The 55,592-nt window shown below is 72.6% G+C and carries 55 protein-coding genes and 1 pseudogene (1 of these 56 only partly in view); 30 read left to right on the top strand and 26 right to left on the bottom strand.

All coding sequences use genetic code 11. The annotated features are described in order from the left end of the window. On the top strand, positions 1-295 hold the final stretch of the coding sequence (locus tag EV371_RS19680; RefSeq protein ID WP_349340380.1) for a pentapeptide repeat-containing protein. The gene continues 566 nt to the left of window position 1, outside the view; only the last 295 of its 861 coding nucleotides appear in the window; the start codon falls outside the window, past its left edge; the stop codon is at positions 293-295. A 39-nt stretch (positions 296-334) separates the two neighbouring features. Here the strand turns inward: EV371_RS19680 and EV371_RS19675 are convergent, their stop codons facing one another. Beyond that, positions 335-1,750 carry a multidrug effflux MFS transporter gene (locus tag EV371_RS19675; protein WP_486484701.1) on the bottom strand — a complete coding sequence of 472 codons (1,416 nt, stop codon included), beginning with the start codon at positions 1,748-1,750 and terminating at the stop codon, positions 335-337. A gap of 248 nt (positions 1,751-1,998) precedes the next feature. Here EV371_RS19675 and EV371_RS19670 point away from each other — a divergent pair, with 248 nt between their 5' ends. From EV371_RS19670 to EV371_RS19650, 5 genes are all read left to right on the top strand, one after another. Continuing rightward, positions 1,999-3,060 carry a DUF2332 family protein gene (locus EV371_RS19670; protein WP_130463345.1) on the top strand — a complete coding sequence of 354 codons (1,062 nt, stop codon included), beginning with the start codon at positions 1,999-2,001 and terminating at the stop codon, positions 3,058-3,060. A gap of 143 nt (positions 3,061-3,203) precedes the next feature. Then, positions 3,204-4,235 carry a sugar kinase gene (locus EV371_RS19665; RefSeq protein WP_130463344.1) on the top strand — a complete coding sequence of 344 codons (1,032 nt, stop codon included), beginning with the start codon at positions 3,204-3,206 and terminating at the stop codon, positions 4,233-4,235. 4 nt (positions 4,236-4,239) lie between these two features. Then, a complete protein-coding gene (locus tag EV371_RS19660) occupies positions 4,240-4,992 on the top strand; it encodes an IclR family transcriptional regulator domain-containing protein (RefSeq protein WP_130463343.1) in 753 nt (250 codons plus the stop codon). After that, positions 4,989-5,618, top strand: a complete 630-nt coding sequence (locus EV371_RS19655; RefSeq protein ID WP_349340370.1) for a bifunctional 4-hydroxy-2-oxoglutarate aldolase/2-dehydro-3-deoxy-phosphogluconate aldolase — start codon at positions 4,989-4,991, stop codon at positions 5,616-5,618. The genes EV371_RS19660 and EV371_RS19655 overlap by 4 nt, the downstream gene beginning before the upstream one ends. Positions 5,619-5,739: 121 nt before the next feature. After that, entirely contained in the window at positions 5,740-6,837 is a 1,098-nt protein-coding gene (locus tag EV371_RS19650) for a CapA family protein (protein ID WP_486484700.1), read from the top strand. Positions 6,838-6,853: 16 nt separating this feature from the next. Here the strand turns inward: EV371_RS19650 and EV371_RS19645 are convergent, their stop codons facing one another. The 4 genes and pseudogenes from EV371_RS19645 to EV371_RS19630 form a co-directional block, all read right to left on the bottom strand. Continuing rightward, a complete protein-coding gene (locus EV371_RS19645; protein ID WP_130466058.1) occupies positions 6,854-7,936 on the bottom strand; it encodes an ABC transporter permease in 1,083 nt (360 codons plus the stop codon). A gap of 59 nt (positions 7,937-7,995) precedes the next feature. Then, positions 7,996-8,880 carry an ATP-binding cassette domain-containing protein gene (locus EV371_RS19640; RefSeq protein ID WP_130463342.1) on the bottom strand — a complete coding sequence of 295 codons (885 nt, stop codon included), beginning with the start codon at positions 8,878-8,880 and terminating at the stop codon, positions 7,996-7,998. Positions 8,881-9,074: 194 nt separating this feature from the next. Next, positions 9,075-9,812, bottom strand: coding sequence for a response regulator (locus tag EV371_RS19635; protein ID WP_130463341.1), 738 nt, complete (start codon positions 9,810-9,812; stop codon positions 9,075-9,077). A gap of 58 nt (positions 9,813-9,870) precedes the next feature. Continuing rightward, positions 9,871-11,115 (bottom strand): annotated as a pseudogene (locus EV371_RS19630) (sensor histidine kinase); the annotation flags it as partial. 273 nt (positions 11,116-11,388) lie between these two features. Between EV371_RS19630 and EV371_RS19625 the strand changes: the two are divergent. The 3 genes from EV371_RS19625 to EV371_RS19615 all read left to right on the top strand — a co-directional run bounded on the left by EV371_RS19625 (position 11,389) and on the right by EV371_RS19615 (position 13,690). After that, positions 11,389-12,495 (top strand): LLM class flavin-dependent oxidoreductase, encoded by a 1,107-nt coding sequence (locus EV371_RS19625; RefSeq protein ID WP_130463340.1) that lies wholly within the window; start codon positions 11,389-11,391, stop codon positions 12,493-12,495. Next, positions 12,492-13,106: a CE1759 family FMN reductase gene (locus EV371_RS19620; protein ID WP_130463339.1), complete on the top strand. Its 615-nt coding sequence runs from the start codon at positions 12,492-12,494 to the stop codon at positions 13,104-13,106. Before EV371_RS19625 ends, EV371_RS19620 begins: the two co-directional genes overlap by 4 nt. Before the next feature lie 116 nt (positions 13,107-13,222). Next, complete coding sequence (locus EV371_RS19615) at positions 13,223-13,690, top strand: hypothetical protein (protein WP_130463338.1); 468 nt, start codon at positions 13,223-13,225, stop codon at positions 13,688-13,690. Between the two features lie 29 nt (positions 13,691-13,719). Here the strand turns inward: EV371_RS19615 and EV371_RS19610 are convergent, their stop codons facing one another. The 3 genes from EV371_RS19610 to EV371_RS19600 form a co-directional block, all read right to left on the bottom strand. Next, positions 13,720-14,559 carry an aldo/keto reductase gene (locus EV371_RS19610; RefSeq protein ID WP_130463337.1) on the bottom strand — a complete coding sequence of 280 codons (840 nt, stop codon included), beginning with the start codon at positions 14,557-14,559 and terminating at the stop codon, positions 13,720-13,722. Between the two features lie 216 nt (positions 14,560-14,775). Next, positions 14,776-15,765: an FAD binding domain-containing protein gene (locus EV371_RS19605; protein WP_130463336.1), complete on the bottom strand. Its 990-nt coding sequence runs from the start codon at positions 15,763-15,765 to the stop codon at positions 14,776-14,778. After that, a complete protein-coding gene (locus EV371_RS19600; protein ID WP_130463335.1) occupies positions 15,762-16,271 on the bottom strand; it encodes a 2Fe-2S iron-sulfur cluster-binding protein in 510 nt (169 codons plus the stop codon). The genes EV371_RS19605 and EV371_RS19600 overlap by 4 nt, the downstream gene beginning before the upstream one ends. A 142-nt stretch (positions 16,272-16,413) precedes the next feature. Between EV371_RS19600 and EV371_RS34440 the strand changes: the two genes are divergently transcribed. The 8 genes from EV371_RS34440 to EV371_RS19560 all read left to right on the top strand — a co-directional run bounded on the left by EV371_RS34440 (position 16,414) and on the right by EV371_RS19560 (position 26,565). Further along, complete coding sequence (locus tag EV371_RS34440) at positions 16,414-19,719, top strand: BTAD domain-containing putative transcriptional regulator (protein ID WP_130463334.1); 3,306 nt, start codon at positions 16,414-16,416, stop codon at positions 19,717-19,719. 145 nt (positions 19,720-19,864) lie between these two features. Next, positions 19,865-20,848, top strand: a complete 984-nt coding sequence (locus tag EV371_RS19590; RefSeq protein ID WP_130463333.1) for an ATP-binding cassette domain-containing protein — start codon at positions 19,865-19,867, stop codon at positions 20,846-20,848. Beyond that, entirely contained in the window at positions 20,845-21,657 is an 813-nt protein-coding gene (locus EV371_RS19585) for an ABC transporter permease (protein WP_349340364.1), read from the top strand. The genes EV371_RS19590 and EV371_RS19585 overlap by 4 nt, the downstream gene beginning before the upstream one ends. Before the next feature lie 92 nt (positions 21,658-21,749). Continuing rightward, complete coding sequence (locus EV371_RS19580) at positions 21,750-22,805, top strand: SPFH domain-containing protein (protein ID WP_130463332.1); 1,056 nt, start codon at positions 21,750-21,752, stop codon at positions 22,803-22,805. Then, a complete protein-coding gene (locus tag EV371_RS19575; protein WP_130463331.1) occupies positions 22,802-23,758 on the top strand; it encodes a diacylglycerol kinase catalytic domain-containing protein in 957 nt (318 codons plus the stop codon). The genes EV371_RS19580 and EV371_RS19575 overlap by 4 nt, the downstream gene beginning before the upstream one ends. Positions 23,759-23,880: 122 nt before the next feature. Continuing rightward, on the top strand, positions 23,881-24,651 hold the full coding sequence (locus tag EV371_RS19570; protein WP_130463330.1) for an arsenate reductase/protein-tyrosine-phosphatase family protein: 771 nt from the start codon (positions 23,881-23,883) through the stop codon (positions 24,649-24,651). Positions 24,652-24,665: 14 nt separating this feature from the next. Further along, entirely contained in the window at positions 24,666-25,061 is a 396-nt protein-coding gene (locus tag EV371_RS19565) for a VOC family protein (protein WP_130463329.1), read from the top strand. A gap of 157 nt (positions 25,062-25,218) precedes the next feature. Beyond that, positions 25,219-26,565: an MFS transporter gene (locus EV371_RS19560; RefSeq protein WP_165436741.1), complete on the top strand. Its 1,347-nt coding sequence runs from the start codon at positions 25,219-25,221 to the stop codon at positions 26,563-26,565. A gap of 39 nt (positions 26,566-26,604) precedes the next feature. Here EV371_RS19560 and fmdA read toward each other — a convergent pair whose 3' ends face one another. Both fmdA and EV371_RS19550 read right to left on the bottom strand, forming a co-directional pair. Then, complete coding sequence (fmdA, locus tag EV371_RS19555; protein ID WP_130463327.1) at positions 26,605-27,858, bottom strand: formamidase; 1,254 nt, start codon at positions 27,856-27,858, stop codon at positions 26,605-26,607. A gap of 20 nt (positions 27,859-27,878) precedes the next feature. Then, positions 27,879-28,160 (bottom strand): FmdB family zinc ribbon protein, encoded by a 282-nt coding sequence (locus EV371_RS19550; RefSeq protein WP_130463326.1) that lies wholly within the window; start codon positions 28,158-28,160, stop codon positions 27,879-27,881. 237 nt (positions 28,161-28,397) lie between these two features. Here EV371_RS19550 and EV371_RS19545 point away from each other — a divergent pair, with 237 nt between their 5' ends. Next, positions 28,398-29,138, top strand: a complete 741-nt coding sequence (locus EV371_RS19545; RefSeq protein ID WP_130463325.1) for a D-Ala-D-Ala carboxypeptidase family metallohydrolase — start codon at positions 28,398-28,400, stop codon at positions 29,136-29,138. Positions 29,139-29,498: 360 nt separating this feature from the next. Here EV371_RS19545 and EV371_RS34435 read toward each other — a convergent pair whose 3' ends face one another. Both EV371_RS34435 and EV371_RS19535 read right to left on the bottom strand, forming a co-directional pair. Further along, on the bottom strand, positions 29,499-29,780 hold the full coding sequence (locus EV371_RS34435) for a flavin reductase (protein ID WP_486484699.1): 282 nt from the start codon (positions 29,778-29,780) through the stop codon (positions 29,499-29,501). Then, positions 29,777-30,238 (bottom strand): hypothetical protein, encoded by a 462-nt coding sequence (locus EV371_RS19535; RefSeq protein ID WP_130463324.1) that lies wholly within the window; start codon positions 30,236-30,238, stop codon positions 29,777-29,779. The genes EV371_RS34435 and EV371_RS19535 overlap by 4 nt, the downstream gene beginning before the upstream one ends. A 264-nt stretch (positions 30,239-30,502) precedes the next feature. On the opposite strand from EV371_RS19535, the gene EV371_RS19530 reads away from it, so the two are divergent. The 4 genes from EV371_RS19530 (at position 30,503) to EV371_RS19515 (ending at position 32,475) form a co-directional block, all read left to right on the top strand. Beyond that, positions 30,503-31,288: a Scr1 family TA system antitoxin-like transcriptional regulator gene (locus tag EV371_RS19530; RefSeq protein WP_130463323.1), complete on the top strand. Its 786-nt coding sequence runs from the start codon at positions 30,503-30,505 to the stop codon at positions 31,286-31,288. After that, positions 31,279-31,467 carry a DUF397 domain-containing protein gene (locus EV371_RS19525; protein WP_130463322.1) on the top strand — a complete coding sequence of 63 codons (189 nt, stop codon included), beginning with the start codon at positions 31,279-31,281 and terminating at the stop codon, positions 31,465-31,467. Before EV371_RS19530 ends, EV371_RS19525 begins: the two co-directional genes overlap by 10 nt. Before the next feature lie 112 nt (positions 31,468-31,579). Then, on the top strand, positions 31,580-31,768 hold the full coding sequence (locus EV371_RS19520) for a DUF397 domain-containing protein (RefSeq protein ID WP_130463321.1): 189 nt from the start codon (positions 31,580-31,582) through the stop codon (positions 31,766-31,768). Positions 31,769-31,890: 122 nt separating this feature from the next. After that, positions 31,891-32,475, top strand: a complete 585-nt coding sequence (locus EV371_RS19515) for an SDR family NAD(P)-dependent oxidoreductase (protein ID WP_130463320.1) — start codon at positions 31,891-31,893, stop codon at positions 32,473-32,475. Between the two features lie 20 nt (positions 32,476-32,495). On the opposite strand, the gene EV371_RS19510 is transcribed toward EV371_RS19515, so the two are convergent. After that, positions 32,496-33,074 (bottom strand): TetR/AcrR family transcriptional regulator, encoded by a 579-nt coding sequence (locus EV371_RS19510; RefSeq protein ID WP_130463319.1) that lies wholly within the window; start codon positions 33,072-33,074, stop codon positions 32,496-32,498. A 50-nt stretch (positions 33,075-33,124) separates the two neighbouring features. Between EV371_RS19510 and EV371_RS19505 the strand changes: the two genes are divergently transcribed. Then, positions 33,125-33,604: an SRPBCC family protein gene (locus EV371_RS19505; RefSeq protein ID WP_130463318.1), complete on the top strand. Its 480-nt coding sequence runs from the start codon at positions 33,125-33,127 to the stop codon at positions 33,602-33,604. Here the strand turns inward: EV371_RS19505 and EV371_RS19500 are convergent. Next, complete coding sequence (locus EV371_RS19500; RefSeq protein ID WP_130463317.1) at positions 33,566-36,634, bottom strand: BTAD domain-containing putative transcriptional regulator; 3,069 nt, start codon at positions 36,632-36,634, stop codon at positions 33,566-33,568. The two genes, EV371_RS19505 and EV371_RS19500, sit on opposite strands and share 39 nt — an antisense overlap. Positions 36,635-36,913: 279 nt before the next feature. Between EV371_RS19500 and htpG the strand changes: the two genes are divergently transcribed. Together htpG and EV371_RS19490 are read left to right on the top strand one after the other, a co-directional pair. Next, on the top strand, positions 36,914-38,827 hold the full coding sequence (gene htpG, locus EV371_RS19495) for a molecular chaperone HtpG (RefSeq protein ID WP_130463316.1): 1,914 nt from the start codon (positions 36,914-36,916) through the stop codon (positions 38,825-38,827). 109 nt (positions 38,828-38,936) lie between these two features. Next, entirely contained in the window at positions 38,937-39,890 is a 954-nt protein-coding gene (locus EV371_RS19490) for a diacylglycerol kinase family protein (RefSeq protein WP_130463315.1), read from the top strand. A gap of 23 nt (positions 39,891-39,913) precedes the next feature. Here EV371_RS19490 and EV371_RS19485 read toward each other — a convergent pair whose 3' ends face one another. After that, a complete protein-coding gene (locus EV371_RS19485) occupies positions 39,914-40,660 on the bottom strand; it encodes an HAD family hydrolase (RefSeq protein ID WP_130463314.1) in 747 nt (248 codons plus the stop codon). 161 nt (positions 40,661-40,821) lie between these two features. Here EV371_RS19485 and smpB point away from each other — a divergent pair, with 161 nt between their 5' ends. Further along, complete coding sequence (gene smpB / locus EV371_RS19480; protein WP_130463313.1) at positions 40,822-41,313, top strand: SsrA-binding protein SmpB; 492 nt, start codon at positions 40,822-40,824, stop codon at positions 41,311-41,313. Here smpB and EV371_RS19475 read toward each other — a convergent pair. Next, entirely contained in the window at positions 41,270-41,806 is a 537-nt protein-coding gene (locus EV371_RS19475) for an FBP domain-containing protein (protein ID WP_130463312.1), read from the bottom strand. The two genes, smpB and EV371_RS19475, sit on opposite strands and share 44 nt — an antisense overlap. Positions 41,807-41,866: 60 nt before the next feature. Here EV371_RS19475 and EV371_RS19470 point away from each other — a divergent pair, with 60 nt between their 5' ends. The 4 genes from EV371_RS19470 to EV371_RS19455 all read left to right on the top strand — a co-directional run bounded on the left by EV371_RS19470 (position 41,867) and on the right by EV371_RS19455 (position 44,991). Next, on the top strand, positions 41,867-42,466 hold the full coding sequence (locus EV371_RS19470) for a TetR/AcrR family transcriptional regulator (RefSeq protein ID WP_130463311.1): 600 nt from the start codon (positions 41,867-41,869) through the stop codon (positions 42,464-42,466). A 135-nt stretch (positions 42,467-42,601) separates the two neighbouring features. Beyond that, on the top strand, positions 42,602-43,798 hold the full coding sequence (locus tag EV371_RS19465) for an SGNH/GDSL hydrolase family protein (protein WP_349340347.1): 1,197 nt from the start codon (positions 42,602-42,604) through the stop codon (positions 43,796-43,798). A gap of 103 nt (positions 43,799-43,901) precedes the next feature. Then, a complete protein-coding gene (locus EV371_RS19460; RefSeq protein WP_130463310.1) occupies positions 43,902-44,453 on the top strand; it encodes a hypothetical protein in 552 nt (183 codons plus the stop codon). 214 nt (positions 44,454-44,667) lie between these two features. Further along, the gene (locus EV371_RS19455) at positions 44,668-44,991 is read left to right on the top strand and encodes a hypothetical protein (protein ID WP_486484698.1); all 324 of its coding nucleotides are present in this window, start codon (positions 44,668-44,670) and stop codon (positions 44,989-44,991) included. Positions 44,992-45,007: 16 nt separating this feature from the next. On the opposite strand, the gene EV371_RS19450 is transcribed toward EV371_RS19455, so the two are convergent. The 10 genes from EV371_RS19450 to EV371_RS19405 are packed head-to-tail and all read right to left on the bottom strand — an operon-like array spanning position 45,008 to position 55,550. Continuing rightward, on the bottom strand, positions 45,008-45,580 hold the full coding sequence (locus tag EV371_RS19450) for a hypothetical protein (RefSeq protein WP_130463309.1): 573 nt from the start codon (positions 45,578-45,580) through the stop codon (positions 45,008-45,010). Positions 45,581-45,593: 13 nt separating this feature from the next. Continuing rightward, the gene (locus tag EV371_RS19445) at positions 45,594-46,535 is read right to left on the bottom strand and encodes a hypothetical protein (RefSeq protein WP_130463308.1); all 942 of its coding nucleotides are present in this window, start codon (positions 46,533-46,535) and stop codon (positions 45,594-45,596) included. Positions 46,536-46,555: 20 nt separating this feature from the next. After that, positions 46,556-47,842 carry an MCE family protein gene (locus tag EV371_RS19440; RefSeq protein ID WP_165436740.1) on the bottom strand — a complete coding sequence of 429 codons (1,287 nt, stop codon included), beginning with the start codon at positions 47,840-47,842 and terminating at the stop codon, positions 46,556-46,558. Further along, positions 47,839-49,308: an MCE family protein gene (locus EV371_RS19435; RefSeq protein ID WP_130463306.1), complete on the bottom strand. Its 1,470-nt coding sequence runs from the start codon at positions 49,306-49,308 to the stop codon at positions 47,839-47,841. The genes EV371_RS19440 and EV371_RS19435 overlap by 4 nt, the downstream gene beginning before the upstream one ends. Beyond that, positions 49,305-50,555 carry an MCE family protein gene (locus EV371_RS19430; protein ID WP_207230542.1) on the bottom strand — a complete coding sequence of 417 codons (1,251 nt, stop codon included), beginning with the start codon at positions 50,553-50,555 and terminating at the stop codon, positions 49,305-49,307. The genes EV371_RS19435 and EV371_RS19430 overlap by 4 nt, the downstream gene beginning before the upstream one ends. Then, positions 50,555-51,538, bottom strand: a complete 984-nt coding sequence (locus EV371_RS19425) for an MCE family protein (protein ID WP_130463305.1) — start codon at positions 51,536-51,538, stop codon at positions 50,555-50,557. Before EV371_RS19425 ends, EV371_RS19430 begins: the two co-directional genes overlap by 1 nt. Positions 51,539-51,567: 29 nt before the next feature. Continuing rightward, the gene (locus EV371_RS19420) at positions 51,568-52,602 is read right to left on the bottom strand and encodes an MCE family protein (protein WP_130463304.1); all 1,035 of its coding nucleotides are present in this window, start codon (positions 52,600-52,602) and stop codon (positions 51,568-51,570) included. Then, on the bottom strand, positions 52,599-53,945 hold the full coding sequence (locus EV371_RS19415) for an MCE family protein (protein ID WP_130463303.1): 1,347 nt from the start codon (positions 53,943-53,945) through the stop codon (positions 52,599-52,601). Before EV371_RS19415 ends, EV371_RS19420 begins: the two co-directional genes overlap by 4 nt. Beyond that, entirely contained in the window at positions 53,942-54,745 is an 804-nt protein-coding gene (locus EV371_RS19410) for an ABC transporter permease (protein WP_130463302.1), read from the bottom strand. Before EV371_RS19410 ends, EV371_RS19415 begins: the two co-directional genes overlap by 4 nt. A gap of 1 nt (position 54,746) precedes the next feature. Next, entirely contained in the window at positions 54,747-55,550 is an 804-nt protein-coding gene (locus EV371_RS19405; protein ID WP_130463301.1) for an ABC transporter permease, read from the bottom strand. Positions 55,551-55,592: the final 42 nt, after the last annotated feature.

Below are 55,592 nucleotides of genomic sequence, written 5' to 3'. Positions count from 1 at the left end.
GGTCGGCGCGAACCTACGCGGCGCCTACCTGATCGGGGCCGACCTGCGCGGCGTCGACCTCACCCTGGCCGACCTCACCGGGGCGGACCTGCGCGGCGCCGACCTGCGCGGTGCCGAGCTGACCGGCAGCATCTTCCTCACCCAGGCTCAGGTCGACGCGGCGGCCGGCGACCTCCGGACCGGCCTGCCGCCGGCCCTGCGGCACCCGACGCACTGGCGTCGCCCGGCCGCCCGCTCCCGTCGGCCGGCGGCCCGCAACCGACGCCCGGCTGTCCGCAACCCCCGCCGCTCATGATCAGTTAGCGTCCGGCCGCCCGGAGCGGGCCGGACGACGCTACTCGCTCATGGCCCGAACCGAGGTACGGGCGGCGGGGCCGACGTCCGAGGCAGCGGCGACCTCCGCGACGGAAACGGCCTCCGAGGCGGGCACGGCCTCCGATGCGGGCACGGCCTCCGATGCGGGGATGGCCTCCGAGACGGAAACGGCCTCCGAGGCGGGGACGGCGGGGAGGCGGGCCGGGCGGACGACCAGGACGAGCACGGCCAGTGCGGCGGCCATGCCACCGGCGATCACCAGCCCCATCCCGACGCTGCCGTTGCCGAGGACGCCGACCAGCGGCGCCAGCAGCGCGCCGATGCCGAACTGCACCGCGCCGAGCAGCGCCGCGGCGGTGCCGGCCGCCTCACCGTGCCGGCTCAACGCCAGCGCCGGCGCGTTCGGCATGGCCAGCCCGGAGGCGGCGAGCACCACCCAGAGCGAGGCCAGCACGGCGGGCAGCCCACCGAACCCGGTCGCGGCGACGGCGAGCAGCACGAGCCCGGCCAGCGTACCGACGGTCAGGGCGGTGGTCAGGATCCGCTGCGGTGTGTACCGGCGCAGCAGCCGGACGTTGAGCTGGGAGGCCCCGATCAGGCCCACCGCGCCGGCGCCGAAGACGATCCCGAACTGCCGCTCGTCGAGGCCGTACTCCTCCTGGAAGACGAAGGAGGACCCGGAGACGTACGCGAACAGCGCCGCCATCGCCAGCCCGGCGACTCCGACGAGCCCGACGAACGTACGGTCCCGCAGCAGCGAGCGGTAGACCCGGACGGTGCCGTGTACGCCCCCACTGCGCCGCCGGTGCACCGGCAGCGTCTCGGGCAGCCTGAACGCCGCGAGGACGACCAGGACGATCCCGATCACGGCGAGCGCGATGAAGACTCCGCGCCAGTCGGTCCAGCCCAGCACCGCGCTGCCCAGGGTGGGTGCCAGCACCGGGGCGGCGCCCATCACCAACATCAGCCGAGAGAAGATCCTGGCGAAGGCCGTTCCGCTGAACAGGTCCCGTACCACGGCCATCGCCACCACCGAGGCAGCGGCGGTGCCGAGCCCCTGCAACACCCGCAGCACGCCCAGCGTGCCGATGTTCGGGGCGACGACGCAGAGCGCCGAGGCGATGACGTGCAGCACCAGGCCGGCGAGGAGCGGGACCCGCCGGCCGACCGCGTCCGAGAGCGGGCCGATCATGAGCTGGCCGACAGCGAGCCCGGCCAGGGTGCCGGTGAGGGTCAACTGGACCGCCGCCTCGGCGGTGTCGAAGTCGGCGGTTATCGCCGGCAGCGCCGGCAGGTACATGTCGATCGTCAACGGCCCGATCGCGATCAGCGCCCCGAGTACGAGGACGAGCCGTAGCCGTTCGCGGCCGGTCATCAGGTCGCCGGGTGTGGCGGGCGGCCCGGACGCCTCGACATGCGCGGCGGCGGCGCTCATGGCGTCCTTCCCGGTTGCTGGTGGTAGGTCTGAGCAGGAACAGCAAAGATCACACCTGCCTCCAACCGCTGGTGATCCGGCACATTCCCCGAGTGATCAAGAGGTGCTGCGGCTCACAGCCCCCTGGGCGGCGCCGGATCGGATACTGAGAGGGTGTCCGGTACCGGGAGGACGTCCGGAAGAACCGCGGCCGCCGACAACCCGTTGGGCGCGGACCGTTCGACGGACCTGTATGCGGAACGAGGGACATGGCGACGGCGCAGGAGATCGACGAGCTTTCCGAACACTTCGCCGCCGCACCGGCCACCTTCGTCACCTCCCCGCTCTACCAGGCGCTCTGCCCGGTGGTGGCGGGGGACCGGTCGACCCTGGAACTGCTGACCGGTAGGCGGCCGGGGCAGCAGGCGTCGTACCTCTTCTTCGGAGCCGCACATTACCTGCTGCTGGCCGGGGTGCGGCATCCGCTGCGTGGCTTCTACCCGTCGCTGGTCGGCTCGTCGGCCGCCGATCCGGCGGATGCCGGGCCGGTGCTGCGGGACTTCTGCCGCCGGTACCGGGCCGAACTCGGCGCACTCGTCCGCACCCGCCTGGTGCAGACCAACGTCGTACGCCGGGCGGTCGCGCTGAGGTACGCGCTCTGGGTGATCGGGCAGCGCTGCGCCGACCCGGTGCACCTGGTCGAGGTCGGTGCGAGCGCCGGCATCCACCTCCAGGTCGACCGCTACCGCTACCTCGTCGGCGACCGGGCGTTCGGGCCGGTCGACGCCACGGTCACCCTGGACAGTCGCTGGTTGGGTCGGACACCGCCACCGGACCTGGACGACGTACCGCCGATCGCCAGTCGGACCGGGGTGGACCTGAATCCGGTCCACGTCGCCGACGAGGACGCGCGGTGCTGGCTGCGGGCGCTGGTCTGGCCGGAGAACGGGGACGCGGCGACGCTGCTCGACGCCGCCCTCGACGCGGTGGCGACCGAGCCGCCCGTCATGGTCGCCGGTGACGCGGTGCGGATCTGCCCGGACCTGGCGCGCAGCCTGCCACCCGGAGAGCCGAGGGTGGTCTTCCACGCGGCGACCCGGATGCACGTGCCGGCGGCTCGACGGGCGGCCTTCGACAGGGCGATCGACTCGATCGGCGACGGCGGCCCGCTCTACCACGTCTGGCAGGAGCCGCCGTCGGCGCCGCACACCGGGCAGGTCGCCGATCCGCGCGGCGAGCTGGCGATGCACGGCCCGGACGGCGTGCCCGTACCGCTGCTCCGGGTCGACGGTCACCTGCGCTGGCTGGGCCCGCTCGACGCATCGCACTGACCGGGCCGGGGATCGCCGGAGGGTACCTCGGCACTGCCACGCGGCCCACCGTGGCTGGTCGGGGCACGCTGACCTAGAGTGGGCTCGGTAGGTGGTGCAGATATTGAGCATCAGGTGCAACATGTGCACCAGAGGGGAGCCCGATGACCCCGGTCCCGACGGCTGACGGCAAGCCGACGGCTGACGGCAAACCGACGGCGTCGCTCGACGCGGTCTGCGTCGGCGAGACGATGGCGATGGTGACCCCGACCCCCGGCGGGCGGCTGGACGCCGAGTCGACCTTCGTGCTCCGGGCCGGCGGCGCCGAGTCGAACGTCGCGATGTTCCTCGCCGCGCTCGGCCACCGGGCGGGCTGGGCCAGCCGGGTCGGCGCCGACCCGCTCGGCGAGCTGGTCGTCGGGGAGGTCCGGGCGGCCGGGGTGGACACCTCGCTGGTCGAGGTCGACGCGACCCGGCCGACCGCCGTCTACCTCAAGGACCCCGGCCCGGACGGCACGAAGGTCTACTACTACCGGCGCGGTTCCGCCGCGGCCGGGATGGATCCGGGGTACGCGGACCGGGTCGAGGCGGTGCCGGCGGCCGTGCTGCACCTCAGCGGCGTCACCCCGGCGCTCTCGGAGAGCTGTCGGGGGCTGGTCGAGCGGCTGCTCGGTACCCGGCCGGCGGGACGGCGGCTGGTCTCCTTCGACGTCAACCACCGGCCCGCGCTCTGGCCCGACCAATCCGCCGCCGCCACCGAGCTGCTCCGGCTGGCCCAGGCCGCCGACGTGGTCTTCGTCGGGCTGGACGAGGCGGCGCGGCTCTGGGACGTCAAGGCGCCGGAGGACGTCCGCGCCCTGGTCGATCGCCCCGCAACCCTGGTGGTGAAGGACGGCCCGGTGCAAGCGGTCGCGTTCTCCGCCGACGGGGTCGCCGTCGAGCCGGCCCGGCCGGTCGAGGTGGTGGAACCGGTCGGCGCCGGCGACGCCTTCGCCGCCGGGTGGCTCTCCGGCGCGCTGCGCGGCCTCGACCCCGCCGCCCGGCTGAGGCTCGGACACCTGGTCGCCGGTGCCGCACTCGGCTCCGTCTCGGACTTCGCCGAACTGCCACCGGTGCCCACGATCTGCGCGGTGCTGGGCATCACGCCGGACGACTGGCACCGGCCCGCCGGTCGGGCCCCGGCCGGGCGGAGATAGGACGATGTCCCAGACCGTCGAGCGCGCCCTGCGCATCATCGAACTCTTCGCCGAACGGCCCCGCTCGCTCGGCGAGATCGCCGACGACCTCGGGGTGCACAGGTCGACCGCGCTTCGGCTGGTGCAGACCCTCGAACGGGGCGGGTTCGCCCGCCCGGTCGACGGCCGGTACACGATCGGGTTCCGGATGGTGGCGATCGCGCAGCACGCGGTGGAGCAGCTCGACCTGCACCCGGTCGCCCACCCACACCTGGTCCGGCTCGGTGACCGGCACGGCCACACGGTGCACCTCGCCCAACTCGTCGACGACGAGATCGTCTACGTGGCCAAGGTGGACGGACGCGGGGCGCTGCGGATGCGGTCCCGGGTCGGCCAGCCGGTCGACCCGCACACCTCGGGGGTCGGCAAGGCTATCCTCGCCCACCTCGACGAGCCGGCCCGGGAACGCTTCCTGGCCCGGCTGACCTATCCCCGGCACACCGACACCTCGATCACCGACCCGGCCCGGTTCCGGGCGGAGCTGGCCCGGATCGCCGAGCGCGGCTGGGCCGAGGACGACGGCGAGTTCGAGAACTTCGTCAACTGCGTCGCCGTACCGGTCCGGGACGCCCGGGGCCGGGTGGTCGGCGCGGTGTCGATCACCGCGTTGCGCGCCCTGGCCCCGCTGGAGCGGCTCCGCGAGCACCTGCCGGAGCTGACCGGAACCTGCGCCGCGATATCCCGGGATCTCGGCTGGACAGGAGGACACCGACCGTGAACGGAGTGACCGTGCCCAACCCGTCGACGACCTTCTTCGACACCCTCTTCGCGGACCAGCCGGTGATGGCGATCCTGCGCGGCTTCGATCCGGACCGGACGGTCGAACTCTGCGAGCGGTCCTGGGACGCCGGAATCGACGTGGTCGAGGTACCGGTGCAGAGCCCGGACGCGCTGCCCTCGCTGCACGCCGCCATCGCCGCCGGCCGGGACCGGGACCGGCCGGTCGGCGCCGGCACCGTCATCACCCCGGACCAGGCCCGGACGGTGTACGAGGCCGGCGCGGTCTTCACGGTCGCGCCCGGATACGACCCGGAGGTGGCCGCCGAATGCTCCCGGCTCGGCCTCGCCCACCTGCCCGGGGTGGCCACCTCCTCGGAGATCGGTCAGGCGCTCCGCACCGGGCACACCTGGCTCAAGGCGTTTCCGGCCAGCGAACTCGGCACCAACTGGTTGCGGGCCCAGCACGGCCCGTTCCCGACGGTGAGGTTCGTCGCCACCGGCGGGGTGGACGCCGACAACGCGGCGGATTTCCTCGGCGCCGGTGCCCGGGTGGTGGCGGTTGGTTCCGCCCTACAGGATCCCCGCCAACTCGACCTGCTCGGCCGGCTCGTCGGCACTCCGTAACGCCGGACGGCACCGTCGGTACTCCGTAACGCCGGGCGGCACCGTCGGCTCGTACCGCCCGGCGTCGTCGACACTCCGCCGGCGGGCGGTACGCCGGCCCGGCGCCGCGTACCCTCGCCGGATGAGCGGCGGCGCGGTGCGGGCGTGGCGGGCGATGCTGGCGGGGGTCACGGCCGGGGCGATCCTGCTCGGCTGTTCGGCGGAGCCGGACGCCGCCCCGGCGACACCCGGGGCCCCGGTGAGCCCGCCTGCTCCGGCGCAGACCACCCCGGCGGCGTCACCGACCCCGGCCGCGCCGGTCGAGCTGCGGCTGGCGTTCGCCGGTGACGTCCACTTCACCGGGCGTACGCTGCGGCTGCTCGACGAGCCGGAGACGGCGTTCGGTCCGATCGCGTCGAGGCTGCGGGGCGCCGATCTGACCGTGCTGAACCTGGAGACGGCGGTGACCGGTCGGGGCACCCCGCAGCCGAAGCGATTCCACTTCCGGGCACCGGCGAGCGCCTACCCGGCGCTGCGGGCCGCCGGGGTGGACGCCGCCTCGATCGCCAACAACCACGTACTGGACTACGGGCAGGTGGGGCTCCGGGACACCCTCGACGCGGCGAACAGGGCGCGGTTCCCGGTCTTCGGCGCCGGCATCGACGCCGACGCGGCGTACGCGCCCTGGCTGACCACGGTGCGCGGGGTGCGGATCGCCGTACTCGGCATGTCACAGGTGCACGAGCTGGCCGGGCGGTGGAAGCCGACCGCGACCCGTCCCGGTGTGGCGATGGCGTTCGACACCGCCCGGGCCACCGCCGCCGTCCGAGCTGCCCGGAAGCAGGCCGATCTGGTGATCGTCTTCATGCACTGGGGGATCGAGGGGAGTTCCTGCCCGAGCGGGGAGATGAAGGGCTTCGCCGGCCGGTTGTCCCGGGCCGGCGCCGACATCGTGCTCGGTACGCACGCGCACACCCTGCTCGCCGACGGCTGGCTCGGCCGGACGTACGTGCACTACGGGCTCGGCAACTTCCTCTGGTACGGCGACTCGAAGAGCACCGACTCCGGGGTGCTCCGGCTGACCGTCCGGGACCGTACGGTGATCCGCAACGAGTTCCTGCCGGCCACGGTCTCCCGGACCGGTCAGCCGGTGCTCGTCTCCGGTGCCGCCCGGGGGCGGATCGAGGACAGGATCGCCGCGGCGAGGCGCTGTTCCGGCCTCGCCGCGACACGATCCTGATCCGGTGGTCGGGACCTCAGGAGACCCGGGTCTCCCGCTCCCGCCACGCGGCCCGCAGCGAGGTCTTACCGTTGGTGCGCAGCAGCGATCCCTCGTAGAGCCGGGCGGCGAGCGTGATGCAGAGCGCGGCGGCGCCGAGCAGGACCAGCAGGGCCAGCACCGGCTCCCAGCCGGCGGCGTCGCCGAAGAAGAGCCGCAGCGGCATCGCGGTCGGCGCGGAGAACGGCACGTAGGAGAGCACCGCCATCGCCGTCGGGTTGCCGTTGAGGAAGATCACCAGGAAGAACGGCGCCATGATCACCAACTGGGCCGGCCCGGACGCCCCGCTGATGTCCTCCTGCCGGCTGACCAGCGCGCCGGTGACCGCCCACAGCGAGGCCATCAGCACGAAGCCGACCACGAAGAACGGGATGAACCAGGCGATCGCCGGGCCGAGCTGGGCCAGCAGACCGGCGTCGCTGCCGACGACCTGCATGGAGATCACCGCGACCAGCGCGATCAGCGCCACCTGACCGAACGCGAGCGCGCCGTTGCCGAGTACCTTGCCGGCAAGCAGCGCCCGGACCGGTACCGCCGCCACCAGGATCTCCACGATGCGGGTCTGCTTCTCCTCGGTGACGCTCTGCGCGATCTGCACGCCGAAGGTGATGGAGAGGAAGAAGAAGACCATCGAGAAAGCCATCGGCACCAGGAAGGCCAGCATCGGGTCGACCGCGTCCGGGTTCAGCAGGTGCACCGGGGGAGCGCTGCTCAGCGCCCGTACCACCGAGTCCGGGGTGCGATCCATCGCCAGCACCCGGATGCCGCCGGCCCCGTCGCCCGGCACCACGGCGGCGTCCACCTCGCCGTCCCGGACGAGCTGCTCCGCCGCCGCGACGTCGGCGGCGGCCACCACCTCCATACCGGCCCGGTCCAGGACGCCGCCAACCTCGCCCGCGCCGACCACCGCCACCGTCGAGCTGCCGTCGGAGAAGAGTGCCGGCAGCACCGTGCCGGCCGCCGCGACCACCAGGAAGAGGATGGTACTGACCAGGAACGTCCGGTCCCGGAGCTTGACCACGATCTCCCGGCCGGCGACCAGCTTCGTCGCGCTCCACATCGTGGTGCGGGCTGCGGCCGGTCCGGCCTGCGACCGGGTCGGGGACGGTGCGAGCGTCGTCACTGGGTTACCTCCCGGAAGATCTCGGCGAGCGAGGGAACGATGGGGCCGAAGGCGCGTACCGGGCCACGGGCCAGGGCCGCCCGCAGTACCGCCTGGTCGTCGTCCGGATCGGCGAGTTCGATCACGACCCGTGCGCCGTCGAGATCCACGATGGAGATCCCGGGCAGGTCACGGACCCAGCCGGCGTCGCCGTCGGTGACGAGCTGGTAGTGCGGGGCCGCGTACCGGGAGCGGAGTTCGGCGCGGCTTCCGCTGGCGCGTACCGCCCCGGCGGCGATGATCACCAGGTCGTCGCAGAGCCGCTCCACCACGTCGAGCTGGTGGCTGGAGAAGAGCACCGGTACCCCCCGGTCGGCCCGCTCCCGCAGCACCCCGGCGATCATCTCGACCGCGATCGGGTCGAGACCGGAGAAGGGCTCGTCCAGGATCAGCAGCTCGGGGTCGTGCACCAGCGCCGCCGCGATCTGGGCCCGCTGCTGGTTGCCGAGGGAGAGCTTCTCCAGCGGATCGTTGGCCCGCTCGGCCAGCCCGACCCGGTCGAGCAGGTCGTCGACGCTGCGCCGGGCGGCCGGCGCGGTAAGCCCGTACAGCCGGCCGAGGTAGACGAGCTGCTCCCGGATCTTCATCTTCGGGTAGAGGCCGCGCTCCTCGGGCATGTAGCCGAAGCGCTGCCGCACGGCCCGGGTGATCGGCTCACCGTTCCAGGTCACCGTCCCCGAGTCGGCGGCGAGCAGGCCGAGGATGATCCGCATCGAGGTGGTCTTGCCGGCACCGTTGGCGCCGACGAACCCGGTCATCCGGCCCGGGGCCACCTCGAACGAGATGTCGTCGAGCACTCTCCGGTCGCCGTACGACCGATCGACGGACGCCACGCGCAGCATCCGGCCTCCTTTCCCAGGTGCTCCGCCGGCGCGCCCTGCGCCAGCGGGGACGAGGTTAGTTCGGCCCGACCCGTCCGGCGTCCGCCGCGCGGCGGAACCGTGAGGATGATCCACTTCCGGTGCGGCACGCCACAGGGATGACCGGTGTGGCGGACCGTGGGGATGACCGGGCGACGCGCCCGGCGGCCGAGCCGTCAGCCGCCGGCACCGCCCGGGGTCACCACCCCGTGTTCGTACGCGAAGACGACCGCCTGGGTACGGTCGCGCAGCCCGAGCTTCATCAGGACCCGGGAGACGTGTGTCTTCACGGTCGCCTCGCCGAGCAGCAGCCGCTCGGCGATCTCGGCGTTGGAGGCGCCCCCGGCGAGCTGCACCAGTACCTCCCGTTCCCGCTCGGTCAACTCGGCCAGCCGGCGTCGGTCCAGGTCGGCGGCTCCGCTGCCCGCGTCCGGCCGGCTGGCCGACTGGGCCGCCGTGCCGGCCGGGGTGGTGAAGGTCGCGATCACCCGCCGGGTGATCTGCGGTGCGAGCAGCGCGTCACCCCGGGCCAGGATCCGCACCGCCTCGACCAGATCCTCGGGTGAGCCGTTCTTGAGCAGGAAGCCGCTGGCTCCGGCCCGGAGTGCGGCGAAGAGGTAGTCGTCCCGGTCGAAGGTGGTCAGAATCAGCACCGCGGGCCCGTCCGCCCCGGTGGCCGCGACGATCTGCCGGGTCGCGGCCAGCCCGTCCAGGTGCGGCATCTCCACGTCCAGCAGTACGACGTCGGGCCGCTGGGACAGGGCGAGCTCGACCGCCCGCCGGCCGTCCGCCGCCTCGCCAACCACCTCGAGGTCCTCCTCCGTCTCGAGGATGATCCGCAGGCCGGCCCGGACCAGGTGCTGGTCGTCGGCGAGGAGAACCCGGATCGCGGTCTCCGGGATCGGTTCGGTCATGACCCCTCCTCGGCTCGCCGCTCGCCGTCCCGGGGGAGACGTCGCCGGCGCCGGCCTGGGCGATCGGGAAGCGGGCCCTCACCCGGAAACCGCCGGCGGGCCGGGCACCCACCTCCAGGCTGCCGTCGTGCGCGGCGACCCGTTCCCGCATCCCGATCAGGCCGAGTCCACCGGTGCCGGAGGACGCGGCCCGCCCGGTACGGCCGTCGTCGGTCACCTCCACCTCGACCTCCCGGCGCAGGTACCGGATCCGCACGTCGACCGCGCTGGCCCGGGCATGCTTGATCGTGTTCGTCATCGCCTCCTGGACCACCCGGTAGCCGGCCAGGGAGATCGACTCCGGTACCGGTACCGGCGTACCGTAGATCTTGTACTCGACGGCGAGTCCGGCGTCCCGGGCCCCCTGGAGCAGGCTGTCGACCTGTTCCAGCCCGTAGCCGAGCGCTTCGTCCGCGGCGCCGGCGTTGCGGAGCACCCCCAACATCCGCCGCAGCTCGTCGACGGCGGTACGCGCGCTCTGCTCCACGGCGGCGAGCGCGGTCTTGGCCTTCTCCGGGTCCCTGTCCATCACCCGCCGGCTCGCGCTGGCCTGTACGCCCATCACCGAGACGTGGTGGGCGACGACGTCGTGCAGCTCGCGGGCGATTCGTACCCGTTCCTGGTTGACCGCCCGCTCGGCGTTCTCGGCCCGGGACCGGCGTAGCTCCTCGGCCTGCACCTCCAGTTCGTGCTGGCGCAGGGCGGAGGTCCAGGTGCGGTTGCCGAGCAGGTAGGCGAGGAGGAAGAAGGCGACGTTGAACAGCACGGTGGTGATCACGGCGGCGACGAACGGGGAGATCGGACCGCTCCCGTCCGGAAGGTCCGACTCGATCGACGCGATGCTCATCCCGGCGCCGATCACCAGCCAGGCGAACATCGCGGCGATGACCCCGATCCTGATCCGGGCGGAGAGCCGGCGGTCCCGTCCCCAGACGCCGAGGCTGTAGACGGCGATGAAGAGCCCGGCGGAGGCGACCGGCACCTCCGGGCTGTGCCGGACCTGGGCGGTGATGAAGATCGCGGCGAGTACCACGGTGCTGATCTCCGGATGGCTGCGCCGCCAGATCAGCGGCAGACCACCGGCGACCACCCAGGCCAGTCGCTCCGGCCAGGGCGGCGGGGTGCCGAGCGGAAAGCTGCCCATGCTGGTCGACAGCATCACGCTGAGCAGGCCCAGCGCGGCCATCGACAGGCCCAGGTAGAGGTCCCGCTGGCGCTGTTGCCGGGTCGGCCCGGGGCGGACCCACGGACGTGCCCAATCGATCCCCGGCGCGCCGGTCGGCGCCACGTCGTCTCGTCCTGCGCTGCCAGCCTGCACCCGACATGAATAACGTATCCGCCGTGTGCCGTGCAGTTTCGCCCGGCCGGCATGGCGGAGATCACCCATCCGGTCGGCCCGGCCCGCCGGGGTGTCCGGTGGCGGCCCGGGGGGAATGGGCTGTGGTGCGCGGCGGCGTACGGCGGAATAGTTGACACGGCAAGTATGTTGTGCGGGGCAACCGGAGGTTGGCACCGGGTACCGAGTGAGGAGCTGGTGATGCAGTTCGGGATCTTCAGCGTGGGCGACGTGACCACCGACCCGACGAACGGACGGGAGCCGTCCGAGGCGGAGCGGATCAAGGCGATGGTCGCCATCGCGTTGAAGGCGGAGGAGGTCGGCCTCGACGTCTTCGCCACGGGCGAGCACCACAACCCGCCGTTCGTGCCGTCGTCCCCCACCACGATGCTCGGGTTCGTCGCGGCCCGGACCAGCCGGCTGCTGCTCTCCACCGCCACCACCCTGATCACCACCAACGATCCGGTGAAGATCGCCGAGGACTACGCCATGCTCCAGCACCTGGCCGACGGCCGGGTCGACCTGATGATGGGTCGGGGCAACACCGGACCGGTGTACCCGTGGTTCGGGCAGGACATCCGCAACGGCATCCCGCTGGCGATCAACAACTACGACCTGCTGCGCCGGTTGTGGCGCGAGGACGTCGTCGACTGGGAGGGCAAGTTCCGCACCCCGTTGCAGTCGTTCACCTCCACACCCCGGCCGCTGGACGGGATCCCTCCGTTCGTCTGGCACGGCTCCATCCGCAGCCCGGAGATCGCCGAGCAGGCCGCCTACTACGGCGACGGCTTCTTCGCCAACCACATCTTCTGGCCCAAGGAGCACACCCAGCGGATGGTGGGCCTCTACCGGCAGCGGTTCGAGTACTACGGCCACGGCGCCGCAGACCAGGCCATCGTCGGCCTCGGCGGCCAGGTGTTCATGCGGCGCAACTCCCAGGACGCGGTACGCGAGTTCAGGCCGTACTTCGACAACGCCCCCGTCTACGGGCACGGTCCGTCGCTGGAGGACTTCACCCGGGAGACCCCGCTGACCGTCGGCAGCCCGCAGCAGGTGATCGACCGCACCCTCACCTTCCGCGACTACGTCGGCGACTACCAGCGGCAGCTCTTCCTGATCGACCACGCCGGACTGCCGCTGAAGACCGTACTGGAGCAGTTGGACATCCTCGGCGAGGAGGTCGTACCGGTACTGCGACGGGAGTTCGCCGCGCTGCGCCCCGCGCACGTACCCGAGGCACCGACGCACGCGTCGATGAAGGCCGAGCGGGACGCGGCGGCGGCCACCGGGGCGGGAGCCGCCCGATGACCGCCCGCCGGCTCGTGGTGGTCTCGGCCGGGCTGCGGGTGCCCTCCTCCACCAGGCTGCTGGCCGACCAGCTCGCCGAGGCCAGCGCGGCGGAACTCGACCGGCGGGGCGTGCCGGTCGAGACCGAGCCGATCGAGCTGCGCGACCACGGGCACGACATCGTGAACCACCTGCTGGCCGGCTTCCCGCCGGCGTCGCTCAAGCCGGCCCTGGACACGGTCGCCGCGGCGGACGGACTGATCGTGGTGACGCCGATCTTCAACGCCTCGTACAGCGGGCTGTTCAAGGCGTTCTTCGACCTGGTCGGCGACGACGCCCTGGTCGACCGGCCGGTACTGATCGGCGCGACCGGGGGGACCGCCCGGCACTCCCTCGCGCTCGAACACGCCCTCCGGCCGATGTTCAGCTACCTGCGCGCGGTGGTGGTGCCGACCTCGGTCTTCGCGGCGCCGGAGGACTGGGCCGGCGGCAGCGCGCAGGGCACGCTGCGCGGCCGAATCGACCGGGCCGCCCGGGAACTCGCCGCGCAGATCGCCCGCCGCGAACCGACCGAGGCCGCCGACCCGTTCCGGCTCACCACGAGCTTCGACCAACTGCTGACCGGCGACTGAGCCCGGGCCGGATCGGCGGGTGAGCCCGGGCCGGATCGGCGGGTGAGCCCCGGATCGGGCTGGCGGGGTGCCCGGCCGCGTCGGGCCGGCCGGCGTGCGTCCGGTTGAATGTGCGGATGACCCCAGCGGTGCCCCGGGCCATCACGCAGGCCACCGTCCGTGCCGTCGAGGCGGTCCGGGCGCGGGACCCGGACGCCCTCGACGAGGCGGCCGGAGATCTGGCCCTGCTCCCCGCCGAACAGGTCGGGCTGGTGCTCGGCGCGGTGCTGCGGACACTGCTGGAGCAGGCGCACCCGGACGGGCTGGACGGCGAGGACGTGCAGGCGGTACTCGTACGCTGTGCCCGGAGCAACGCCAGCTGGCTGCCGGGGCTGGACGTCGAGGTGCTGGCGCTGCTGCTGACCGGTGCGCTCGGTGTACACCAGATGGCGGACGAGGCGCCGCCACCCGAGCCGGCGGCGGTGGCCCGGCATGCCCCGCTGCTCGTCGCCGACCTGCTCGCGGTGGCCGGCGGAGCGGTCGGCGACTACCTGGCCGCCGCGCTGTCGGAGATCGCCGTGGCGGAGACGATGGAGCTGCCCTAGTCAGCGGGGCCACCGGCTCGGCGGTCCGGTCAGTGTCCGGTCCTGTCGGAGTCGGTCGCGGCCTGCTCGCCCCGGTCGAGCGCGGAGAGCGCGGCGACGTCCTCCGGGGCGAGCGTGAAGTCGAAGACGTCGATGTTGCTCTTCATCCGCTCCGGCGAGGCGGTCTTCGGAATCGGGATCAGCTCCAGTTCGAGGTGCCATCGGAGCACGACCTGCGCGGGCGTGCGGCCGTACCGGTCGGCGATCCCGGTCACCACCGGGTGGGTGAGGAGCTCGCCGCCATGCCCGATCGGTCCCCAGGACTGGGTGGCGATGCCGTGCTCCCGGTGGTACGCCCGCGCGGCCTCCCGGGTCAGCGTCGGGTCGAGCTGGATCTGGTTGACGTCCGGTGTCACGCCGGTGGCGGCGCGGATCCGGTCGATGTGCGCCGGTTTGAAGTTGGACAGTCCGACGGCCCGTACCCGGCCGTCCCGGAGCAGGTCGGTGAGGCCCAGGAAGGCGTCGACGTACCGGTCCTGCCACGGCAGCGGCCAGTGGATCAGATAGAGGTCGAGGTAGTCGACGCCGAGCTTGCCGACGCTGTCCCGGAACGCCTCCTGCACCCGGTCCCGGCCGTGCCACTCGCCGTTCAGCTTGCTGGTGACGAAGAGTTCCTCCCGGGGTACCCCGGAGGCCCGCAGGCCACGGCCGACGCCCACCTCGTTGCCGTACTTGTAGGCGGTGTCGATCAGCCGGTAACCGACCCCGATCGCCTCGGCGACCGCCCGCTCGGCCTCTTCGTCGGTCAGCGGCCAGGTGCCGAAACCGAGCTGCGGTATCCGGGCACCGTTCGCCAGCGGTCGGGTCGGCACGCTCGGCGCTGCGTTCATTGAACCTTTTTCAACCTCCCCTTGCGGTCCGCCGGACTGCAAGGTCGGACGCGGTGCATGAGCGTCGCGCGGTTCAGGTTGAAAAAGGTTCATCGGGTTGATCTCCTGCGGTTCAGGCCGGTCCGGCGGAGCGGGCCGGTGGGGTGCGACGTTCCTCCAGATCAACCTACCCGCGGCATCAACCTACCCGCGGCGGCGTACCCGTCGCCGAGGTGCTCAGCCGGATCCGTCGACCAGGTCGAGCAGGGTCCGGGCCAGGGTGTTGCGGGCCATCGGCACCTTGAAGGCGTTGCCCGGCAGCGGCTGGGCCTGCCCGAGTTCCGCCTCGGCAGCGGCCCGGAACCGCTCCTCCCGGGCCGGGCCGCCGCGCAGCAGTTCCTCGGCCCGGTCGGCCCGCCACGGCTTGTGCGCCACCCCGCCGAGCGCGATCCGGACGTCCCGGACTATCCCGTCCGCCACGTCGATTGCCGCCGCCACCGAGACCAGCGCGAAGGCGTACGACGCCCGGTCGCGCACCTTGCGGTAGCGGGACCGGGTGGCGAAGGTGAGCGCCGGTACCTCGATCGCGGTGATCAGTTCACCGTGCGCCAGTACCGTGTCCCGGTGTGGTTCGCGCCCCGGCAGCCGGTGCAGTTCGGCGACGGGGATGCGCCGCCCGCCGGCCGGACCCTCGGTCTGCACGATCGCGTCCAGTGCGACCAGGGCGACCGCGAAGTCCGACGGATGGGTCGCGACGCACTCCGACGAGGTGCCGAGGATCGCGAGTTCCCGGTGGTATCCGTCGATCGCCGAGCAGCCGGTGCCGGGCTGGCGCTTGTTGCACGGGGTGGTGAGGTCCTGGAAGTACACGCACCTGGTGCGTTGCAGCAGGTTCCCCGCGGCGGTGGCGAGGTTGCGCAGCTGGCCGGAGGCGCCGGAGAGCAGCGCCTGGGAGAGCGCCGGATAGCGCTCACGGACCAGCGGGTGTGCCGCCAGCTCGCTGTTCGGGGTGGCGGCGCCGATCCGGATGCCGCCGTCGGGCAGTTCCTCGACCCGGTCGGAGGTGAGCCGGCGGACGTCGACCAGCAGGTCCGGCGTGGCCACCTCCAGCTTCATCAGGTCGACCAGGTTGGTCCCGCCGCCGAGGAAGGCGCCGTTGGGTGCCTCGGCGAGCAGCGCGACGGCCCCGGTCACGTCGTCGGCGCGCAGGTACCGGAAGGGCCTCATCGGCGGGCCAGGTCCAGGATCGCCGGCACGATGTTCGCGTAAGCGGCGCAGCGGCAGAGGTTGCCGCTCATCCGTTCCCGGATCTCGTCGGCGTCCAGCCCGACCCTGCTCCCGTCGCCGCCCACGGTCACCGCGCTCGGCCATCCCGCCTCGGCCTCCCGGAGCATCGCCACCGCCGAGACGATCTGCCCGGGCGTGCAGTAGCCGCATTGGAAGGCGTCGTACTGGATGAAGCAGCGCTGCATCGGGTGCAGGTCGCCGTCGGGGGCCAGGCCGGCCGCGGTGACGATCTCGGCCCCGTCGTGTGCCACCGCGAGGGCGAGGCAACTGTTCACCCGCCGCCCGTCCAGCAGGACCGTGCAGGCGCCGCACTGCCCGTGGTCGCAGCCCTTCTTCGGACTGGTGTTGCCCAGCCGCTCCCGGAGGGCGTCCAGCAGGGTGGTCCGGGTGTCCACGATGACCCGGTGATCGGCCCCGTCCACCCGGAGGTTGACCTCGGCATCCATCCTTCCGGCCTCCTGGTGGGATCGAGTGGCGGATGAACACCATCAAACTAGCCGTACCAGGAAGATACAGGCTGAAAAAGCGTAAACCAGCTCAGAATCCGACCGTACGCCGCCGGCACGGCGGTGGGCGACAATCGACGTCATGCGGTTCGGCATCCTGGGCGCGACCGAGGTGTACGCGGGCGACGGCGGGCGACTCGCCGTCGGCGGCCCGCGCCTGCGTGCCCTCCTGGTGCTGCTGCTCCTCGACGCCGGCCGGGTCGTCTCGGCGGACCGACTCATCCAGGGCCTCTACGGCGAGCGTCCGCCGAGCCGGGCCGCGAACGCGTTGCAGTCCCAGGTCTCCCGGTTGCGCCAGGTGCTCTCCGGGGTCGACGGGCTGGAGCCCCTGGTGGAGTTCCACCCGGCGGGGTACCGGCTCGTGGTGGACCCGGAGGACGTCGACCTGCACCGGTTCACCCGACTGGTGGCCGATGGTCAGGGCGCGCTCGCCGCCGGTGACCGACGGCGCGCTGTCGAGCTGTTGCGCGCGGCGTCGCGGCTGTGGCGCGGGGAGCCGCTGGCCGACGTCCGGGAGGCCCCGTTCGCCCGGGCCCAGGCGGTCCGCCTGGACGAGCTGCGGCTGGCCGCCGTCGAGGACCGCGTGGCGGCGGAACTCGACCTCGCCGGGCCCGGGCCCTCGGTGGCCGAGCTGCGCGAGCTGGTGGCCGCGTACCCGCTGCGGGAGCGGCTGCGTGGCCTGTTGATGCGGGCGCTGCACGCGAGCGGCCGCCGTGCCGAGGCGCTGGGCACCTTCGAGGAGGTCCGCCGGCTACTCGCGGAGGACCTGGGCACCGATCCGTCCCCTGAGCTGGCCGCGCTGCACGTGGCCGTGTTGCGCGACGATCCCGGCCTGCTCCCGGCCGGCACGTCTCACCCCGGTTCGGCCCCCGCCGGCACGCCTCGGCCCGGCCCGACCCAGGCTGGCACGGATCGGCTCGCTCCGGCTCCGGCCGGCACGCGCCGCCCCGGTCCGGTTCGGGACGCCGGGCCGCCCACGGGTGAGGCCGAGGTGTCGGGGCCGCCGGTCGGGCTGCCCGGGCAGCTCAGCAGTTTCGTCGGACGGGAGGAGGAACTGGGCCGGGTCGGCAAGCTGCTCGGTGAGGCGCGGCTGGTCACCCTGCACGGTCCGGGCGGCGCCGGCAAGACCCGGTTGGCGATCGAGGCGGCCGGCCAGGAGCCCGGGGAGGTCTTCCTGGTCGAACTCGCGGCGGTGACCGCGGGCGCGGACGTCGCCTCGGCGGTGCTGGCCGCGTTGAAACTGCGGGACGCCGCGCTGAGCGGCCAGGGTGGTCCACGCGACGCCGCCGACCGTCTGGTCACGGCGCTCGCCGACCGCGCCATCCTGCTCGTCCTCGACAACTGCGAGCACCTGGTCGCCGACGTCGCCCGGCTCGTCGCCCGGCTCCTCGGCGCCTGCCCGAAGGTGCGGGTTCTGACGACCAGCCGGGAACCGCTCGGGCTCACCGGCGAGGCACTCTGCCCGGTCTCCGGACTGCCCCTGCCACCGGCCGGGGCAACCGCCGAGGCCGCCCCGGCGTACGCGGCGGTCCGGCTCTTCGTCGAGCGGGCCGCGGACGTGGCACCGGGGTTCGCGGTCGGCCCCGACAACCTTCCCGCGGTACTGCGGATCTGCCGTACCCTCGACGGCCTGCCGCTCGCCATCGAGTTGGCGGCGGCCCGGCTGCGGGCCCTGCCAGTGGCGGAGATCGCGGCCCGGCTCGACGACCGGTTCCGGCTGCTGACCCGGGGCAGCCGGCTCGCCCAACCCCGGCACCAGACGCTGCGCGCGGTGGTGCAGTGGAGCTGGGACCTGCTGGACGAGGCCGAACAGCGGCTGGCGCGCCGGTTGACGGTCTTCGCCGGTGGCGCCGAGCTGGAGGCGGTCGAGCGGGTCTGCGGGCCGCGCGACGCGGACGTGCTCGACCTGCTCTCCAGCCTGGTCGACAAGTCCCTCGTGGAGGCGGGGGGCGGGCGTTTCCGGATGCTGGAGACGGTGCGCGCCTTCGGTGTCGAACGGCTGGCCGAGGCCGGCGAGGCGGACGAGCTGCGGCGGGCGCACGCGGCGTACTTCCTGGAGCTGGCCCGTACCGCCGACCTGCGGCTGCGGAGCGCGGAGCAGCTGGACTGGCTGCGCAGGCTGGACAGCGACCGCGACGACCTGCACGCCGCGCTGCGCCGGGCGCTGGCCGCCGGAGACACGGCGACCGCGCTGACGCTGGTCGCCGCGCTGTCGTTCTACTGGTGGCTGCGCGGCCTGCGGGGCGAGGGGGCGGCGCTGGCCGCCCAGCTCGTCGAGCAGGTCGACGGCGTCCCGCCACCCGACCTCGCCGAGGAGTACGCGCTCTGCCTGCTGCACGCCTCGCTCGGCGGGTACGGCCTGAGCCGGCAGGGTCTCGGATCGGCCGCCGCGATCCTGTGGAACCTGGGCCGACCGCCCCGGCAGCCGTTCCTGCTCTACCTGTCCGGGGTCGCCAACGGTCCACCCCCGGACCTGGTGGGTACCCCGCTCGCCACCCCCGAAGGCTGGGACCGGTTGATCGGCGCCGATCCGTGGAGCGCAGCGATGGGGGAACTCGGCCTGGGGATGCTCTCGATGGTCGAGGGCCGGTACGACGAGGCACACTCCAGGCTCGGCCGGGCGTTGGCGGACTTCCGGGCGATCGGGGAGCGCTGGGGGACGATCCTGGTGTTGACGATCCTGATCGAGCTGGCCTACCGGCGCCGCGACCACACCCACCCGGACCTGGTCGACGAGGCGCTGCGGCTCGCCGACGAACTCGGCTCGATCCTCGACATGGCCGAGCTGATGCGGACCCGGGGCGACGGCCGGCTCAGCATCGGCGACCTGACCGGCGCGGAGGACGACTACCGGCGGGTGCTGGAGCTGGCGCTACCGGCCGGGGCGCCGGAGCAGCTGGCAGCGGCCCACCTGGGACTCGGCGAGATCGCCCGGCGTCGCGGTGACCTGGACCGGGCCCGCCGGCTCTGTGAGCAGGCGCTGGCGGAGTGCCCGACCGGCTGGTTCGGTGCCGAGGGGGTACGGCTCGCGGCGCTCGTCTGCCTGGGGCAGATCCTGGCGGCGACCGGTGACGAGCTGGGGGCCGGGTCCCGGTTCCGTCAGGTGCTCGGCGCCACGGTGGGAGTGTGGGAACTGAGCACCCTCACGATCGCGGTCGACGGCCTGGTCGGACCGGTACTCCGGGACGGCGACGCCGACCGGGCCGGCCTGCTGCTCGGCGCGGTCGCGGCGCTGCAGTCGGGTTTCGGCATCGCCGCGGCGATCGACGCGGCACCGATCGCCGTCACCCTCCGGGCCCGGCTCGGCGACCCGGCGTACCGGCGTCTGCTGGCCCGAGGCGCCGCCCTGACCAGGGAAGAGGCATTGGCGGCGCTCGACGCGGCCTGACCGGAGCACCGGCGGCGACGACGAGGGGGTCGGCGGCGGTGCGTGGCCGGTCGGCGGGGCCGGCTGTGATCGGTGCGCGACCGGTCAGCGGGGCCGTCAGTGATCGGTGCGTGGCCGGTGAGTGCGGTCGGCGACCGTCGACGGCATGACAACACAGACATCAGCGGTCGTGGCCGAGGGGCTGCACAAGCGGTACGGCGCGACCCGGGCCCTCGACGGGTTCGACCTGAGCGTGCCGGCCGGCACGGTGTGCGGGCTGCTCGGACCGAACGGTGCCGGCAAGACCACGGCGGTTCGGATCCTCGCCACGCTGCTGCGCTTCGACGCCGGTCGGGCCTGGGTCGCCGGGTACGACGTGGTCCGCCAGCCCGAGCAGGTCCGTGAGGTGATCGGGCTGACCGGGCAGTACGCGGCGGTCGACGAGATCCTCAGCGGGCGACAGAACCTGATCCTTTTCGGTCGGCTGCACCACCTGTCGGCCAAGGCTGCCCGGCGTCGTGCCGACGAACTGCTGGAACAGTTCGGGCTGACCGCGGCGGCCGGCCGGTCGGCCGCGGAGTACTCCGGCGGGATGCGCCGCCGGCTGGACCTGGCGGCCAGTCTGATCATGACCCCCCGGGTGCTCTTCCTCGACGAGCCGACCACCGGGCTCGACCCGCGCAGCCGTAACCAGCTCTGGTCGGCGGTACGGCGCCTGGTTGCCGACGGCACCACCGTGCTGCTCACCACCCAGTATCTGGAGGAGGCGGACCAGCTCGCCGACCGGATCCTGGTGATCGACGCCGGTCGGGTGGTCGCGGAGGGCACTTCGGCCGAGCTGAAGGCGCGGATCGGTGCGGACCGGATCGAGGTGGTCGTCCGGCACGCGGCGGAACTCGGCACCGCCGCCGGGATCGTGGAGCGGTCCTCCGCCGGGCCGGTGACGCTCGACGCGGAGATCCGGCAGCTCAGCGCCCCGGTCGTGGACCGGGTGGCGGCACTCGGCGACGTGATGCGGGCGCTGCGGGACGCCGGGATCGCGGTGCAGGACATCGGATTGCGCCGGCCGACCCTCGACGAGGCCTTCCTGCACCTGACCGGGCACCAGGCCGGGGCGACGCGGCCGACCACGGCGGGAGTACCGGCATGACCGGGTGGGGCGCGCCGGCCCGGTTCCGTCGGGCGGTGGCCGACGGCGCGGTGATGACCGGCCGGAACATGGCGCACGTGGTCCGGTCGCCCGAGGAGATCGTGATCTATTTCAGTCTGCCGATCATGTTCGTGCTGGTCTTCGGCTACGTCTTCGGCAGCGGGATGGCGGTACCCGGCCAGGGCAGCTACCGGGAGTACCTCCTGCCCGGGGTCTTCGCGATGACCATGCTGTACGGGCTGGGCGCCACCGCCAGCGGCATCGCCATGGACGTCAGCCGGGGCGTGGTGGACCGGTTCCGTTCCATGCCGATGGCCCGGACCGCGCTGGTCACCGGGCGGACCGGTGCCGACCTGCTCCGCGCGATGCTGGAGATGACCGTCCTGGTGGTCTGCGGACTGCTGGTCGGCTGGCAGTGGCGCAACGGCCTGCTCGACGCGCTCGCCGCGGTGGGGCTGATCCTGCTGCTGCGGCTGGCGCTCACCTGGGTCGGCATCTTCCTCGGCCTGATGGTGCCGAGCCCGGACACCGTCGGGGTGATCGTCTTTCCGCTGGCCTTTCCGCTGACCGCGCTCTCCAACGTCTTCGTGGCACCGGACCTGATGCCGGAGTGGCTCGGCGCGGTCTCGTCCTGGAACCCGCTGTCGGCGACGGTGGCGGCCAGCCGCGAACTCTTCGGCAACCCCGGGACCGGTGGGGACTCCTGGGCGGCGCAGCACCCGCTGCTCCTGGCGGTCGCCTTCCCGCTGGTGCTGATCGCCGTCTTCGCACCGCTGGCCGTCCGGCGGTACCAGCGGCTGAGCCGCTGACGACGGTGCTCGGAGCCGGTTTATCGGCGACTTGACGCGAAATGGGTCTCCCTTTATCGTCATGGCGACGAAAACAGGGGAGGGGGCGCGTCATGGCCGACGTGACCAGACGGTTGTTCCTGCGACACCTGCGCGGAGCGCCGACCACGTGGATTCGGCACTCCGTGCGGGGCAGCGTCCGACACGAGGGCGTCGGGCAGTCCTTCTGGTACCGGCCGCTGGTCGGCGTACTCAGTGAGGTGCCGGTCGACGACCGCGAACTGCCGCTGCTGTTCCACGCCCGGACCAGCGACTTCGCCGATGTCACCGTGCAGGCGACGGTGACGTACCGGATCGCCGACCCGGCGCTCGCGGCGAGCCGGCTGGACTTCTCGGTCGACCCGTACAAGGGCGTCGCCCGGGGCCGCCCGCTCGACCAGGTTGCCACGCTGCTGGCCGAGCTGGCCCAGCAGCCGGCCCTCGACCTGCTGGCCCGGGTGCCGCTGGCCGAGGCGCTGACCGACATCGCCGCGGTCCGCGAGGCGGTCTCGGCGGCGCTGCGCGACGAGGCCCGGCTGACCGACGTCGGCGTCTCGGTGGTCAGCGCCCGGGTGGTGGCCGTGCGGCCCGAGCCGGAGATGGAACGGGCGCTCCAGACGCCGACCCGGGAGACGGTGCAGGTCGAGGCAGATCGGGCCACCTACGCCCGGCGGGCGCAGGCGGTCGAGCAGGAGAGGGCGATCGCCGAGAACGAGTTGCAGAACAAGATCGAGCTGGCTCGCCGGGAGCAGCAGCTGGTGGAGCAGCACGGTGCCAACTCCCGGCGCAAGGTCGAGCTGGAGGCCGCCGCCGAGCTGGCGGTGGCCCAGGGCAGGGCCGAGCGGGAGAAGGTGGCGAACGCGGCGGCGGCCGAACGGGCCCGGGTGCTGGCCGGCGCCGAGGCGGAGAAGGAACGCACCCTCGCCGGTGCCAAGGCCGACGGCGTACGCGTGGTCGGCCTCGCCGAGGCCGAGGCGGAGGCGGCCCGGCTGGCGGCGTACCGGGACCTGCCGCCGGAGGTGCTGCACGCACTCGCGCTCCGCGAGGTCGCCGGGCAGCTTCCCGAGATCGGTCAGCTCACCGTCACCCCGGACGTGCTGACCGGCCTGCTGGCCCGGCTGTCCCGGTGAGCGCCACGCTGGCGCCGAGGGTCGTGGTGGTGAGCCGGCGCAGCGAACTGGACGAGTTGCTGGCCCACCACGGCACCCGGGCCGCCGCCGGCTACTACCTGCGCCAGCGGGGGCGCGACCTGGCCGAGGTGATGACCCGGCACGAGGCGCTGCAGGCGGCGCTGACCACGGTCGGGGCGGCCATCCCGGCGGACTGGCGGCGGGGGCGGGTGGACCGGGACGACCTGGCCCGGTTCCCGTTCGCGGCCGAGGACATCGTGCTGGCGGTCGGCCAGGACGGGCTGGTCGCCAACGTCGCCAAGTACCTCGACGGGCAGCCGGTGATCGGGGTGGACCCGGAGCCGGGACAGAACGCCGGGGTACTCGTCCGGTTCGGACCCGAAGCGGTCACCCGGCTGCTTCCCTCGCTGGTCGCCGGGCGTGCGCCGGTCCGCGAGCGGACCATGGTCCGGGCCGTGCTGGACGACGGCCAGGAGCTGATCGGGCTCAACGAGGTCTACGCGGGACACCCCGGCCACCAGTCGGCGCGCTACCTGCTCTGCACCGCCGACGGCCGGCGGGAGCGCCAGTCCTCCTCCGGGCTGGTGGTCGGCACCGGGACCGGCGCCACCGGCTGGTGTGCCTCGATCGCCCGGGAACGCGCGACCGTGCCGTCGCTGCCGGTGCCGGACGAACCGGCACTGTGCTGGTTCGTCCGGGAGGCGTGGCCGTCCCCGGCGACCGGCGCGTCGCTCACCGCCGGGCGGCTCGGCGCGGACGAGACGCTGGAAATCGTCGCGGAACGGGAGCGGTTGGTGGTCTTCGCCGACGGGCTGGAGACGGACCACCTGACGATGGCCTGGGGGCAGCGGCTGACCGTCGGTCCGGCCACCCGGCGGCTACGCCTGGTCGAGCCGGCTGCCGAGCGGGCCGAGCACCCGGGACAGGCATCGCAGCGTCGCCGTCGGCGCTAGCCATTGCGGACCCAGACCCGACCAGCATCGCGTCGGGCGGGTCTGCCAACTCCACGACACCGCCATTCCATCAAACCGACTTGATACATCACTTCGACTTGATGTACTTTTCGGTGGTGACGATGTCGAGTCAAGCCGCCCCGGCGTTCGTACGCCTCGCCGCCCATCCGCTCCGGTGGCGGTTGCTGACCGAGCTGGCGGCCGGTGACTACCGGGTCCGGGAACTGGTGACCCTGGTGGGCGAGCCGCAGAACCTGGTCTCCTACCACCTGCGACTCCTGCGCGACGGCGGGCTGGTCACCACCAACCGCAGCAGCTTCGACGGCCGCGACAGTTACTACCACCTGGATCTGGACCGCTGCGCGGACGCGCTGGCCGATACCGGCAGCGCGTTGCATCCGGCGCTGCGCCGGGAACCCGCCACACCGCGTACGCCCCCGGTGGACCTGCGGGGCGCACCCGGCCCCGGCGTGCTGTTCGTCTGCACCGGGAACAGCGCCCGGTCCCCGATCGCCGAGGCCCTGCTTCGGCACCACACCGACGGCCAGGTGGTGGTGGCCAGCGCCGGGAGCCGGCCCAGGCCGCACCTGCACGCCAACGCCGTACGGGTGGTACACGAGCAGTTCAGCCTCGACCTCACCGGCCAGCGCCCCCGGCACTGGGACACCCTGACCGGTCGCCGGTTCGACTACGTGATCAGCCTTTGCGACAAGGCGCGCGAGGTGTGTCCCGACTTTCCGGACCACCCCCGGCGAGTGCACTGGAGCATCCCCGACCCTGCCACGACCGGCGAGACCGACGAGGCGAGCTACCCCGCCTTCCAGCGCACCGCAGCCGACATCGACACCCGGGTCAGACACCTGCTGCCCGTCCTCACCGCCATCCGATCCTGAAGGGGAGATACGTCGTGAACGCACCCGACCAGCGGGCCAGCGTCCGCTACATCGTCGATGACGTCCAAGCGGCCATCGCCTTCTACACCACTCATCTCGGCTTCACGCTGCACACCAGCGCCGCGCCCGCCTTCGCCGACGTCGTGCGCGGCCCGCTGCGGCTGCTGCTGTCCGGGCCGACCAGCTCCGGCGCCCGTGCCACCCCCGACGGCGCCACCACCGCCGGACGCAACCGTATCCACCTCACGGTCGATGACCTGGACCACGAGATCGACCGGCTGCGCAGCACGGGACTGTCGTTCCGCAGCGACGTGGTCGCCGGCCCCGGTGGACGCCAGATCCTGCTCGCCGACCCGGCCGGCAACCTCATCGAACTGTTCCAACCCGTGCACCGGCCGGACGCACCCTGACCGCCACCGGCAGCGGTGCCGGCTCCGGTGGGGGCCCGCGGCGGGCGGAGAGCCAGAGACACAACGAGCAGGGAGAGATCGCACCATGGCCGACAGCACTGACCGGACTGGCAGCCGGGTGAGGCAGCCCGACGGGGACGAGAACCGGTGGTGGCTGGTGGCCGCCGCCGGCCTGGCCGTGTTCATGGCATCGGTCGACATGACCATCGTCAACGTCGCGCTGCCAGCGATCGAGCATGACTTCAGGATGGCGACCAGCATGGCCGAGTGGGTCATGCTGGCCTACCTGCTGCCACTCGCCGGCCTGGCGTTGCCGAGCGGCCGGTGGCTGGACAGTGTCGGGCGACGCCCGGCCCTGGTGTTCTCGCTCACCGGCTTCGCTCTGGCCAGCGTCGCCGGAGGGCTCGCACCCGGCCCGGCCTGGCTGATCGCGGCGCGACTGGTTCAGGGAACCTTCGGCGCGCTGCTCTTCTCGCTGGTTCCGACGTTGGCCACGACGGCCGTTCGGCCATCGGCCCGCGGGCGCGCGATGGGCCTGATCACGACCCTCGGCCCGATCGGACTCATCAGCGGGCCCGGCCTCGGCGGCATCCTGGTCGACGGGGTGGGTTGGCCATGGATCTTCTTCGTCAACGTGCCGGTGAGCCTCCTCGTCATGGTGGTCGGACTGCGCACGCTACCGCCGAGCGCGCCGCTGCGGGTCCCCGACCGCACCTGGTTCACCGAGGCCCTCCTGCTCAGCGGAGCGGTCGCCGCGCTGCTGCTCGCACTTTCCCTGACGGCGAGCGACGGTCCGGTGTGGATGGCGCTGGCGCTCGTGGGGATCCCGTTGCTTCTCCGGTGGCGAAGCATGCCCGTCAGCGGCGCGGTCCGTGATCTCTTCCGTGCCCCGGGAGAGGTGGGACCGCATGTTGCCCTGGCCACGGCCGCAACGGCGATCGGCACCGTCTTCTTCATCGTCCCGTACTTCATGCAGCGGGAACTTGGCGAGTCGGTGTCGGCCGCCGGCGTCACGATCCTGGCGTTCCCGGTGGGCATGGCCGTGATGGGACCCGTCGGCGGATTTCTTGGTGACTGGTGGAGTCACCGGCGAACCGCCCTCCTGGGGGCGGTCATCTTCACCGTCGGCCTGGCTCTCCTGCTGCCGATGGACGACTCCTGGGGCCCCACCGATGTCGCGTGGCGGCTGTTCCTGGCCGGCTGCGGAAACGGCCTGTTCAACGCGCCCAACATGGCGAACGCGATGGGTCACGCGCCCCGGCGCCTGCTGGCGACCACAGGCGCCTCGACCGGCCTCGCCCGCACCATGGGCTTCGCGCTGGGGCCCGCCCTGGCCACGCTGGCGTGGTCTCTGGCCGCCTACGGATCCGGCGGGATGCGGGCCGCCGTCGCCCTGGCGACGGTGTTCAGTGCGCTGTCGGTCGTCGCCCTGCTGGGCATGGGAGCTTCCGGCGATCAGGCGGCGGTAACCCGGGCCCGGCGTGCGGACGCGGCTGTGCCGTGACCCACCGGCCCTGGCGACGTGCAGGAGATCCGTTCGGCGTCAGAAGGTCGCCTTCGGGGCTCCCCGGCCCGGGTCGACCCGGGCCGGCCCGGCGGCCGAGGGCCGTATGTCGACGTCGAAGATCGCGGTCGGCAGGTAGACCGTCGCGCACGAGTTCGGGATGTCCACCACGGCGGAGAAGCGCCCCTCGATCGGTGCGGCCCCGAGCAGCAGGTACGCCTGCTCGGGGCTGTAGCCGAACCGGGTCAGGTAGTCGATCGCGTGCAGGCAGGCGCGCTGGAACGCGAGCTGCGAGTCGAGGTAGTGTTGCTCGCCCTCCGTGCTGACCGAGATGCCGGAGAAGGCCAGCCACTGGCTGTACTGCGGAGCCACGATCCCGGGCAGGAAGATCGCGTTCTCCGACACCCCGTACATGGTCATCCCGCCCTTGATCACGTCCACGTGCAGGTCGATGAAGCCGCCCATCTCGATCGCACCGCAGAAGGTGATCTCGCCGTCGCCCTGGGAGAAGTGCAGGTCGCCAACTGACAGGTTGGCGCCGGGGACGTACACCGGGTAGAAGACCCGGGTCCCCTTGGTCATGTTCTTGATGTCCTGGTTGCCGCCGTTCTCCCGGGGCGGCGCGGTCCGGGCCCCCTCCGCCGCCACCCGGTCGAAGTCGCCGCCGGTCAGCGAGCCGAGGATCGCGCCGTCCGGCAGCGGTGGCAGCGACAGCGGCGGTACCCGGTCCGGGTCGGTGGCCCGCAGCGCACCCTCCCGCTCGTTCCACTTCGCCAGCAGCGCCGCGGACGGTGCGGTACCCATCAGCCCGGGGTGGATCATCCCGGTGAAGGTCACCCCGGGTACGTGCCGGGAGGTCGCCTGCTGCCCGAAGAAGTCCCAGACCGCCTTGTACGCGTCGGGGAAGTAGTCGGTCAGGAAGCTGCCGCCGTTCTGTTTCGCGAAGATGCCGGTGTAGCCCCAGCCCTGCCCGGCGAGCGGACCGGAGTCCTCCTGCGGGATCGGTCCCACGTCGAGAATGTCGACCACCAGCAGGTCGCCGGGTTCGGCGCCGCTGACCGAGAACGGGCCGCTGAGCGCGTGCACGATCTGCAGCGGCGCGTCCCGGACGTCCTCGGCCGAGTCGTCGTTGTGGATCGCGCCGTCGAACCACTCCCGGCAGTGCACCCGGAACGTCTGGCCGGGCCGGACGGTGGCGACCGGCGGGATCTCCGGATGCCACCGGTTGTGGCCGATCACCTCCTGCTCGGTGAACTTCTTCGTCGAGTCCAGTGGAAACAACAGCTCGGGCATCGCGGCTTCCCTTTCACCCGTCAGGGTCGTGGCAGACGGGCGTGCCCGGGATGGACCGGCCGGGGCGCCGCGCCGCGTCGGCCGGGAACCCGGGATACCACCTCCGGTGCTTCGGCGCTGCGGCCGGCCCGGTCGAGAGCCGCGACCAGTGGCCGCGGCATGGCGTGCAGCGAGGGCGCCGAGTAGACCCGGGTGGACTCCGCCGCGCAGGTCGCGCAGCGGACCCGCGCGGGAGCCTGCCCGATCGGGAACCGGGCCGGAAAGATCCCGTCCCGGGGACACCGGTACTCGTACGTCGCCACGGCTACAGGATCGGACCCGGTGGGGCGCCTTCGCAGGCTAATGGCGCAATCAGCGCCTTTCGGGCCGGCGTCCGCGCCGAACGCCACGGGGCCAACCGCGCCCGCCGGAAGCGGGTCCGATCTCCGGCAGGTGAAGGAAAGCGCCGAGCGGTAAAAGATGGCCGGAAAATATTGACTTGTGATCGGCAGGCAGCCATCCTCGTCGATATTCAACCCCCGCTCGGTATGGAGGACCCCTTGTTCAGACGTACCGTCAGAATCCTCGCGGCGCTCGGCATGGCGGCCGCGGCCACCCTCGTCGGGACGGTGACCACCGCCGGCCCGGCCCAGGCCGACGGCTGCTACACCTGGGGCCGGACCCTTTCGGAGGGAATGTCCGGTGAGGACGTACGGCAGTTGCAGATCCGGGTCGCCGGCTACCCCGGCTACAACGCGGTGCTCACCATCGACGGCGCCTTCGGGCCGGCCACCCGGGCCGCCGTGCTCCGCTTCCAGCAGGCCTACGGGCTGGGCGCCGACGGCATCGCCGGCCCGCAGACGTTCAACCGGATCTACGCCCTCCAGGACGACGACTGCACCCCGGTCAACTTCAGCTACGCCGAGTTGAACAACTGCAACTCGGACTGGTCCGGCGGCGCGGTCTCGGCCGCCACCGCCCGGTTCAACGCCCTGGTCAACATGTGGAAGCTCCAGGCCATGCGGCACGCCCTCGGCGACCAGCCGATCCGGGTAACCAGCGCGTTCCGCAGCCACGCCTGCAACAACGCGGTCGGCGGCTCGGCCACCAGCCGGCACCTCTACGGCGACGCGGTCGACCTGGGCGTCAGCCCGCACAGCCTGTGCCGGCTCGCCCAGCAGGCCCGCAACCACGGCTGGCGGGAGATCCTCGGCCCCGGCTACCCCGGACACAGCGACCACACCCATGTGGCACACAAGTCGAGTCGTACCTGGTCGGCGAGTTCCTGCGGAGTCTCCTGACCGCCGGTCCGCCGATCGCCCGTCGGTAGCGGCGGGGCGGGCGGCGGCGGCCCGTGCGTTCGTCGCCGGGCCCCTTCCCGTCCGGGAAGGGGCCCGGCGGCCACCTGAGCCGGCGGCGGGCCAGCACACGTGACCGTCCCGACCGATGCGTGTCGACCGGATCGACCGATCAATTTCCCCATCTCCACATTGGACGTAAGCTGGCGGCCTTCACCCTCAGTCGAATCCAGGCCCTGACCGGTCGGCTAACCGCCGCTGGTAGCGCGGCGGGAAGACGGCCGGCGGGCGAGGCCCCGCCCCGGGCCGCCGCGGGGGGAGTGCGACGGCGACCCGGGGCGGGACCGGTCGGGTGACGAGGCGTCAGAGCGTCGGTGGCAGCCAGCCGAGGAAACGTACGGCCAGCGTGACGGCGTCGCTCTGCGGCTGGTCGGCGAGTGCGGTCAGCAATGTGCGGGCGAGGTGCAGCCGTAGACCCTGACGGTCGCCCCGGAACATGGCGAGCAGCACGAGTCGGGCCGGCTGGCAGGGCCAGTTCGCCCCGCAGGCGCGGCAGCGGAAGGCCGGCCGGCTGTGCACGTGTGGGCGGCGACGGGCGAGAAGTGGCCAGGTCATGCCGGGGGCGCCGGGTCTGGGCCGACTCATCGCACCGCGCCTCCGGCCCGGCTGCCCGGGGCGGCGCGGTGGGTCTGGGCCGGGGTCAACGCGCCGGCGTCGCCCGGGCGAGTCTGCGGACCAGCGGCCCGGCCGGCCTCGGGGGAGCCGGTGGGCGAGTTACGTAACGGGAAGCGGCTGTTCGCGGCCCGGCCACGGGTCCGGGGTGCATCCGGTGTCCGGACCCGGGGCGGCGGAGGCGGCGGGTCCGGCGGTCGGCCGGCCGCGAGCGCGCCGGCCGGCGGCGGCGGATCAGGCGGTACGACCGCCGCCCGCCCGCTGCCCTGCGGCGGCGGGTACGGCATCGGCACGAGTTCGACCGAGTCCGGGCAGCGCCAGCGCCATCCGCAGCGGCAGTACCGCCAGAGTCGCCGCCAGTCCCGGCGGTGCCGGGGCTTCGTCCGCCCGGCCCGGATCACGATCGCCCGAATTCGGGATACCGGAATCATTGAGTGCTCCCTTTCTGGGATTCCCAGATTTGGATGCGGGGGCGGCGCCGGGAAAATTGCCGTCCCCGCCGGCGTCGCCCCCGCGGCAGCCCTCGCCCGGCCCTGAACTTTCTTCCCGGAATTGGTTTCGAGCGGGGGCGCATGTCTTCCACAGTGGCCCGTCGATCCCTATTCTCGGAAGGCGTCGCGCCGCATCGTGGGTGCTCACGGCAGATCGTGTGCCGTGTGTGGCGCGCCGGTCGGACCTGTGAGGACGGTGTGGGCATGGATGATCGAATTCGCTATCTGCTCGACGAGTTGCGGCTGACCCGGGATGCGCGCGGAATGACGCAGGACGATCTTGCGGGGCATATTCCGTGGGCGAGCTCCACCATTGCGATGATCGAGTGCGGCCGTCGCAAACCACCGCCGGGTTTCTGGGACGCCGTCGACGGCGCGTTGCAGACCGGCGGCGCGCTCGGCCGGCTCGCCACCCGGCTCGGCTCGCCGCAGTGGTTCATCGACTGGTCGGCCGCCGAGCAGGCCGCCGTCTCGCTGCGGTGGTACGAGTCGCTGGTCGTGCCGGGGCTGTTGCAGACCGAGGCGTACGCCCGAGCGGTGCTCACCGACGCCGGGTTGACCAACCTGGAGGAGGTGGAACGCCGCCTCGCCACCCGGCTCGCCCGGCAGACGGTGCTGACCCGGGCCGATCCGGTGGACCTGACCGCCGTGCTCGACGAGGGGCTGCTGCACCGCCCGGTCGGCGGGCCGGCGGTGATGCGTGAGCAACTGGAGGCGCTGGTCGCCGTCGGCGCGCTGCCGCACGTGCGGCTGCATGTCGTCCGCACCACCGTCGGCGCGTACGCTGGGCTGAACGGACCCTTCGTGATCGCGACGGCACCGGACCGGGCCGAGACCGGCTATCTGGACAACCAGTTGGCCGGGCAGGTGGTCGACGGTCCGGACGACCTGGCGGCGTTGCAGCGGGCCTGGGAGGCCGTCCGGAGCGAGGCGCTTCCGCAGCAGCAGTCCACCGAGTTGATACGGGAAGTGGCGGAGAAATGGATCTGACCGGCGCTATGTGGATCAAGAGTTCCCGGAGCAGCGGCAACGGCGGCAACTGTGTGGAGGTGGCCCGCAATCTGCCCGGTGTGGTGGGGGTGCGGGACAGCAAGGACCCGGCCGGGTCGGCGCTGGCCTTCGGCCGGGCGGCGTGGCGGGTTTTCGTCCGCGACGTCCCGACCCGCTGACCCGCGGTGCAAGGAAGGGCCCCTTCTACACCAGAAAACGATAGGAGGGGGCCCTTCCTTACGGCGGGGCGGATGCGGCAGTCCACCGAGGTGACAGGGAGATGGCGGAGAAATGGATCTGACCGGCGCTGAGTGGGTCAAGAGTTCCCGGAGCAGTGGCAACGGCGGCGCCTGTGTGGAGGTGGCCCGCAATCTGCCCGGTGTGGTGGGGGTGCGGGACAGCAAGGACCCGGCCGGGCCGGCGCTGGCCTTCGGCCCGGCAGCCTGGCGCTCCTTCGTCCGGGACCTTCCGGCCCGCTGACGCTGGGCGGGCCGGCGCACTCGCACCCGGCCAGCCCGCAGCGGCGCGAGCCGTTCTACCCACACAGGAGAGGCGCGCATCCGGAACGCGAGCCCTGGCGTGCAGAGCGGCGACGTGTAGCGGTGCCGAAGGGCACCACGGCGGACGGGTTCGAGCGGCACATCGGCACCAACCACCTCGGGCCGTTCGTGCTGACCGGCCTGCTGATCAACCGCGTACGCGACCGCGTCGTCACCGTCTCCAGCGGCCTGCACGTCCTCGGCAGGATCCGCGACGATCTGAACTGGGAACGCCGCCGCTACCAGCGGTGGCTGGCGTACGCGCAGTCCAAGTCGGCCAACCTGCTCTTCGCCTACGAGCTGCAACGACGGTTGTCCGCAGCGGGTCGGCGGACCATGTCGGTGGCAGCTCACCCCGGCGTCGCCGCGACCGAGGGCATGCGCCGGGACAGGTCGTTGCAGGGCAAGCTCCTCGCCGGTGGGCCTGCGCAGAGTCCTGAGATGGGCGCGTTGCCGATGCTGTACGCGGCGACCGCGCCCGGCGTCGGAGCCGGCGCCTGCGTCGGGCCGGACGGGTTCATGCAGCGCAGCGGCTACCCGACGCTGGTCCGTTCAAGCCGCACATCCCGCGACAGCACGCTCGCCGCCCACCTGTGGGGGCGTTCCGAACTTCTCACCGGCGTCCGCTACACCATCGAACCGCTCTGATGTGCCGGGAGCGGGACCAGCTACCGGGCGGGCGGCACCGGTAGGCCCGCCTCGTAGCTGGCGGCGAAGGCTTCCAGAGCGGCGTCGGTGCCGGCCCGGTCCCCGGTGGCGAGCAGGTCGAGCAGCAGTCCCCGGACCACCGCCAGGCCGAGCCGGGCGTGCGTCCGGGCCACCTCGGCCGGTACGCCCCGGCGGGCGGCCAGCTCGACGTTGAGGTCCAGCCAACTCTCCACCACCCCCTCCAGCAGTGCCGTGGTGCCCGGACGGCCCTGCACCGCCTGGCCGTACAGCTCGAAGAAGAGCCGCTCGTACGGCCACAGCGCCGGGTCGGCCAACCGCCGCCACATGCTCCGGATCGCCTCTGCCGGTGCGCTGGCCGGGTCGAACTCCAAACCGGCCAGCGCGGACCGCTGCCGGCGCTCGATCTCCCGGACCACCTCGACGAGCAGTCCCTCCTTGGATCCGAAGTGGTAGATCAGCATCCGGTGACTGGTGCCGAGGTCGGCCGCCAGCCGGCGCAGGCTCAGCGCGCCGACGCCCTGTTCGGCGATCCGTTCGACGACCCGGGACAGCAGTTCTTCCCGTACTTCACCAGGCATGTACCATACGGTACACGTACCACTTGGTACAGGAGTGGGGAGGGCGTGACGTGGCACGGAAAGAGATCGACGTGCGGGTGCACACCACGGCCGGCCCGGCGGTGGTCTACGCGCTGCTGGTCGACGGGGCCGGGTGGCCCACCTGGTCGCCGCTGGGCTCCTTCGAGCTGGAGCGCCCCGGCGCGGACGAGCCGGAGGGGGTCGGCGCGATCCGGGTCTTCCGGACCGGCCGGGTGACCAGCCGGGAGCGGGTCGTGGAGCGGGTGCCGGACCGACGGTTCAGCTACGAACTCCTCTCCGGGCTGCCGCTGCGGGACTACCGGGCCGACGTCGACCTCACCCCGGAGCGCGGCGGCACCTCGATCCGCTGGCACTCCACCTTCTCCGCCAGGGTGCCGGGGACCGGCTGGCTCTACCGGCTGGCACTCGGCCGGTTCATCGGCAAGGTCGCGGCGGGCCTCGCCACGCACGCCGCCGCGACGGCCGGGCGGTCAGCGGGCGGTCCGCTGCGCCGACATCCGGGGCAGTAGTGCGGCCAGCCGGCTCGCCGCCGAGTCGTTGTCGATCTGCTGGTACAGCGCGTAAGCGGCCGACCACGCCGACTCGGCGGAAGAAGTGTCGTTGACGCTGGCGTAGGCGTGCCCGAGTACGGTCAGCGTCCGGGCCCGGATGAAGTGCGACCGCGCATCCCCGAGCAGTTGGAGCACCCGGCGCAGCAACGCCACCGCCCGGCGCGGACGGCTGTCGATCAACTCCAGTTCGCCGAGCCCGATCAACGAGATCGCCTCGCCGAACACCAGGGCGTCAGCCTGGCTGCGGGCCAGTGCGACCGCCAGGGTGTGCCGGGCGGCCGGATGGCCGAGTACGGCGTAGAGCTGACCCAGCCGAGCCAGCGCGTACGTCTCCTGCACCTCGTCACTGGGATCCCGGGCGACCGCCACCGCCTGCCGCAGGTACTCCTGGGCCGGCTCGGGCAGGTCGAGTTCTGCGTAGGTCAGGCCGAGCAGGGTCAGCGCGACACTCTCGTCCCGGCGGGCACCCATGCGGCGGGCGAGGTCCAGATACCGGTGACCGAGTTCCCGGGCTACCTCGTCGTGTCCCTGCTCCCGAGCGATGATGGCACGCTGCGCCAGCGCGTGGCACTCGCCGAGCTGGTAACCGACGTCGACCGAGATCGACAACGCCTCGGCGATCAGCGGTGCCGCCGCCGGATGCCGGCCGGTGACCCGGTGCACGTCGGCGCAGAGCCAGAGTGCGTCGGCCACCCCGCGCGGCTCGTCGACCTGCCGGAAGATCCGCAGCGCCGTCTCGGCCGCGTCGAGCCTGTCCCGCAACAGGGCGCCGGGCCGGGAGGCCCACAGGTCGGAGAGGTTGCGCAGCAGCACCGCCTCACCGCGCCGTTCTCCGGCCCGCCGGCAGGCCCGCAGCGCCGCCTGATGGAGCTGTCGCGCCTCGTCGTACAGGCCGCGCAACTCGTAGCAGGGCTGCGTCGCTGCCGCCAGGTTCCAGGCGAGATCGGCCAGGTCGAGTCCGGCCGCCTGCCGGATCGCGGCGACCAGCGCCGGCCGCTCGCGGTCGAACCAGCCGACCGGATCCGTCACCGGTCCCGCCGGGGCGGCCGGTGGCCAGCGGCGGGCCGGACCGGAGATCCGGGCCAGCGTCCGGGTCGAAAGCCCGGCGTCCGCCGCCTCTGCCCGGGTCAGCCAGGCCCCGAAGGCCCGCTCCAGGGCGGCCCGCCGGACCTCGTCGGACTCCTCGGCGGCGGCCCGCTCCCGGGCGAAGAGCCGGACGAGGTCGTGCATTCCGTACCGGGGCTCGCCGTCGGCCGGGTCGAGCAGCTCCAGCAGGCAGGCATCGACGAGCGACTCCAGCAGGCTCTCCGCCCGGGCCGGCGGCACGTCGAGCATCGCGGCCCCGGTCCAGGCCGGTACGTCGGGCGCGTCGAGCAGGCTCAGCAGCCGGAGCATCCGGCGGGCCGGTTCGGCCAGGGCCCGGTAGCTGAGCCCGAGACTCGCCCGCACCTCCAGGTCGTCGGTGGCGAGTTCGTCGAGCCGGCCAAGCTCGTCGCGAAGACGCTCGGCGAGCTGCCCGAGCCGCCAGCGCGGCCGGGCGGCGAGCCGGGCCGCAGCGATGCGTACCGCCAGCGGCAGGTAGCCGCAGAGCCGGACGATCTCCGTGGCGGCGTCGGGCTCGGTTCTCGCCCGGTCCGGCCCGACGATCCGCTCCAGCAGCCGGATCGCCTCGTCCGGCGTGAAGGTCGCCAGTCCCAGGTGGGCGGCGCCCTCCAGCCCGGTCAGCCGGGTCCGGCTGGTTACGATCACCGCGCCCGGGGCACCGCCGGGCAGCAGCGGCCGGACCTGTGCGGCGGACCGGGCGTCGTCGAGTACGACCAGCAGCCGCCGGTCGTGCACCGCGTCCCGGAACTGGCCGGCGCGCTCCTCCAGACTGTCGCTGTGCAGGTTGTCGGGCAGCCCGAGTACCCGCAGGAAGCGCCCGAGTACGGCGAACGCGTCGGCCCCGTCCGGCCAGCTACCCCGCAGGTCCGCGTAGAGCTGCCCGTCCGGGTACTCCCGGCGCAGCCGGTGTGCCGCGTACCACGCCAGGCTGGACTTGCCGACGCCGGCCGGCCCGGAGAGCGCGACGACCCGCAGCCGGTCGGCGGGGCCGGTGAGGCTGGTCTCCAGCCAGCCGACGGCGTCAGCGCGGCCGGTGAAGTCGGCGACGGTCGGCGGCAGTTGGTGCGGGCGGGGCCGGGCCGGCGCGGTCGGACCGACCCCGGTGCCGCCGGCCGGGCCGACCCCGGTGCCGCCGCCGGCCGGGCCGGCCAGTGCCGGGTCGGTGTGCAGCATCCGCAGGTGCAGCCGGCGCAGCTCCGGGCCGGGGTCGACGCCGAGGGTGTCGGCGAGTCGGTGCCGGAGTCGGGTGTAGTGCTCCAGGGCGTCCGCCTGGCGTCCGCTGCGGTACAACGCGAGCATGAGCTGGCCGGCGAGGCGCTCGTCCAGCGGATGCTCACCGGCCCGCCGGGTCAGCTCCGGTAGCAGCGCGGCGTGCCGGCCCCGGCGCAGCGCGACGTCCCAGCGGTCGAGTTCGGCGGCGAACCGCTCCTGCCCCACGGCGGTACGCAGGGTGCTGAGCCATGGCGTCTCCAGGTGCGCGAACGCCTCGCCCCGCCACAGCCCGAGCGCCTCGTCGAACAGCCCGAGTGCCCCGGTGTCGTCCGGGGCGTCCCGGGCCTGCCGCACCAGTGCCCGGAACCGGTGCAGGTCGACGGTGTCCGGCTCGACGGTGAGCTGGTAGCCGGCCGAACGGCGCAGCACCGTGACGCCCCCGGCGGGGGAGAGACGGTTGCGCAGCCGGGAGAGGTAGCTGTAGAGCGTCTCCCGGGCCCGCTGCGGGCGGCGGTCACCCCAGACCCGGTCCAGCAGCTGGTCGACGGAGACCAGCTCGTTCGCCTCGACCAGGAGCGCGACCAGCACGCAGCGCTGGCGTGCCGGCCCCATCTCGATCAGGTGCCCGTCGACGCGGACGTCGATGTCGCCGAGCAGCCGAAACTCCAGCACGTCCGCGAACCTCCGCCTGGTCGGGACAACCCTGCCCGGTGGCCGGGTCGGACGACCGGTTCAAGGATCACACAACGCCGGTCCGGCGTCGGATTCGGCGTCCGGGTGTCCCAGGCGTCCGGCGTCCCAGGAGTCCGGGAGCCCGAAATCCCCCGGCTTCCGGCCTCGGGGAAGCGTTAATTAGGATGGCGCCGGCTATCGCCGAGCGCATCGCCGGTGCGGGGCAGGATCACCGGCGTCGCTCCCTGTCGGCAGTGGGCATTTTCGTGGAGGGGTCACATGAGCACCGGAACCGAAACCTTCGAGTTCCAGGCCGAGGCGCGGCAGCTACTCCAGCTGGTGGTCCATTCGATCTATTCGAACAAGGACATCTTCCTGCGGGAACTCATCTCCAACGCCTCGGACGCGCTCGACAAACTGCGGCTGGCGGCATTCTCCGACAAGGAGTTGACGGTCGACACCTCCGATCTGCACATCTGGATCGAGGTCGACCGGGAGGCGCGCACCCTCACCGTCCGGGACAACGGCATCGGCATGTCCCGGGACGAGGTCATCATCCTCATCGGCACCATCGCCAAATCCGGCACGGCGGAACTCCTGGAGAAGATCAGGGAGTCGAAGGACGCGGCCGGCTCGCAGGACCTGATCGGACAGTTCGGGGTGGGTTTCTACTCCAGCTTCATGGTCGCCGACAAGGTCACCCTGCTGACCCGGCGGGCGGGCGAGTCGACCGCGACCCGCTGGGAATCCGACGGCGGGGCCACCTACGCGGTCGAGACCGTCGACGACGCGCCGCAGGGCACCTCGGTAACCCTCCACCTGCGGCCGGAGGACTCCGAGGACCAGCTCTTCGACTACACCGCCGAGTGGAAGATCCGGGAAATCGTCAAGCGGTACTCGGACTTCATCGCCTGGCCGATCCGGACGGCGGTGGAGCGGACCGACAGCGACGGCAAGACGACCACCGAGATCGAGACGCTCAACTCGATGAAGGCGCTCTGGGCCCGGTCGAAGGACGACGTCAAGGAGGACGAGTACAAGGAGTTCTACCGGCACCTCAGCCACGACTGGATTGACCCGCTGGAGACCATCCACATGCGGGCCGAGGGGACCTTCGAGTACGAGTCGCTGCTCTTCATCCCGTCCCGCGCGCCGTTCGACCTCTTCATGCGGGGCGCCAAGCGTGGTGTGCAGCTCTACGTCAAGCGCGTCTTCATCATGGACGACTGCCAGGAGCTGATGCCGGAATACCTGCGTTTCGTCAAGGGCGTGGTGGACGCGCAGGACCTGTCGCTGAACATCTCCCGGGAGATTCTCCAGAAGGACCGGCACATCCAGTTGATGCGCCGGCGCCTGGTCAAGAAGGTGCTCTCCACGGTCAAGGAGATGCAGACCGGTGACGCCGAGCGCTACCAGACCTTCTGGTCGGAGTTCGGCCGGGCGGTCAAGGAGGGCCTGCTCGACGACTTCGACAACCAGAACACCATCCTGGAGATCTCCTCGTTCGCCTCCACCCACGATCCGGAGCGGCTGACCACGCTGGCGCAGTACGTCGAACGGATGAAGGAGGGGCAGACCGACATCTACTACGCCACCGGCGAGTCCCGCACCATGATCGAGAACTCGCCGCACCTGGAGGCGTTCCGGGCCAAGGGCTACGAGGTGCTGTTGCTGACCGACCCGGTCGACGAGATGTGGGTCTCCGCGGTGCCGAACTTCGACGGCAAGAAGTTCCAGTCGATCGCCAAGGGACAGGTCGACCTCGACACCGACGAGGAGAAGGAGAGCGCGGGCAAGGAGCGCGAGCAGCGGCAGAAGGACTTCGCCGACCTGCTCGGCTGGCTGACCACCCAGCTCGCGGAGAACGTCAAGGAGGTGCGGCTGTCGTCCCGGCTGACCACCTCACCGGCCTGCATCGTCGGCGACGCCCAGGACATGACCCCGACCCTGGAGAAGATGTACCGGGCGATGGGACAGGAGATGCCGGCGGTGAAGCGGATCCTGGAACTCAACCCGACGCATCCGCTGGTGACCGGGCTGCGGGAGGCGTACGAGCAGCGTAGCGAGGACCCGACCGTCGCCGAGACCGCCGAACTGCTGTACGGGATGGCGCTGCTCGCCGAGGGCGGTGAACTCGGCGACCCGGCCCGGTTCACCCGGCTGCTCGCCGATCGGCTCGCCCGTACCCTCTGATCCCTGCCGGGAAGGCGCGGCCGGCGCCCGGGCCGCCAGGCACCGCTTGGCGGCCCGGGGCCGCTGGCTACCGGCTTGCCCGCCGGGGCCGCTGGGTAAGACCAGCGCCATGAGTACGACGCTGAGCGCCGAGCCGGCCGCCGACCCGACACCCGGACCGGTCCTGGCTCCGGCCCAGGTGGCCCGGGTCGCGGTCGTCGCGCACCGGAAGAAGTCGCTCGGCGGCGGGCTCGACGAACTCCGCTCCCGGTTGCGCGGCGCCGGGATCGAGGACCTGCTCTGGTACGAGGTGCCGAAAAGCCGCAAGGCGCCGAAGAAGGTACGCAAGGCACTCGACAGAGGCGCCGAGCTGATCTTCGTCTGGGGCGGGGACGGCATGGTGCAGCGCTGCGCGGACGCGCTGGCCGGCTCGGAGGCGGCGCTGGCGATCCTGCCCGCCGGGACGGCGAACCTGCTCGCCACCAACCTCGGCATCCCGGAGGATCTGGCCGACGCGGTCCGGATCGGGTTGACCGGGTCGCGCCGCCGGATCGACCTCGGGCGGCTCGGCGGCGAACACTTCGCCGTGATGGCCGGCGCGGGCTTCGACGGGGAACTGATCCGGGAGGCCGACCGCGACCTGAAGGATCGGTTGGGTCGGCTGGCGTACGTCTGGACCGGGCTGCGGCACGTACGTGGCGAGACGACCCGGATGCGGATCCGGGTGGACGGCGCGGACTGGTTCGAGGGGGAGGCGAGCTGCGTACTCTTCGGCAACGTCGGCACGATCACCGGCGGCATCCCGGCCTTCGACGACGCCCACCCCGACGACGGATGTCTGGAGGTGGGCGTGGCGACCGCCAGCGGAGTGCTGGACTGGGCCCGTACCCTCGGCCGGATGGCGGTCGGGCGCTCCGACTCCTCGCCGTTCGTCCGGATCACCCGGGGGCGGAAGATCAACGTCCGGTTCGCCGAACCGATGAGCTACGAGCTGGACGGCGGGGCCCGCGACCGGGTCACCCGGCTCAAGGCCCGGGTCGCGCCCGGCGCGCTGACGGTCTGCGTACCCGACGAGAAGTCCTGACCTCATCCGCTCCCGGGTGCTGGTCAGCGAGCTGAGCCGGTGACCCGGTCGTCATCGGCCTGCCGGGTCCGCAGCCGGGCGGGCAGGTCGAGGATCGAGTCGAGCCGGCGCGCCGCCGGCACCGGTGCCCGGCGCTCCGGATCGATCAGGTACGCCGGGATGCCGGCCCGCTCGGGCCCGACGAAATCGGGCCGGTAGGTGTCGCCGACGAAGACCGCCGCACCGGCGTCGATGCCGAGGATGTCGAGCGTGGCCGCGTAGATCCGCGGATGTGGCTTGCACCAGCCCAGTTCGACCGAGGTGACCACGGCGTCGAAGTAGTCTGCCAGCCCCATCGCCGCGAGGTGACCGGGGACCAGGTCCGGCTGGTGCGTGTTGGTGACGACCGCGAGCCGGTAGTCACGGTGCAGGTCGCGTACCAGGTCGGGAACGCCGGGGAGGTAGCGCACGCCGGTGTTCCACTCCCGGACGTACTCCCGGGTGAACGCCTCGACGTCGTCCGCTGCCGGCGGCGGGCCGAGGAGATCGGTCAGGAACGCCGTGCCGACCTCGGTCATCGAGAACTCGGAGTCGTCCTCCGCGCTGCGCCGGTCGAAGTCGGCGAAGGCCGCTGACCAGGCGGCCAGGAAGTCGGCGTAGCCCAGGTCGGCGCCGAGCCCTCGGAGCAGGGCGTGCGAGCCCGGGTAGCCCTGTTCGGTGCGGCTTGCCGAGTAGTCGACCAGGGTGCCGAAGAAGTCGAAGAGGATGTGGGTACGGCCGGCGGCAGGCATCGCGCCATTCTCCCATCCGGCTCCGGCTCCGGCGCTCGGTGGCACGACGGGAAAATTCCGTCGAACCCGCCGCTGACCTCTGCGTATAGTCTGGCTACCCGGTCCGGCCGGGTGGCCCGGGGAGCCGGGTCGACGCTGGGGAGGTCGTCGCGGCCAGGGAAGTGGAGCGCAGGCTCATCGCGTCGAACAGGAAGGCGCGACACGAGTACGCGGTCCTGAAGACGTACGAGGCGGGAATCGTGCTGCGCGGCACCGAGGTCAAGTCGCTGCGGGCCGGGCAGGCTTCGCTGGTCGACGCGTTCGCCCAGGAGCGGGACGGGGAACTCTGGCTCTACGGGCTGCACATCGCGGAGTACGCCTACGGGACCTGGACGAACCACCAGCCGAAGCGGATGCGGAAACTCCTGCTGCGGCGCGTGGAGATCAACAGGATCCTGGACCGGATCCACGAGCCCGGCCTGACCCTGGTGCCGCTGTCGCTGTACTTCTCGAACGGCTGGGCCAAGGTCGAGCTCGGCGTCGCGCGCGGCAAGCGGTCCTACGACAAGCGCCAGGCCCTGGCCGAGCGGGACGCCAACCGGGAGATCGCCCGGGAGCTGGGGCGGCACCTCAAGGGCGCGTCCCAGCGGTCCCGGGCGGGCCGGGGCTTCTGAGCAGGGTCACCCCGCCGACCCGGCCCAGGAAGGCGGCGAGGCTGGCCGTGGTGCGTTCGACCTTCTCGGCCAACGTGATGGTCTCGTCGAGGCGCCGCCCGGCGTCCTTCTTTCCCCGCAGGTAGAGCGAACAGGCCAGGTCGGCGCAGAGATAGGCGCCGACGGAGTTGCCCTGCCGGCCCTCCCGTCCGGCCTTGCGGGCGGTCATCAGCGAGACCCCGTCTCCGGTGTGCGTGGTCAGGCAGAACGAGCACATGCTGCGCCGGACGCGCCCGGTCTGCGGCGCCGCCCGCAGCGTCACGCCGACGAGTCCGCTGCCGGACTCGGCGACCAGGTAGGCCCGCTCGGCGGCGGCGGGGTCCCGCCAACCGAGGAAGTCGAGGTCGGTCCAGGGGCGTTCGTCGAGGTCCCTCGGCACGGCGAGACGCTTCGCCTCGCCCTTCGTGCAGTTGACGAAGGAGGCGCGGATCTCGGGCTCGGTCAGGGGTAGCATAGGAACCAGCCTAATACCTCTAGGCGGACAGCAAACGATCCTAGGCGTGAGGTGTGGCACATGCACCCTGGTGCATCTTCCAGCCGGCCGCGTGCGGGGCTCACCGCCGAGCGGCTGACCCTGGCCGCGGCGGAGCTGGCCGACGAGGTCGGCTTCGAGAAGCTGACCATCGCGGCGCTCGCCCGCCATTTCGGGGTCCGGGACGCCAGCCTCTACTCCCACCTCAGGAATGCCCGCGACCTGCGGGTAAGGGTGGCGGCACTGGCCCTGACGGAACTCGCCGACCGGGCCGCCGCCGCGCTCGCCGGCCGGGCCGGCCGGGACGCGCTGGCCGCCTTCGCCGACGCCTACCGCGACTACGCGAAACAACACCCCGGCAGGTATGCGGCGGCACAGCTGGAGCTCGACCCCGAGACAGACACCGTGGCCGCCGACGCGGCCCGCAGGCACGCCGAGCTGACCCGCAGCATCCTGCGCGGATACCGGCTGGCCGAACCCGCCCAGACCGATGCGGTACGCATGCTGCACAGCACCTTCCACGGCTACGTGAGCCTGGAGCGGGCCGGTGGCTTCCGGCACCATCCCCGCTCGGTCGACGACTCCTGGGCCAGAACGGTGGACGCCGTCGACACCGCTCTGCGGCACTGGCCGGCGCAGTGACCCCGGCGACGGGGCAGGGCACCGGAGGGTAGGCGCGCGGGTCGGATCCTATATTGGTCCGCAGCCGAACCCGCCCCCTCTGGCTGTCAGCCCGAGCCGGTGCCGGGAAGACCCGACACGAGCCGGAGGTGGCCGTTGCACAGCCGGGCCGGGCAGCGCTGGGCGACGAGCTGGGCATCGATGCCGCAGCTCGCCGAGCCGGACAACATGCCGCCACCACCGTTCACCGGGCACGACCGGGTGCTGGCCGACAGCACGCTCCGGCAGACCATCCGGGTGTCGGTGGGCGGATCGCGGATCCGGTTGCGCCTCTCCAACGCCTTCGGCGGTGCACCGCTGCCGATAACCGCCGCCACCGTGGCGCTGCCGGAGGACGGCCGGGCCGGGGTCAGCGCTATCCGGCCCGGCAGCGCGCGGCCGGTGACGTTCAGCGGTCGCGGGTCGGTCTCCGTGCCGGTCGGGGCGCAGATCGTCTCCGACCCGGTCGACCTCGCCGTGCCGGCCCGGGCCAACCTCACCGTGACGCTCTATCTCGCGCAGGGGCAGGCGTCGGAGCGAATCACCTCGCACCCCGGCTCCCGGACCACCTCCTACCTGCTACGCGGCAACCATGTGGCGGAGTCGACGCTGCCCGGCGCCACCCCGGTCGACCACTGGTACCTGCTCAGCGGGCTGGAGGTGCCGGCCCGGCCCGCCACCGGGGTCGCGGTGCTGCTCGGTGACTCGTTGACCGACGGGCGCGGCTCCACCACCAACGGAAACGACCGCTGGCCGGACCGGCTCGTGGACCGGCTGCACGGGTACCGGCCCACCTCGGACGTCGCGGTGGTGAACCAGGCGGCTGGCGGCAACCGGGTACTCGACGACGGGCTGGGGCCGAACGCGCTGGCCCGGCTGGACCGGGACGTACTGGCACAGAGCGGCGTCAGCTGGCTGGTGGTGTTCGAGGGGGTCAACGACATCGGCACCGCCGAGGCCACCGAGCCCGCGCAGCGCGCCGTGACCGACGATCTGATCACCGCGTACGACCAGATCGTCACCCGGGCACACGCGCAGGGCATCCGGGTGTACGGCGCCACCCTGACCCCGTTCGGCGGCCACGCCGACTACGACGACCCGGCCGGGCTGCGGGAGGCGACCCGCCAGGCGGTCAACCGGGGTATCCGCACCGGCGACCTGTTCGACTCGGTGATCGACTTCGATCGGGCCGTACACGATCCGGCCGACCCGCGTCGGCTCCTGTCCACCGCCGACTCCGGCGACCACCTGCACCTCAACCCGACCGGCTACCGGCTGCTCGCCGATGCGGTCCCGGTCGGCCTCTTCCGCTGAACCTCTCGCCACACGCCCGACAACGAGGTCGGATCGACGAATCCCACCGGTCGCCGTCTTCTGCTCGGGAGTGGTCCCGGTGCGGTGGGTCCATCATGGTGACATGACGACCTTGACGTCTCGTTGCCTGGCCATCACGGCATGCGCGCTCACGATGACCTTCGTCTCGGTGGGCTGCGGCAGCGCCCAGGTGGGTGGCACTGGTTCCGCGAGCGCGCCGCCCACTGCCTCGAAGAGCGAAACGAGTTCCCCAACCAGCAGCTCGGCGCCTGAGCCCGCCCCGACCTCGAACCAGCCGAGCGCCCAGGACGGTACGAACTACCAGGCATGTCTTGGCGGCAACTGCGAGATCGCTGTGTCCAAACCGGTCACGATCACGTTGTCCGATTCTCCGGTCGGTGCCGGTCCCTTCACCGTGCGGAAGGTGAACGCCGACAGCGTCGAGGTGCGCATGGCCCTCCCCGCCGGGCCCAGTCTTGGCGCCACCATCAAGAAGGGCTGCACGACCGCCTTCTACGCGAACAACGCCAGTGGATTTGCGCACACATCGTGCTCAGGAGAACCAGAGGATGTCCTCGGTATGTATGTCAAGCAAATGGTGACTGTCAAGGGCATCACCGACGGCACCGCAATCCTGAACCTGAAGTCGGAGTGAGCGGCCCGCGCGATCGTGGGGCGCATCGCCCGGTGCCACCGAGTCCGAGATCACTCTCTGCTTACCGCATGGAGAGTCACATTCATACCGGTACGCGCCGACCTCGATGCGTTTGATGAGAGTGTCGCGACCCTGTCCCAGGCTCCGTGAGGCCTGGACGGCCCGGGAAAGTCCCGGCGAGTAGCGGCGCGATGGTCCGGGTATGGATCGCGACATGAGTGAAGAGCCGAGTGACCGGGTCGAGAACCGGGCCGCCCACCTGCTTCCCGAGGAACAGTCCGTCGGCAGCGACGACCCGGAGGCGCAGGCCGAGGCGGTGCTGGCCGAATCCGACGGGCGCGAGGCGGGAGCGGCGGTGCTGGCCGAGTCCGACCCCCGGACGACGGAGGCGGAGCGCCGCATCGCCGAGGCGGCGGCCGCCCCGGACTCGTTCCTGGAACGGCGCACCTCGGAGCAGACGGTGGCCCCGGAGCAGACGGCCGGGTCGGGGCAGACGGCCGGGTCGGGGCAGACGGCCACCCCGGAGCCGCCGGACTGACAGCGAGCAGCGCGGGTCAGATGGCGGTGGCCCGGGCCACCTTCCATTCCCCGTCGACCCGGTGCAGTTCCAGGACCACCCGGTTCTGGTCGACCTTCTCGCCGTCGGTGTTGGCGTTGCGGCGGTACTGGTTCAGATAGACCAGCAGCTCCACCTCGGCCGACTCCGCCCGGATCACCCCGCTGGCGGAGACCTCCGCGAGCACCACCGCCTGCTCGGCGACGGCGGTCGACTTCAGCGCCGAGGTCGTCTCGGCGTACTCGTCGGCGAACGGGCCGGTCACGAAGGCGCGTCCGTTCGCGACGCTGGCGTCGAAGCTGCGGTAGTCGTAGGAGAAGATGGCCTTGGCGGCCGGACCGGCGGTGGCCAGCGCCTGGCGTACCGCGGAGTCGCGCTGCTCGGCCCGGTGGTGGGCGTACCAGGCGGTGCCGGCCGCCATGCCGGCGAGCACGGTGGCGACGGCGAGGGCGAGGTGCAGGCGGCTACGGCGACCCTCGGCGGTACGGCGCCCTTCCGCGGTACGGCGCCCCTTGACGGTACGGCGCCCGGGGCGCAGCCGTCGGGCGAGCGTGGCGATGGACGTTCGCATCGGAGTGCTCCTCTCAGCCGACGAACTGGAGCCGGGAGACCAGCCAGGTGTCGGAGTCGCCTTCCCTGGTCAGGTCGACCTGGATCCGGTAATGGGCCGGCCGTCCATCCGGGGCGTTCACGTTCCGCACGGTCGCGTCCATCGCCACCAGTACCACCGCGTGGCGCAGGTCGCCGGAGAGCAGGCCGGCGCGCAGCACCGTACCCCTCGACTCGACCTTGTTCTCCAGCACCGCCTCCCGCACCTTGGCCTGGCCCCGGACGAACTCCTCCTTGAATTCCCCGGTGGCGCCGGCCGTGATCCGCTGGAGGTCGCTGTCCACGCTGGACGCGCTGACCGAGACGAAGTTGACCGTCGTCTGCCGCGCGGCGGCCAGGGCCTGCGTGTGGGCCTGCTCGACCGCCCGGTCCTGCCACCACCGGTAGCCGGAGACACCGGCCAGGGCGAGCGCCGCACAGAGCGCGGCGACCAGCGCGACGGTCGTCCCGAGCCGCCGCCCCGCGCTCTTCCGCCCGGCCGCCGCCCCGCCGGTCGCGCCGGCCGCCTCAGCTGTGCTCGCGCTACCGGCCCGTTCCTGGTCGGCCTCATCGTGGTCGGCCGGTTCCTGCTTGGCCTTTTCGCGGTCGGCCGGATTCTGTTCGGTCTCCTCGTGGTCGGCCGGATTCTGCTTGACCGGATTCTGCTTGACCGGTTCCTGGTCGGCCGGTTCCTGGTCGAGCCGTTCCAGCATCTCCCGCACCGGGTCCTCGGCGACCGGCATTCGCCGGGTCACCGTACGCCGGGGCACCGGTCGCCCGCCCCGGGCCGGCTGTCGCGTCCCGCCCCCCGACCGGCGTGCCCCGCCGGCCCGGGCCCGTCCCTCGGCGGATGTCGGCGGCGGGACGGCCGGCGTGCCCGGGTCGGCCGCTGCTGAGCCCTTCACCAGTTTCAACCTACGTTCCTCACCGCTGCGCATCGGTCGGCTCCTCGGATCGGTCATGGCGCTAGGCCGGCAAGTAGTAGTTGCTTCCAGGACTGGTCGCCGGCGAGCTGGTACTGCCCACCGGTCGTGCCGAAGGAGAGCGGCGTGCCGGCCGGGCCCAGCGCGACCCCGGTCGCCGGGTCGTAGCCGGCAACGGTGGCGGGGGAGACCGGCGGGGTGTGCTCGGCCGGCACGTCCGGCTCCGGCAGCGCCGGTCCGCCGGGTCGCGGCGGCGCCGGGTCGGTGCCGCCGGGCCGGGGCGCCGCCGCGCTGCCCCGGACACTGGAACCGCGGGCGGCCTCCGCCGCCGTGCAGCGGGTGGACCCGTCGTAGACGCAGGCCGGCGGGTCGGCGACGTTCAAGACGAGCCCGAAGTGCACCGTGCCGTCGCCGGGGGTGACGGTGAACGCGCCGTCCACCACCAGCGGATAGACCACCAGCAGTTGCTCGATGCCGGGCAGCCGCCGGGCGGCCACCCCGTTCACCGCGACCAGGTTGCCCAGCAGGGTACCGATCGACGGGTCCAGGTCGCGCAGCAGGCCGACGAGTTCGGTCGCGGCGGCCGGCCCGTCGGCGAGGATCCGCCGCAGGTCCGGGTCGGCGGTCCGGACCGTCTCGGCGAGCCGGGCCAGCCCGTCCGCCCAGCGGCGCAGCGCGGCGGCGGACTCCTGCTGGGTACGCAGCACGGTCCGCCCGTCCCGGATCAGCGTCACCGTCTCCGGCAGCCGTACCGTCGCCTCGGCGAGCAGTGCGCCGCTCGCGTCGAGGATCCGGCGCAGCGCCGCCTCGTTCCCCTCGAACGCGACGCCCAACTCGTCGATCACGACCGCCAGGTCGTCGGGGTCGATGGAGCGGACCAGCGCGTCCAGGTTGGCCAGCAGGGTTTCCGGGGCCAGCGGGGTGCCGGTGCGCTCCTTGGGGATCACCGAGCCGTCCCGCAGCCAGGGGCCGGTGTCGCGCTCGGGGCGCAGGTCGACGTACTGCTCGCCGACGGCGGAACGCTGCGAGACCACCGCGCGCAGCGCGTCCGGGACGCGTACGTCCTCGTCCAGCCGGAGTGCGACCCGGACCGCCTCGCCGTGCAGGTCGACCGCCTCGACCCGACCGACCGGAAAGCCCCGGTAGCTGACCGACGCGTTCGGGAAGACGCCTCCGGAGTCGGCGAAGTCGGCGTACACCAGATAGCCGCTGCCGAGCAGCCGGTCGCCGAGCCCGACGTAGCGGACCGCGACATAGCTGATCCCGAGCACGCTGACCAGCAGGAACGCCAGCACCTGGAGTCGGGCGGTACGTCCGGTCACTTCGACGACCCCCCGCCGAGTATGTCGAGCAGCCCGCCGGTCCGCCCGTTCGTCGCCCCGTCCGGCGGGGGCAGCAGGCAGCCGGGGGAGAGGATGGTGCCCAGCGGCAGCCTGGTGCCGGGCGGGAAGATCGTGCCCGGTGGCACCACTCCACCCGGCGGCAGCAGCCCGCCCGGCGGCAGCAGCGACCCGGGGCGGAGCAGTTCACAGCCCGGCGGCAGCTCGCACTCCGGCAGCAGCGGCGGCAGCCAGTCGATCGGCAGCAACCCGCCGACCGGCAGGCAGACCGGTGGCAGTACGCCGGGCAGCAGCGGCCCGACCCCGCCGGGCCGCCCGTCATCGCCGCCACCGGGGCGCTGCCCGCCGCCGCTCGCACCGGGCCGGTTGCCGGTGGCGCGGCCACCGGGCCGACTCCGGCCCGTCGGCGGCGACGTCGCCACCGGCTTGGCCGAGAAGAGGTTCGCCAGGATCGTCGCGGCGTCGAGGTCGGCGGTGAGGGAGAGGTTGATGTAGTCGCCGACGATCGCACCGGTGACGTTCGGTGGGAACGGGTACGACAACATGAAGTCGAGCGACTTCGGCAGTGCGTCGCCGGCCCGGACGAGTTGTTCGAGCGTCGGTTGCAGGGCTCGCACGCTTGCCACCAGGTCCTCCCGGCTCTCGGTGACCACCCGGGACCCCACCCGGCCCAGTTCGCCGAGCGCGGTCACCGCCTCACTGAGCCGCTTCCGCTGCTCGGCCAGTACGGCGAGGCCGGGGTCGAGCGCGGAGAGCGCGTCCCCGATCACGGCGCGCTGCCGGGCCAGCCGATCCGTCAGCCGGTCCAGCGCGTCCACCGCGCGGACCAGGTCCGCCTTCTGCCGGTCGAGCCCGGTCACGAAGGTGTCCAACTGGCGCAGCGCGTTGCGGGCGGCCGGTTCCCGCCCCTGCAACGCGGCGGCGAGTTCCTGGTTGATCGTCTTGAGCTGGGCCAGCCCGCCGCCGTTGAGCAACAGGCCGAGCGCGGCAAGCACCTCCTCGACCTCGGCCGACCGTTTCGTCCGGGCGAGCGGGATCACGGCGTCGTCGCCGAGTTGCCCGGCGGGTGGTTCGGTGACCGGGGCGGCCAGCGCGACGTACTTCTCGCCGAGCAGGCTGGTCTGCCGGACCGCCGCGGTGGCGTTGCCGGGCAGTCGCACGGTGCGGTCGATCCGGAGCCGGACCAGCGCGGTCCAGCCGCGCAGCGAGATCTCCCGGACACTGCCCACCGTGACGTCGTTGACCTTGACGGCTGACTGCGGCACCAGGTCGAGTACGTCGGTGAACTCGGCGGTGACCTCGTACGCCGGTCCGTTCGGCGCGCCGCCGGGCAGCGGCAGACCGGCCGCATCCAGGCTGCCGCAGCCGGTCGCCCCGACCGTCGCCGCCAGCAGCACCGCGACCGCCCGGGTCACCGTCCGGGCCTCGGCGAGGACCGGCCGGCTCATCGGACACCCCGCAGGATGCCACCGAGCGTGCGGTCGAGCGACACCTCCGGCCCCGGCGCTCCGGGCACGGGTGCTGCCGTGCCGTCACCGGCGGCCGGCGGCGTCGCCGGTGCGGGCTTGCCGGACGGCGGCAGGTTGAGCAGCGTGCGCAACTCCTCCGGGAGCGGGAGCCGCTTCAGGTTCAGGGTCTCGGCCAGCTCGAAGCAGCGCTTGGGCACCTTCGGCGCCGGCAGCGCGTCGGCCAGGGTCGCGCAGACGTACGCGGCCGGGTCGTACGGCCCGAGCAGGTTGTCCCGGGTGTCCAGGGTGCCGGACCGGGCGTTGTAGGCCAGGTTCAGGTTGGACAGGGTCAGCGGGGCCACGTCCAGGATTCTGATCAGCGCCTTCTGCTGCCGGACCAGCACGTTCGTCACGTCCGCCAGCGCCTCCACATTGGATTTCAGGATCGCCCGGTTGTCCCGGACGAACCGGGTCACCTCGCCGAGCGCGTTCGCCAGGTTGCGCAGCGCGGCGGCCAGGTCGTCCCGTTCGGCGGCGAGTTGGGTGGCCACGTCGGCGAGGCGGGAGTTGAAGGCCCGCACCTGCTGGTCGCTGCGGGCCAGCGCGGTGGTGAACCGCTGCAGATTCGCCACCGTGCCGAACAGGTCCTGCCGCCCCTCGGCCAGGGTGTCCAGGGCCCGGGAGAGCCCGTCCAGGGTGTCGTGCAGGTTGTCCCCGTTGCCGGCCAGGTTCGCCCGGGCGGTGCCGAGCAGCTCGTCCAGCGCCCCGTCGGCGTTGGCGCCGCCCGGTCCGAGCGCCCGGTTGAACTCGTCGAGGGCCCGGTAGATGTCGTCGATCTCCATCGGCGCCATCGTCCGGTTCACCGGCAGTTCGGCGCCGTCCGGCAGCCGGGCACCGCCGGAGAACGCCGGGGTGAGCTGGACGTACCGGTCGCTGACCAGGCTCGGTGGCACGATCACCGCCGAGGCGTCGGCCGGGATGTCGTGCCGGGCGTCGTAGCGCAGCTCCAGCCGGAGGGTACGACCGGCCGGGGTGATCGAGACGACCTCACCGATCCGCACCCCGAGGACCCGGACGTCGGAGCCGGTGTGGATGCCGACCGCCCGGGTGAAGTGCGCGACGAGGCGCCGCTGCGGGGTGCCCTGGTGCGGCAGCACGAACGTGGCGGCGGCGGCCACCAGTACGGTCACCCCGGCGGCGAGCAGTGCCCGGCGCCGGTTCGGTGCGACGGGGCGGAGCCGGCGCATCAGCGACCTCCGGTCGGCACGTACGGCTGGAGCAGCCCGCGCAGGTACGAGTCGAACCACCGGCCGTTGCCCAGCACGTTGGTGAAGGCGTCCAGGAACGGGCCCATCGTCTGCAACGTCCGCTCCAGGTCGTCGCGGTTGCGTTGCAGGGTGGCCACCACCCCGCGCAACTGGCGCAGCGTCGGCTCCAGCGTGGCGCGGTTCTCGGCGACCAGCCCGGAGAGCTGTGCCGACAGGTCCCGGGTGCCGACCAGCAGGTCGTGGATCGCGTCCCGCCGCCGGTGCACCTCGTCGAGCAGCAGGGCACCGTCGGCGACCAGCCGACGGAACTCCTCGTCCCGGTTCGCCAGTACGTCGGTGACGCTCCGGGCCCGCTCCAGCAGTTCGCGCAGTTCGGCGTCCCGACTGGCGACCGTGCGGGAGAGCCGGGAGAGCCCGTCCAGCGAGGAGCGCACGCTGCCCGGGGTGTCCGCGAAGGTCTCCGCGAGCGTGGTGAACGCGGTCGCCAGCTGCCCGGTGTCGATCTCGTCGAGCGTGCCGGCCAGCCCGGTGACCGCCTGCATCACGTCGAACGGGGACGCGGTGCGGGAGAGTGGGATCTCCGCCTCCTCGGCCAGCCGGCCCGGTCCGGCCGGCGCCAGCGCCAGGTACTTCTGGCCGAGAACCGTCTTGATCCGGATCGTCGCAGCGGTTGCCCGGCCGAGCCGCAGCTCGCCGTCGTCGATCCGGAACCGCACCCGCACGTACGTGCCGGTGCCGCCCCGGGCCAGGTCCACCTCGGTCACCTCGCCGACGCGTACCCCGGCGACCCGGACCTCGTTTCCCTCGACCAGCCCGCTGGCATCCCGGAACGCCGCCGCGTACGCCCGGTCGCGCAGCGCCGCGAGGTCGTCCAGCCGGAACGCGGTCAGCAGCAGCCCGGTCAGCACCACCAGCCCGACCGCGCCGATGGTGACGGGGTTGCGTTCCCGGAACGGTCTCACCGGGTACCTCCTGATCCGGCGCAGCGGGTTCACCGGGTACCTCCTGATCCGGCGCAGCGGGCCGCCTCGGAACTGAACGTGGCCGGGTTGACGCTCTGCCCGCCGAACGCCAGCCGGCCGTCGAAGTCGCAGACGAAAAGGTTGAGCCAGGAGCCGTCCGAGGCGACCCGGGTCAGCGCCTCGTACCGGTCGGGTAGCCGGCCGAGGGTGCCGTCGATGACCGCCGCGTTCCGGTTGAGGGTGCCGGCGAGGTCGCCGAGTTCGGTCACGTCGGCGGCGAGCGCCGGCCGTGCGTCGGCGAGCAGCGCGGCGGTGCTGCCGGTGAGTTTGCCGAGGTTGACCAGTGCCGCGCCGATCGCCTCGCGGTCGCCGGCCAGGCCGGAGACGAACTGCTGCAAGGAGCGGATCGTCTGGTCGAGTTCGGCGTCCCGGTCATCGAGGGTGGCCAGCACCGCATTCAGGTTGGTCACCACCCGGCCGATCACCGCGTCCCGGTCGGCGAGCGTGTTGGTCAGCGAGGCGGTGTGCGCCAGCAGGCTGGCCACGGTGCCGCCCTCACCCTGTAGCACCTGGATGATCTCGTATGCCAGCCTGTTGACGTCCTCCGGACTCAGCGCGGTGAAGAGTGGCCGGAACCCGTTGAAGAGGGTGGTCAGGTCGAGGGCCGGGGTGGTCTGGCCGATCGGGATCAGCCCGTCCGGGCGCAGTGGCGGCCCGCCGCCGGGGCCCTCGGCGAGCGCGACGTAGCGCTGGCCGATCAGGTTGCGGTAGCGGATCTTCGCCCGGACGGTGGTGCGGAGCGGCACCTCCTCGGTCAACCTCAGGGTGACCTCGGCGACACTGTCCTGCACCACCCGGATCGTGTCGACCCGGCCTACCCGGACTCCGGCGATCCGGACGTCGTCACCGGGGAGCAGGCCGGTGACGTCGGTGAACCGGGCCCGGTAGCTGGTGCCGCCGAAGTGCAACGAGCCGAGTGCCTGGGCGAGCATCCCGGTGAGCAGCAGCGTCACGGCGGCGAACGCGATCAGCTTGACCAGGGGGCCGACGGGTACCCGCCTCATCTGGCGTTCACCACCGCGCCGCGCAGCAGCGGACCCCAGAGCAGTACGGCGATGTCGGGCACCTGCACCGGCAGGATGCCGGTGGCGGCTCCGATGATCGGCTTGAGCAGGTTCCGTTCCTCCTCGGTGCCGGCAGAGCCCATCGCCGGTGGGTTGCCGGCGGCCGGGATTCCGTCGACGGCGGCGCCGGAGTTCGCCGGAGGCTTGCCGACCGGGAGCCTGACCGGGCCGGGGCGGGAGCCGCCGTGGTCGTAGCCGTCCTCGATCCGTACCTCGGATGCGGGTGGCCTCGGGTTCGGCAGCTCCCGGCACTGCGGGCCGGTCGATGCGCCGTACACCGGGGCGTCCCGGCCGGGCTGGTAGGCGCCGTTGTCCCGGGTCACCTCCAGCGTCACGTGCATCCGGCCGTTCCGGAACACCTCCTCGGCGCGTGGCTGTGCCCGTACCAGCCCCTGCATCAGGCACGGATACTCCGGGGCGTACGCGGCCAGCAGCTCCAGCACCGGCCGGCCGAGTTCGCCGAGCCGGATCACCTGGTCACCGTGCCGGTCCAGGAAGAGCCGGCCCACGTCGGCGGCGTCGGTCGACTCGGCGAGGAAGGCCGCGAGCTGGGTGCGCTGGTCGGCGACGGTGCGCGCGGTCGGGGTGACGTCCCGGAGGATCGCCAGCAGGTCCGGCAGGGCCGCGTCGTAGGAGTCCAGCACCGCCGCGAGCCGCCGGACGTCCTCGGTGAGCGCCGGCAGTTCGCGGTTGAGTTCGCCGAGGTAGCCGTCCAGGGTCTCCAGGGTCCGCCCGAGTTGCTCGCCGCGACCCTCCAGGGCGGTGGCGAGCGCGGCCAGGGTGCTGGCCAGCCGGTCCGGGCGGATCGACCGGAGCAGTGGCAGCGCCTCGTCGAGGACCCGTTCCAGCTCGACACCGTTGCGGCTGCGGTCCTGGCTGATCACGGCACCGTCCCGCAGCGGACCGGCGGTGGAGCCGGCGGGGGCGACCAGGGCCACGTACCGCTCGCCGAAGAGGGTCTTCGGCAGCAGCCTGGCGGTGACGTCGGCCGGTACCTGCCCGATCCGGTCCGGGTCGAGCGCGAGCCGCAGCCGGGCCCGCGTCCCGTCGCTGTCGACCTCGCGTACCTCGCCGATCGGCACTCCACGCAGCTTCACCTCGGCGCCGGGGTTGAGCTGCATCCCGGTCTGGGCGGTGTGCAGGGTCACCCAGGCGACCGGGGTGAAGACCTTGCGGTACTGCAACACGGCGAGCGTCAGCGCCGCACCGAGTACCACCACGAAGACGAGACCGAGGACGCGTCGGCCCCACGGCGACCCGCGATGCTGCATGCTCCCGTTCACCCCGCGATCCGTACGGTCGTGGTCGCGCCCCAGATGGCCAGCGACAGAAAGAAGTCGACGATGTTGATCGCCACGATGGCGGTACGCACCGCACGGCCGACCGCGATGCCGACTCCGGCCGGCCCGCCGCTGGCGTGGTACCCGTAGTGGCAGTGCACCAGTACGACGATCACGCTGAACACCAGCACCTTGCCGAACGACCAGAGCACGTCCATCGGGGGCAGGAAGAGATGGAAGTAGTAGTCGTAGGTGCCGGCAGACTGTCCGAAGTAGAAGACCGCGATGCTGCGGGTGGCCAGGTAGCTGGAGAGCAGGCCGATCACGTAGAGCGGGACGACCGCGACGAAGCCGGCGATCATCCGGGTGGTGACCAGGAACGGCAGCGAGGGCACGCCCATCACCTCGAGGGCGTCGACCTCCTCGGAGATCCGCATCGCCCCGAGCTGTGCGGTGAAACCGGAGCCGACGGTCGCCGAGAGCGCCAGGCCGGCGACCAGCGGGGCGATCTCCCGGGTGTTGAAGTAGGCCGAGACGAATCCGGTGAACGCGCTGCTGCCGAGCTGGTCGAGCGCCTGGTAGCCCTGGAGCCCCACCTCGGTGCCGGTGAAGAAGGTCAGGAAACAGATCACCCCGACCGTGCCGCCGGTGACCGCCAGTGCGCCGCGACCGAAGCTGATCTCGGCGAGCAGGCGTACCACCTCGCGGCGGTAGCGGTGCAGGGCCCGTGGGGTCCAGGCGAACGCCCGCAGGTAGAAGGCGAGCTGTCCGCCGAGGTTGTCCAGGGTACGCAGCATCGGCATCTCACATCCCCCGCTGCGGTACGAGCTGGAAGTAGACCGCGGTGATCACGAAGTTCAGCGCGAAGAGCAGCATGAAGGTGAGTACGACGCTCTGGTTGACCGCGTCGCCGACCCCCTTGGGCCCGCCCCGCGCCGTCATCCCGTGGTACGACGCGACCAGCGCGGCCACCGCACCGAAGAGCACCGCCTTGACCTCGCCGACGGCCAGGTCGGACAGTTGGCCCAACGCCTGGAAACTCGCCAGGTACGCCCCGGGTGTCCCGCCCTGCATCACCACGTTGAAGAAGTAGCCGCCGGCCACCCCGACGACGCTGACCAGCCCGTTGAGCAGCGCCGCGACCAGTGCGGCGGCGACGATCCGGGGTGCGACGAGCCGGTGCACCGGGTCGATGCCGAGCACCTCCATCGCGTCCAGCTCCTCCCGGATCTTCCGGGCACCGAGGTCGGCGCAGATCGCCGAGCCACCCGCCCCGGCGATGATCAGCGCGGTCACGATCGGGCTGGCCTCGCGCACCACCGCCAGCACCGAGGTGGCGCCGGTGAACGACTGGGCGCCGAGCTGGCGTACCAGGGAGCCGAGCTGTAGCGCGATCACCGCCCCGAACGGGATCGCCACCAGCGCGGCCGGCAGGATCGACACCGAGCTGATGAACCAGGCCTGCTGCACGAATTCGCGGACCTGGAACGGCCGCCGGACCAGCCCGCGCAGCGCGTCGAGACAGAAGGCGAAGAAGTGGCCGGGGCCGCGCAGCCGGGCGGTCACCCTGGCCGGGCCGGCCTGCCCGGTGCCGGTCGGCTGGCTCATCGGAACGCCTCGGTCGGCTGGCATCGCAGTGCCTCGGTCGGC

This window comes from Plantactinospora sp. CNZ321 (genome assembly GCF_004217235.1).
This window is presented reverse-complemented; position numbering and strand designations above follow the sequence as displayed.

What these genes read in the sequence shown, in the direction of transcription:
- EV371_RS19675 (WP_486484701.1), bottom strand. Translation starts at nt 1,750, where the DNA reads ATGAGCGCCGCCGCCGCGCATGTCGAGGCGTCCGGGCCGCCCGCCACA.
- EV371_RS19670 (WP_130463345.1), top strand. Translation starts at nt 1,999, where the DNA reads ATGGCGACGGCGCAGGAGATCGACGAGCTTTCCGAACACTTCGCCGCC.
- EV371_RS19665 (WP_130463344.1), top strand. Translation starts at nt 3,204, where the DNA reads ATGACCCCGGTCCCGACGGCTGACGGCAAGCCGACGGCTGACGGCAAA.
- EV371_RS19660 (WP_130463343.1), top strand. Translation starts at nt 4,240, where the DNA reads ATGTCCCAGACCGTCGAGCGCGCCCTGCGCATCATCGAACTCTTCGCC.
- EV371_RS19650 (WP_486484700.1), top strand. Translation starts at nt 5,740, where the DNA reads ATGAGCGGCGGCGCGGTGCGGGCGTGGCGGGCGATGCTGGCGGGGGTC.
- EV371_RS19645 (WP_130466058.1), bottom strand. Translation starts at nt 7,936, where the DNA reads ATGTGGAGCGCGACGAAGCTGGTCGCCGGCCGGGAGATCGTGGTCAAG.
- EV371_RS19640 (WP_130463342.1), bottom strand. Translation starts at nt 8,880, where the DNA reads ATGCTGCGCGTGGCGTCCGTCGATCGGTCGTACGGCGACCGGAGAGTG.
- EV371_RS19635 (WP_130463341.1), bottom strand. Translation starts at nt 9,812, where the DNA reads ATGACCGAACCGATCCCGGAGACCGCGATCCGGGTTCTCCTCGCCGAC.
- EV371_RS19625 (WP_130463340.1), top strand. Translation starts at nt 11,389, where the DNA reads ATGCAGTTCGGGATCTTCAGCGTGGGCGACGTGACCACCGACCCGACG.
- EV371_RS19620 (WP_130463339.1), top strand. Translation starts at nt 12,492, where the DNA reads ATGACCGCCCGCCGGCTCGTGGTGGTCTCGGCCGGGCTGCGGGTGCCC.
- EV371_RS19615 (WP_130463338.1), top strand. Translation starts at nt 13,223, where the DNA reads ATGACCCCAGCGGTGCCCCGGGCCATCACGCAGGCCACCGTCCGTGCC.
- EV371_RS19610 (WP_130463337.1), bottom strand. Translation starts at nt 14,559, where the DNA reads ATGAACGCAGCGCCGAGCGTGCCGACCCGACCGCTGGCGAACGGTGCC.
- EV371_RS19605 (WP_130463336.1), bottom strand. Translation starts at nt 15,765, where the DNA reads ATGAGGCCCTTCCGGTACCTGCGCGCCGACGACGTGACCGGGGCCGTC.
- EV371_RS19600 (WP_130463335.1), bottom strand. Translation starts at nt 16,271, where the DNA reads ATGGATGCCGAGGTCAACCTCCGGGTGGACGGGGCCGATCACCGGGTC.
- EV371_RS34440 (WP_130463334.1), top strand. Translation starts at nt 16,414, where the DNA reads ATGCGGTTCGGCATCCTGGGCGCGACCGAGGTGTACGCGGGCGACGGC.
- EV371_RS19590 (WP_130463333.1), top strand. Translation starts at nt 19,865, where the DNA reads ATGACAACACAGACATCAGCGGTCGTGGCCGAGGGGCTGCACAAGCGG.
- EV371_RS19585 (WP_349340364.1), top strand. Translation starts at nt 20,845, where the DNA reads ATGACCGGGTGGGGCGCGCCGGCCCGGTTCCGTCGGGCGGTGGCCGAC.
- EV371_RS19580 (WP_130463332.1), top strand. Translation starts at nt 21,750, where the DNA reads ATGGCCGACGTGACCAGACGGTTGTTCCTGCGACACCTGCGCGGAGCG.
- EV371_RS19570 (WP_130463330.1), top strand. Translation starts at nt 23,881, where the DNA reads ATGTCGAGTCAAGCCGCCCCGGCGTTCGTACGCCTCGCCGCCCATCCG.
- fmdA (WP_130463327.1), bottom strand. Translation starts at nt 27,858, where the DNA reads ATGCCCGAGCTGTTGTTTCCACTGGACTCGACGAAGAAGTTCACCGAG.
- EV371_RS34435 (WP_486484699.1), bottom strand. Translation starts at nt 29,780, where the DNA reads ATGAGTCGGCCCAGACCCGGCGCCCCCGGCATGACCTGGCCACTTCTC.
- EV371_RS19535 (WP_130463324.1), bottom strand. Translation starts at nt 30,238, where the DNA reads ATGATTCCGGTATCCCGAATTCGGGCGATCGTGATCCGGGCCGGGCGG.
- EV371_RS19530 (WP_130463323.1), top strand. Translation starts at nt 30,503, where the DNA reads ATGGATGATCGAATTCGCTATCTGCTCGACGAGTTGCGGCTGACCCGG.
- EV371_RS19525 (WP_130463322.1), top strand. Translation starts at nt 31,279, where the DNA reads ATGGATCTGACCGGCGCTATGTGGATCAAGAGTTCCCGGAGCAGCGGC.
- EV371_RS19520 (WP_130463321.1), top strand. Translation starts at nt 31,580, where the DNA reads ATGGATCTGACCGGCGCTGAGTGGGTCAAGAGTTCCCGGAGCAGTGGC.
- EV371_RS19510 (WP_130463319.1), bottom strand. Translation starts at nt 33,074, where the DNA reads ATGCCTGGTGAAGTACGGGAAGAACTGCTGTCCCGGGTCGTCGAACGG.
- htpG (WP_130463316.1), top strand. Translation starts at nt 36,914, where the DNA reads ATGAGCACCGGAACCGAAACCTTCGAGTTCCAGGCCGAGGCGCGGCAG.
- EV371_RS19490 (WP_130463315.1), top strand. Translation starts at nt 38,937, where the DNA reads ATGAGTACGACGCTGAGCGCCGAGCCGGCCGCCGACCCGACACCCGGA.
- EV371_RS19485 (WP_130463314.1), bottom strand. Translation starts at nt 40,660, where the DNA reads ATGCCTGCCGCCGGCCGTACCCACATCCTCTTCGACTTCTTCGGCACC.
- EV371_RS19475 (WP_130463312.1), bottom strand. Translation starts at nt 41,806, where the DNA reads ATGCTACCCCTGACCGAGCCCGAGATCCGCGCCTCCTTCGTCAACTGC.
- EV371_RS19470 (WP_130463311.1), top strand. Translation starts at nt 41,867, where the DNA reads ATGCACCCTGGTGCATCTTCCAGCCGGCCGCGTGCGGGGCTCACCGCC.
- EV371_RS19460 (WP_130463310.1), top strand. Translation starts at nt 43,902, where the DNA reads ATGACGACCTTGACGTCTCGTTGCCTGGCCATCACGGCATGCGCGCTC.
- EV371_RS19455 (WP_486484698.1), top strand. Translation starts at nt 44,668, where the DNA reads ATGAGTGAAGAGCCGAGTGACCGGGTCGAGAACCGGGCCGCCCACCTG.
- EV371_RS19450 (WP_130463309.1), bottom strand. Translation starts at nt 45,580, where the DNA reads ATGCGAACGTCCATCGCCACGCTCGCCCGACGGCTGCGCCCCGGGCGC.
- EV371_RS19445 (WP_130463308.1), bottom strand. Translation starts at nt 46,535, where the DNA reads ATGCGCAGCGGTGAGGAACGTAGGTTGAAACTGGTGAAGGGCTCAGCA.
- EV371_RS19435 (WP_130463306.1), bottom strand. Translation starts at nt 49,308, where the DNA reads ATGAGCCGGCCGGTCCTCGCCGAGGCCCGGACGGTGACCCGGGCGGTC.
- EV371_RS19430 (WP_207230542.1), bottom strand. Translation starts at nt 50,555, where the DNA reads ATGCGCCGGCTCCGCCCCGTCGCACCGAACCGGCGCCGGGCACTGCTC.
- EV371_RS19420 (WP_130463304.1), bottom strand. Translation starts at nt 52,602, where the DNA reads ATGAGGCGGGTACCCGTCGGCCCCCTGGTCAAGCTGATCGCGTTCGCC.
- EV371_RS19410 (WP_130463302.1), bottom strand. Translation starts at nt 54,745, where the DNA reads ATGCCGATGCTGCGTACCCTGGACAACCTCGGCGGACAGCTCGCCTTC.
- EV371_RS19405 (WP_130463301.1), bottom strand. Translation starts at nt 55,550, where the DNA reads ATGAGCCAGCCGACCGGCACCGGGCAGGCCGGCCCGGCCAGGGTGACC.